47 protein-coding genes, 1 tRNA gene and 1 pseudogene (2 of these 49 only partly in view) are annotated in these 57,671 nt (G+C 67.9%); 27 read left to right on the top strand and 22 right to left on the bottom strand.

All coding sequences use genetic code 11. The features are described 5' to 3' along the window. The 6 genes from cas8c to COA07_RS10710 all read right to left on the bottom strand — a co-directional run. Positions 1–230: the beginning of a type I-C CRISPR-associated protein Cas8c/Csd1 gene (cas8c, locus tag COA07_RS10685; protein WP_083956843.1), read on the bottom strand. The gene continues 1,639 nt to the left of window position 1, outside the view; the window shows 230 of its 1,869 coding nt (coding positions 1–230); its start codon is at positions 228–230; its stop codon lies off the left edge, out of view. Beyond that, positions 227–904, bottom strand: a complete 678-nt coding sequence (gene cas5c, locus COA07_RS10690) for a type I-C CRISPR-associated protein Cas5c (protein WP_174525819.1) — start codon at positions 902–904, stop codon at positions 227–229. The genes cas8c and cas5c overlap by 4 nt, the downstream gene beginning before the upstream one ends. 76 nt (positions 905–980) lie before the next feature. Next, positions 981–3,308 (bottom strand): CRISPR-associated endonuclease Cas3'', encoded by a 2,328-nt coding sequence (locus COA07_RS10695; protein ID WP_096640967.1) that lies wholly within the window; start codon positions 3,306–3,308, stop codon positions 981–983. Positions 3,309–3,469: 161 nt separating this feature from the next. Beyond that, a tRNA-Gly gene (locus tag COA07_RS10700) sits at positions 3,470–3,543 on the bottom strand. A gap of 132 nt (positions 3,544–3,675) precedes the next feature. Then, positions 3,676–4,794: a site-specific integrase gene (locus COA07_RS10705; protein WP_066706821.1), complete on the bottom strand. Its 1,119-nt coding sequence runs from the start codon at positions 4,792–4,794 to the stop codon at positions 3,676–3,678. After that, positions 4,791–5,192 carry a hypothetical protein gene (locus tag COA07_RS10710; protein WP_141396508.1) on the bottom strand — a complete coding sequence of 134 codons (402 nt, stop codon included), beginning with the start codon at positions 5,190–5,192 and terminating at the stop codon, positions 4,791–4,793. Before COA07_RS10710 ends, COA07_RS10705 begins: the two co-directional genes overlap by 4 nt. A 746-nt stretch (positions 5,193–5,938) precedes the next feature. Between COA07_RS10710 and COA07_RS10715 the strand changes: the two genes are divergently transcribed. Genes COA07_RS10715 through COA07_RS10730 form a run of 4 tightly spaced genes read left to right on the top strand, consistent with a single transcriptional unit; the run spans position 5,939 to position 10,680 of the window. Continuing rightward, positions 5,939–7,303 carry a TolC family protein gene (locus tag COA07_RS10715; protein ID WP_066706818.1) on the top strand — a complete coding sequence of 455 codons (1,365 nt, stop codon included), beginning with the start codon at positions 5,939–5,941 and terminating at the stop codon, positions 7,301–7,303. Next, positions 7,300–8,400 (top strand): HlyD family secretion protein, encoded by a 1,101-nt coding sequence (locus tag COA07_RS10720; protein WP_198158488.1) that lies wholly within the window; start codon positions 7,300–7,302, stop codon positions 8,398–8,400. Before COA07_RS10715 ends, COA07_RS10720 begins: the two co-directional genes overlap by 4 nt. A 40-nt stretch (positions 8,401–8,440) precedes the next feature. Further along, positions 8,441–9,571: an ABC transporter permease gene (locus tag COA07_RS10725; RefSeq protein ID WP_066688353.1), complete on the top strand. Its 1,131-nt coding sequence runs from the start codon at positions 8,441–8,443 to the stop codon at positions 9,569–9,571. Beyond that, positions 9,568–10,680 (top strand): ABC transporter permease, encoded by a 1,113-nt coding sequence (locus COA07_RS10730; protein WP_066688351.1) that lies wholly within the window; start codon positions 9,568–9,570, stop codon positions 10,678–10,680. Before COA07_RS10725 ends, COA07_RS10730 begins: the two co-directional genes overlap by 4 nt. A gap of 472 nt (positions 10,681–11,152) precedes the next feature. Here COA07_RS10730 and COA07_RS10735 read toward each other — a convergent pair whose 3' ends face one another. The 5 genes from COA07_RS10735 to COA07_RS10750 form a co-directional block, all read right to left on the bottom strand. Further along, positions 11,153–11,548: a lysozyme inhibitor LprI family protein gene (locus COA07_RS10735; RefSeq protein ID WP_066706815.1), complete on the bottom strand. Its 396-nt coding sequence runs from the start codon at positions 11,546–11,548 to the stop codon at positions 11,153–11,155. 37 nt (positions 11,549–11,585) lie between these two features. After that, positions 11,586–11,813, bottom strand: coding sequence for a hypothetical protein (locus COA07_RS10740; RefSeq protein WP_066706812.1), 228 nt, complete (start codon positions 11,811–11,813; stop codon positions 11,586–11,588). 87 nt (positions 11,814–11,900) lie between these two features. Then, positions 11,901–12,062, bottom strand: a complete 162-nt coding sequence (locus COA07_RS18290; protein ID WP_157085161.1) for a hypothetical protein — start codon at positions 12,060–12,062, stop codon at positions 11,901–11,903. 12 nt (positions 12,063–12,074) lie between these two features. Next, complete coding sequence (locus COA07_RS17950; RefSeq protein WP_141396509.1) at positions 12,075–12,791, bottom strand: hypothetical protein; 717 nt, start codon at positions 12,789–12,791, stop codon at positions 12,075–12,077. A gap of 21 nt (positions 12,792–12,812) precedes the next feature. Then, a complete protein-coding gene (locus tag COA07_RS10750; RefSeq protein ID WP_141396510.1) occupies positions 12,813–14,153 on the bottom strand; it encodes a S8 family serine peptidase in 1,341 nt (446 codons plus the stop codon). Between the two features lie 180 nt (positions 14,154–14,333). Between COA07_RS10750 and COA07_RS10755 the strand changes: the two genes are divergently transcribed. Next, entirely contained in the window at positions 14,334–15,287 is a 954-nt protein-coding gene (locus COA07_RS10755) for a DNA N-6-adenine-methyltransferase (protein WP_066706804.1), read from the top strand. Here COA07_RS10755 and COA07_RS10760 read toward each other — a convergent pair. From COA07_RS10760 to COA07_RS10775, 4 genes are all read right to left on the bottom strand, one after another. Beyond that, entirely contained in the window at positions 15,222–15,713 is a 492-nt protein-coding gene (locus COA07_RS10760) for a hypothetical protein (RefSeq protein WP_066706802.1), read from the bottom strand. The genes COA07_RS10755 and COA07_RS10760 overlap by 66 nt on opposite strands. Positions 15,714–15,837: 124 nt before the next feature. Continuing rightward, entirely contained in the window at positions 15,838–16,467 is a 630-nt protein-coding gene (locus tag COA07_RS10765) for a hypothetical protein (RefSeq protein ID WP_066706799.1), read from the bottom strand. After that, complete coding sequence (locus tag COA07_RS10770) at positions 16,467–16,988, bottom strand: hypothetical protein (RefSeq protein WP_141396511.1); 522 nt, start codon at positions 16,986–16,988, stop codon at positions 16,467–16,469. Before COA07_RS10770 ends, COA07_RS10765 begins: the two co-directional genes overlap by 1 nt. A 155-nt stretch (positions 16,989–17,143) precedes the next feature. Next, positions 17,144–19,546, bottom strand: a complete 2,403-nt coding sequence (locus COA07_RS10775; RefSeq protein ID WP_141396512.1) for a MobA/MobL family protein — start codon at positions 19,544–19,546, stop codon at positions 17,144–17,146. On the opposite strand from COA07_RS10775, the gene COA07_RS10780 reads away from it, so the two are divergent. The 9 genes from COA07_RS10780 (at position 19,463) to COA07_RS10820 (ending at position 33,276) form a co-directional block, all read left to right on the top strand. Continuing rightward, positions 19,463–21,616: a class I SAM-dependent DNA methyltransferase gene (locus COA07_RS10780; protein ID WP_245842113.1), complete on the top strand. Its 2,154-nt coding sequence runs from the start codon at positions 19,463–19,465 to the stop codon at positions 21,614–21,616. The two genes, COA07_RS10775 and COA07_RS10780, sit on opposite strands and share 84 nt — an antisense overlap. An 89-nt stretch (positions 21,617–21,705) precedes the next feature. Beyond that, positions 21,706–22,110, top strand: a complete 405-nt coding sequence (locus COA07_RS10785) for an HI0074 family nucleotidyltransferase substrate-binding subunit (RefSeq protein WP_235528242.1) — start codon at positions 21,706–21,708, stop codon at positions 22,108–22,110. Then, the gene (locus COA07_RS10790; RefSeq protein ID WP_066706787.1) at positions 22,107–22,430 is read left to right on the top strand and encodes a nucleotidyltransferase family protein; all 324 of its coding nucleotides are present in this window, start codon (positions 22,107–22,109) and stop codon (positions 22,428–22,430) included. The genes COA07_RS10785 and COA07_RS10790 overlap by 4 nt, the downstream gene beginning before the upstream one ends. Next, on the top strand, positions 22,427–22,777 hold the full coding sequence (locus tag COA07_RS10795; RefSeq protein WP_066706784.1) for a Fic family protein: 351 nt from the start codon (positions 22,427–22,429) through the stop codon (positions 22,775–22,777). The genes COA07_RS10790 and COA07_RS10795 overlap by 4 nt, the downstream gene beginning before the upstream one ends. Continuing rightward, entirely contained in the window at positions 22,777–24,060 is a 1,284-nt protein-coding gene (locus COA07_RS10800) for a restriction endonuclease subunit S (protein WP_083956674.1), read from the top strand. The genes COA07_RS10795 and COA07_RS10800 overlap by 1 nt, the downstream gene beginning before the upstream one ends. 25 nt (positions 24,061–24,085) lie before the next feature. Further along, positions 24,086–27,298: a type I restriction endonuclease subunit R gene (locus COA07_RS10805; protein ID WP_066706781.1), complete on the top strand. Its 3,213-nt coding sequence runs from the start codon at positions 24,086–24,088 to the stop codon at positions 27,296–27,298. 855 nt (positions 27,299–28,153) lie between these two features. Beyond that, positions 28,154–30,484 (top strand): CaiB/BaiF CoA-transferase family protein, encoded by a 2,331-nt coding sequence (locus tag COA07_RS10810; protein WP_066706778.1) that lies wholly within the window; start codon positions 28,154–28,156, stop codon positions 30,482–30,484. Positions 30,485–30,488: 4 nt separating this feature from the next. Next, the gene (locus COA07_RS10815) at positions 30,489–32,570 is read left to right on the top strand and encodes a PA5441 family protein (RefSeq protein WP_141396513.1); all 2,082 of its coding nucleotides are present in this window, start codon (positions 30,489–30,491) and stop codon (positions 32,568–32,570) included. Between the two features lie 28 nt (positions 32,571–32,598). Next, positions 32,599–33,276 carry a DUF3142 domain-containing protein gene (locus COA07_RS10820; protein WP_066706772.1) on the top strand — a complete coding sequence of 226 codons (678 nt, stop codon included), beginning with the start codon at positions 32,599–32,601 and terminating at the stop codon, positions 33,274–33,276. On the opposite strand, the gene COA07_RS10825 is transcribed toward COA07_RS10820, so the two are convergent. Next, on the bottom strand, positions 33,266–33,460 hold the full coding sequence (locus COA07_RS10825; RefSeq protein WP_066706765.1) for a hypothetical protein: 195 nt from the start codon (positions 33,458–33,460) through the stop codon (positions 33,266–33,268). The genes COA07_RS10820 and COA07_RS10825 overlap by 11 nt on opposite strands. A gap of 2 nt (positions 33,461–33,462) precedes the next feature. Here COA07_RS10825 and COA07_RS17955 point away from each other — a divergent pair. Continuing rightward, a pseudogene (locus tag COA07_RS17955) lies at positions 33,463–33,573 on the top strand (PQQ-dependent sugar dehydrogenase); the annotation flags it as partial. Between the two features lie 27 nt (positions 33,574–33,600). Here the strand turns inward: COA07_RS17955 and COA07_RS10830 are convergent. Beyond that, complete coding sequence (locus COA07_RS10830) at positions 33,601–35,955, bottom strand: glycoside hydrolase family 3 N-terminal domain-containing protein (RefSeq protein WP_174525844.1); 2,355 nt, start codon at positions 35,953–35,955, stop codon at positions 33,601–33,603. 46 nt (positions 35,956–36,001) lie between these two features. Continuing rightward, positions 36,002–38,359 (bottom strand): TonB-dependent receptor, encoded by a 2,358-nt coding sequence (locus tag COA07_RS10835; RefSeq protein ID WP_066711934.1) that lies wholly within the window; start codon positions 38,357–38,359, stop codon positions 36,002–36,004. 159 nt (positions 38,360–38,518) lie between these two features. Between COA07_RS10835 and COA07_RS10840 the strand changes: the two genes are divergently transcribed. After that, positions 38,519–39,781, top strand: a complete 1,263-nt coding sequence (locus tag COA07_RS10840) for an MFS transporter (protein WP_066711935.1) — start codon at positions 38,519–38,521, stop codon at positions 39,779–39,781. On the opposite strand, the gene COA07_RS10845 is transcribed toward COA07_RS10840, so the two are convergent. Further along, positions 39,778–40,734, bottom strand: a complete 957-nt coding sequence (locus tag COA07_RS10845; RefSeq protein ID WP_096640971.1) for a sugar kinase — start codon at positions 40,732–40,734, stop codon at positions 39,778–39,780. The genes COA07_RS10840 and COA07_RS10845 overlap by 4 nt on opposite strands. Before the next feature lie 73 nt (positions 40,735–40,807). On the opposite strand from COA07_RS10845, the gene COA07_RS10850 reads away from it, so the two are divergent. The 6 genes from COA07_RS10850 (at position 40,808) to COA07_RS10875 (ending at position 48,742) form a co-directional block, all read left to right on the top strand. Further along, positions 40,808–41,593: a FadR/GntR family transcriptional regulator gene (locus tag COA07_RS10850; RefSeq protein ID WP_066713666.1), complete on the top strand. Its 786-nt coding sequence runs from the start codon at positions 40,808–40,810 to the stop codon at positions 41,591–41,593. A 66-nt stretch (positions 41,594–41,659) separates the two neighbouring features. Beyond that, positions 41,660–44,419 carry a glycoside hydrolase family 2 TIM barrel-domain containing protein gene (locus COA07_RS10855; protein WP_096640973.1) on the top strand — a complete coding sequence of 920 codons (2,760 nt, stop codon included), beginning with the start codon at positions 41,660–41,662 and terminating at the stop codon, positions 44,417–44,419. Then, the gene (gene uxuA / locus COA07_RS10860; RefSeq protein ID WP_245842114.1) at positions 44,406–45,623 is read left to right on the top strand and encodes a mannonate dehydratase; all 1,218 of its coding nucleotides are present in this window, start codon (positions 44,406–44,408) and stop codon (positions 45,621–45,623) included. Before COA07_RS10855 ends, uxuA begins: the two co-directional genes overlap by 14 nt. Then, positions 45,620–47,032: a glucuronate isomerase gene (gene uxaC / locus COA07_RS10865; protein ID WP_066708564.1), complete on the top strand. Its 1,413-nt coding sequence runs from the start codon at positions 45,620–45,622 to the stop codon at positions 47,030–47,032. Before uxuA ends, uxaC begins: the two co-directional genes overlap by 4 nt. After that, positions 47,029–48,411, top strand: a complete 1,383-nt coding sequence (locus tag COA07_RS10870) for a mannitol dehydrogenase family protein (protein ID WP_066708566.1) — start codon at positions 47,029–47,031, stop codon at positions 48,409–48,411. The genes uxaC and COA07_RS10870 overlap by 4 nt, the downstream gene beginning before the upstream one ends. A 52-nt stretch (positions 48,412–48,463) precedes the next feature. Beyond that, entirely contained in the window at positions 48,464–48,742 is a 279-nt protein-coding gene (locus COA07_RS10875) for a hypothetical protein (protein WP_066708568.1), read from the top strand. A gap of 744 nt (positions 48,743–49,486) precedes the next feature. Here COA07_RS10875 and COA07_RS10880 read toward each other — a convergent pair. From COA07_RS10880 to COA07_RS10890, 3 genes are all read right to left on the bottom strand, one after another. Continuing rightward, positions 49,487–50,608, bottom strand: a complete 1,122-nt coding sequence (locus COA07_RS10880) for a PepSY-associated TM helix domain-containing protein (RefSeq protein ID WP_066708570.1) — start codon at positions 50,606–50,608, stop codon at positions 49,487–49,489. Between the two features lie 41 nt (positions 50,609–50,649). Beyond that, positions 50,650–52,677 (bottom strand): TonB-dependent receptor, encoded by a 2,028-nt coding sequence (locus tag COA07_RS10885; RefSeq protein ID WP_066708576.1) that lies wholly within the window; start codon positions 52,675–52,677, stop codon positions 50,650–50,652. Positions 52,678–52,985: 308 nt separating this feature from the next. After that, positions 52,986–53,354, bottom strand: a complete 369-nt coding sequence (locus COA07_RS10890) for a DUF2946 family protein (RefSeq protein WP_245842115.1) — start codon at positions 53,352–53,354, stop codon at positions 52,986–52,988. Between the two features lie 116 nt (positions 53,355–53,470). On the opposite strand from COA07_RS10890, the gene COA07_RS10895 reads away from it, so the two are divergent. From COA07_RS10895 to COA07_RS10915, 5 genes are all read left to right on the top strand, one after another. After that, complete coding sequence (locus tag COA07_RS10895) at positions 53,471–54,535, top strand: molybdopterin dinucleotide binding domain-containing protein (protein WP_169803502.1); 1,065 nt, start codon at positions 53,471–53,473, stop codon at positions 54,533–54,535. Between the two features lie 72 nt (positions 54,536–54,607). After that, positions 54,608–54,898 carry an EthD domain-containing protein gene (locus tag COA07_RS10900; RefSeq protein ID WP_083956766.1) on the top strand — a complete coding sequence of 97 codons (291 nt, stop codon included), beginning with the start codon at positions 54,608–54,610 and terminating at the stop codon, positions 54,896–54,898. Positions 54,899–54,903: 5 nt separating this feature from the next. Beyond that, positions 54,904–55,314 carry a DUF2946 family protein gene (locus COA07_RS10905; RefSeq protein ID WP_066708585.1) on the top strand — a complete coding sequence of 137 codons (411 nt, stop codon included), beginning with the start codon at positions 54,904–54,906 and terminating at the stop codon, positions 55,312–55,314. Between the two features lie 86 nt (positions 55,315–55,400). After that, positions 55,401–57,620, top strand: a complete 2,220-nt coding sequence (locus COA07_RS10910; protein WP_066708588.1) for a TonB-dependent receptor — start codon at positions 55,401–55,403, stop codon at positions 57,618–57,620. Further along, positions 57,620–57,671: the beginning of a PepSY-associated TM helix domain-containing protein gene (locus tag COA07_RS10915; RefSeq protein ID WP_066708591.1), read on the top strand. Its footprint extends 1,076 nt past the window's final position; 52 of the gene's 1,128 nt are visible here — the first part of the coding sequence; the start codon lies at positions 57,620–57,622; its stop codon lies beyond the right edge, outside the window. Before COA07_RS10910 ends, COA07_RS10915 begins: the two co-directional genes overlap by 1 nt.

Raw genomic sequence — 57,671 nt, forward strand, 5'->3', positions numbered from 1 at the left:
AAGTTGGGCACGATCGCGACGGTGCGCTTCTGCGCGGCCGGCACGTCGCGCGGGCTGGCCACGGGTCGCTTGCCCGATGAATCGCGAAGGTCGTCGACGGCGACAGGCTGGCCATCGGCGTCGATCACCACCGCGAAGCCGATCTTTTCCCGGCTGAAGCCGGCCGGCTCCGCCTCTCCGCGCGCCGCCATCCGCTCGTAATAGCCCGACAGCGCCTGAAGGATCGTCACGCCAGCAGTCCTTCCCGCGTCAGCGCCGCGACGTCGAGCACGCCGTCGGCCAGCCGCGCGCGGAAGAACGTCGCGGGCGGGCCGCCGGGATAGCCGGGGGCGTACGTCATATAACCCAGGTCGCGGTCACGGTCCGCGTCCGGCAGTGTGGAGGCGGGCAGGGGATCGTCCTGCCCCAGCAACCGGAACGAGGCCGGGAACTCGCGCGTGCCCAGGCACGGCTGGTGGAAACACTGGCCGGCGGCGGCGCGGCGGGTGAACATCGCGATATGCTTCTGCGCGGTGTCCTCCGCCCCCGCGCGCTCGGTCAGGTGGAAACGCGCGTCGATGACATAGGCGACGTCCTCCAGCACCAGCGCGGCGCGCTGCTGGCGCGCGGCGGTCACGTCGATGCCCAGCCCGGCGGTGGTGCCCGCGTTCATCGCCTTCTTCGCATTGGCGACCGACGCCTTGTCCGACACCTCGTTCCGGCGGATCGAACGGAAGCGGATCGGGCGCAGGACGTGGATATGCGTCACTTCCCAGCGGATCGCGGGCTTCCAGTGGATCGCCTCCAGGATGCCGCGCGCGGCGGACGGCGTCATGACGTCATAGGAAACGCGCTCGACCTTCAGTTCCGGCCGCGTGAAGCAGGCTAGGTCGCCCCAGACGTGCAGCCTTACCCCGATCGCCATCGTCCGTTTCCCCCTTGCGAACGAAACTTGCACGCAGGTTCGACGCAAACAAGCGAACAATTACAGCCGGAACGGATCAGAAAATCCCGGCCTCCGCGCTCATCCCGAACGGGTCGAGCGACAGGCCGGTGTCGTCCGCGTACAGGCCGACATCCTGTACCAGCATGAACCGGTCGCCGTAGCGATCCGGCGCGATCGGCTGGACCGCGCCGGCCGCGACCATCGCCAGATATGCGCGTTCCGGCACCGACACGGTGTAGTTCTGCAGGCGACGCAGTTGCGCGCGCGGCGGCACCGGCGCGGCCGCGATCGCGGCGACCAGCCGGTCGATCTCCTGCGGGTCGGCATCGCCGCGCCACGGCACGATCACCGCGCGCCCGGTCTCGTCGATCATCTCGAACGCGCGCGCGACGCTGGCATAGGGCGGGGCGGGCCGCGGCCCGCCCGCGGCGAAGCTTTCGGCGAAGGCCGGCAGGATCGCATAGTCGCGCCCGTCGAGCCTCGCGGCATCCAGTCTGTCGATGCCCTTCGTCCAGTAGAGGTTGTTGAAATAGGCGCGTATCGCGTCGAGCCCGAGCGGATCGTGCGGGTACTGGCGCAGCGCGGCATCCATCGCGTCCACCTGCTGCCGGAACATCCGCGGCGTGGCGTGATCGGCGGAGGTGAAGATCGTCACCGGGGCATCGGCCAGCCGGCCTTCCCGATTGGCGCGTCCGGCGCTTTGCGCGATACTGTCCAGCCCGGTTTCCGCGCGCCACACCTCGGGAAAGTCGATGTCGACGCCGGCTTCGACCAGGCTGGTCGACACCAGTCGCGTCGGGCGTTTTGCCGCAAGGTCGGCACGGATCGCGGCCAGCACGACGCGGCGGTGGCCCGCACACATCATCGTGGTCAGGTGGCGCGCGCCCGGCAGGTCGCGGATCAGCGCGAACAGCGCCTGGGCGTGCTTGCGGCTGTTGACGATGCACAGCATCGCATCGCGCTGCGCGAACCGCGCGGCAAGCTCCGAATCGCTGACGGTGCCCGCGCGGTGAACCGTCACGCGCTTCAGCTTATCATACAGCCCCTGCGGATCGGGCGCGAGTTCGCGGTCGGGCGGGATCTCCAGGCCGCCATGCTGCCGGGGAAAGCCCGCATCGGTCGTCAGCGCCGGCTGGGTGGCGGTGCACAGTACCACGCTGGCGCGATAGCCGGCGGCCAGTTCGTCGATCGCCGCCATGCACGGGCGCAGCAGCGAAACCGGCAGCGTCTGCGCCTCGTCCAGCACGATCACGCTGCCGGCCAGATTGTGCAGCTTGCGGCACCGCGACGGGCGATCGGCATGGAGGCTTTCGAAGAATTGCACCGCGGTGGTGACGACGACCGGCACGTCCCAATTCTCGCTCGAACGGCGCAGCTTCGCCTGGGCGTCGCGCGCGCCCTCGTCCCGGCTGTCCCGCTCGCGCGCGTCCCAGTCGACGGTGCCGGTATGTTCGAGCACGTCGGGCGCCTCGCCATCGTCATCCGCCAGCGCGGTGCGGAACACCTGCGCGGTCTGCTCGATGATCGCCGAATAGGGCGCCACCACGATCACCCGGTCGAGGCCATGCGCGATCGCGTGATCGAGCGCGAAGGCCAGGCCGGCGAGCGTCTTGCCCCCGCCGGTCGGCACGGTCATCGTGAACAGCCCGGGCGTCAGCGGCGCCTTGGCGCGGGCATGGGCCAGGATGGCGGCGCGCGTGGCGGACAACGCGCCGCTACGCCCCGCGATCACAGTCGCCAGATACCGGTCGAGCCGTTCGCGCAGCTCCGTCAGCGGGGCATGGCCGCCGCGCGCAACCGCGCGCCCGTCGGCCGCGGCGTAGAACCGCTCGGTGGCGATGAAGTCGGCATCGACCAGGCACGAAAAGATCATCCGGCCCAGGAAACCTAGCCGATAGCCGTTCGAGGCGCCCGACCCGCCCGCCAGCTTCGGCAGGATCGACGGCGGCAATTCCAGCCCCAGCGTCCGCCACCCGGCATAGGCCGGCACCTCGCGCCCCAGCCGCTCGCCCAGGTCGCGGCCATCCGCCAGCCCGGCATGGTGCCCCGCGATCGCCAGCGCGACCAGCCGCGCGATCAGGCGATCGGCACCGTCCGCGAACAGGCCGTCCGCGACGATCGCCCCGGCGGTGCTGTGGTCGGGGCTTTTCCCGTCATCCTTGATGTAGCGCTGGAACTCGCGGCTCGCCTTGCCGATATCGTGGAGATACCCGGCCAGCCGCGCCGCCTCGCTCGCGCCGAAGCGACCGGCAAATTGCGCCGCCAGATCCCCCACCGCGACCAGATGCGGCGCGAGCAATTCCCAAGTCGTCTCCGGTTGCCCCGGCAGCGAATGGCCGTAGAGGGGCGGGGTGCCGCTGCCCTCGTGCCCGATATCGCCCATGCCGCTTGCCCCCCTTCGCCGGACCCGATCGGCCGCGGGCGCATGATATCCCGGCGCCGACCGACATCCAGTCCGGAGTACGTCCGTAACGGCGGCTTCGCGCCGCGCGATGCGATACCTCGCGTCCGCGACGCCGGCCGGATGATGACATGTGATAAGAATGGAGCGGGTGAAGGGAATCGAACCCTCGTCGTAAGCTTGGGAAGCTTCTGCTCTACCATTGAGCTACACCCGCATTTCAACGGCTTACCATTGAAAACACCCTCTGCGTGGCGCCGGTTTACAATTCCGGTTTACAGCGGGCGGGGCAGGCAATGCCACGAGCCCTATCCCGCCGTCAACACGCATCGCCCGCTTGCCGTGGCATTCATCGCTTGGCCAGACCGCGGGCGATGCGCTTGCCGAGCGCAATCTGGCGGGCGGTGTCGTCGACATAGATGCGTCGAATCCGCGTCACCTCCTCGACAGACCAAGCCATAATGCCAGCGATCTCTGCATCGGAGAGGTCGGTTTCAGTCATGAGATAGGTGACGAACGTGCCGCGGACGTCGTGGAGGTGTTTGCCTCGTTTGCGCTGGGTGCCACCTTTTCCGCCGGAATCGACGTGCACGATGCCGGCGAGCTTGGCGATACGCGTCACTTCCTTGCTCAGTGTGTCGAGGTTCCATGGCTCACCATTGGAATTGACCAGCACCGTATCGACACCTGGGGCTCGGTAACGTCTCTCTAGCAGATCCAGCACGTCGTCCAGTTGAGGGATCCGCGGGATGGCAGCGATATGGCGCCGACCCCGACTGATCTTGGCCGCCTCCTTGACGATGGCGTACTCGCCGACGGCCGACCAAGTGACCCGGGCAAGATCCTCCCGTCGCAGCCCGGTTACTGAACAGAACAGAACGGCCTCGAAGACCACACGGTCCTTGTCACCCGCCGCCTTCTCGAAGGCTGCCAGATCTTCCTTGGTCCAGACGATCTCCGCTCTTTGCCCGTTGATGTAGATCTTCCCGATCTTATCAGCCACGTTGATCTTCAGCAGACCGCACTGAACCCCGTATTTCAGCAACGCTTGCAGCACCGTGACGCCAATGTCCGCGGCCCGGGGTGTCTCTCGGCGCTCGTTGCGCCAGTCGACGACCTTCTCGATCATCCGCGTGTCGTTGAAGACGGCTAGCGGCACCTTTCCCCACTTGGCTTGGATGGCTCGGACGCTGGAACCCCAGGTCTTTTGCGTGTTTCGCGCGAGAACCGACCACTCCGGACCGTCCTGCCATTTTTCGATCAGCGTTTGGAGCGTAGTGGGCGCGGGCTTGCGCGCGGCATCCCTATCCCGCCTCGCGATCGCGATCCTTTCCAGCGCTTCCGTCGTCAGCGATGGCTTGCGCCCATCCGCCGACATGACGACCGGGCCTCCGCGCCAGGCATAGACATACCAGCGGTTGACACCGTCGGCGAGGCGCTTCCGGACGAAGTGGACGCCCTCGATCAAAGCCGGGATTCCCAAGCGTTGAAGATGTCGTCCACGGTTGGCGAGACGGGCTCAGGCGCCCCCCCAGCCGACAGACGGATCGTGCCGTCCGGCTGCACCTCGACATGCGCGACGGTGAATCCCGCCTTGCTTGCCGCGTCGAGAAGGCGTCGAACCGCCGCCGCGTTGATCGGGCTCTTCTTGCGCGATACGCGCACGCCATTTTCCTTTCGAGAACCGGTGGTCTCGAAATCGGCCTCATCCTCACCCCTGCCGGGGCGGATCGAACGGGTGTTCTGATCCGAACGGCCCGCGATCGTCGCGAGGCATTCGAACCCCAACCCGATGGGGTGCATCTCCTCGATCGAGGAGAGCAGCGGTTGGACGAACGGTGTCGGACCAGGCCGGGTTTCGTCCACCTCCGCACGGCGCGCTGACGCCTGGTGTGCGACGGGTTCTTTAGGATCCGACACGAGAGCGCACTCACGAGCTGCCGCTGACAGACCCCCGGCCTAGGTGACGACGTTGACCGAGGGCCTGCCAGCGGTAATTCGGAGAGCCTCGCCGCACCGAAGCGCGGCCGCAGCCGTGCTTCGTGGGTCAGCCTGGCCCGGAATCGGCGAGAAGGGAAGAACCCCCATCGCGCTAATCTACATCAAATATGATCTCGATAACGTTAGGTAAAGCTGACCAACCCCGTTCATTCAGCCGAATCATCGCAGTTCCCGAAGCCCGCCGATGATGCAGCTGGCGGCGAGCGTTCGATCGGCCAGGTTTGGGACTTACCCGCCATTCAAAAGCGCACGAAGAACGGCGGCTTTCGGCAGGAGCGGACGATCGATAATTTGCCGATGTCATCCCCCGAAACAAGCAAGATCTGGTCGATTGCTGTCCAGAAGCACGCGGCAGAACAACGTGAGAAGCTGATGTCTATCTTTCAATTTTCATTCAGAAATGCGCCTCTCATCCAATTCGAGTTTCACCCCAATCCATTTTTCAAACGAGAAGGAACGGACTGAATCCGGGATAATACCCTCGGCGCGCATCAGAATGAACCGATCATTCAGCTTCCTACCAGTCGTGCGGAGCGTACCACATGCGAAATCACTCTTTACACGGATAAAAATCGGCATCAATCCGGCCGGCGTAGCTGGAGATACTGCCGATGCGTTTTTTGCCATGGTCGATGCTCTGCATTGTGGCTTTCGCCTCACCGGCGTTTACGCAGGACGTGCTGCCGCTTCCGCTTGATTATGGTGCTGCGCAAGAGCGGCTGCTCCACCGATCCGACGCGATCGAGGCTTCTGCCGCGAACATACGCAGCAAGGAAGCACAGGAAGGAGCGACCCGGACGCTCGGCCGCCCCGATATCGATATCGAGGCGCAACTGCTGGAATATCAAAAGACGCTCTATCTGCCTCTCGGCTCGCTGGCACCTGTGGCGGAAGCCTTCGGCATCCCCGATCCGCTGAAGTTCAGGCAGGAACGCACCAGTACACGGCCGATCGTCACGGCCACGTTGCCAATCTACGCCGGCGGGCAGATCAGTGGCACGCAGGCCGGCGCACGCGCCCAGGTCGCGCAGGCAAAGGCGGATCGGGACATTGCGATCGACGATGCGCTCGTCCAGCTTGTCCGGGCCTATTACGGGCAACAGCTTGCCGAACGAGCGCTTGGCATCCGCCGCGATGTGCTCGATGGCCTCGAGCGGCACGTTGCCGACGCGGTGAAGCTCGAACAGGCACGCTTCATCAGTCGCGCGCAACGCTTGCAGGCGGAGGTCGCGCGCGACGACGCGGCGCGCGACTATGCACAGGCGATTTCCGATCTTGCCACCGCCAATGCCGCGCTCGCCGGGATACTGCGCGCGCCGGCGGGGGTGCGCCCAATCAGTCCGCTCGGGGTCGATTCGCAGCCACTCGCGCCGCTCGCCACGTTCAAGGCCGCCGCGCTGGACACACATCCCCAGCTCGCCCGGTTGCGGGCGCTGGAGGACCAGGCGGAGGCCGGCGTGAAGATCCAGCAATCAAAGCTCCGGCCGACCATCTACGGCTTTGGGCAATATAATTTCGACCGACGCAATTCACTGCTCACGGATCCCGATTGGTCGATCGGCGTCGGCTTGAAATACAAGCTCATCTCCGGCGCGGGCCGGCAGCAGCAGGTGGAGGCCGCGCGCGCGACAGTGGAGCAGGCCGACGCCGGGCTGCGCGAGGCGCGCACCCAGCTCGATATCGGCGTGACCAAGGCGTGGAATGACGTGGAGGCGGCGCGTAAACGGTTCCTGCTCCTCGACAGTGCGCTGGTCTCGGCGGACGAGAATGTGCGTCTCCAGACCCTATCCTATCGCGAGCAACAAGCGACGTCGCTCGACGTGGTCGACGCGCAACTCGGGCGCGGCCGGGCCCGCATTCAGCGCGCACAGGCGGCGAATGACTATGTGCAAGCGCTCGCCCGGCTACTCAGCATGAGCGGGCAGGTCGACCGGATGCCGGAATATCTCTCGCGGGCCGACAAGGTGATCCCATGACCGAACCCACGCAAGACGACGCGCCCCCGCCTGTCGAGGCCCCCGTGCCCGCCGCCATTCCCGCCGACGCACCCGCACCATCCGACGCGCCAGCACCCGCTGCCCCGCCCGCGCCCACCACGCACGGTCGGCCGATGGTGATCATCGCGGCGATTATCGTGACGGCACTGCTCGCGCTTGGTTTGTGGCTCAGCTACCGCCCCGCGCCCGATCAGCTTCAGGGCATGGTCGATGCGCGCGCACTTCGGATCAGTAGCAAGGTGACCGGGCGGATCGCCGCCTTCCATGTCGAGGAGGGCCAGCCGGTGAAGGCAGGGCAATTGCTCTACACAATCGCCAGCCCCGAAGTTGCCGCCAAGTCCGAACAAGCGGGCGGCGCGCTCGTGGCGGCGCAGGCGGTGGAAAGCAAGGCGGACGAAGGTGCGCGGCCAGAAGATATCCGCGCGGCGGAGGCACAGTGGCGCCGCGCAAAGGCCGCCGCCGAGCTCGCCCAGACCACCTATGCACGCACCCAGCAGCTCTATGAACAGGGTGTGCTCGCCGGTCAGAAAGCGGACGAGGCCCGCACCAATGCCGTCGCCTCCGCCGAACAGGCCAAGGCGGCACGAGCGCAATATGATCTCGCGCTGGCCGGCGCGCGACCGCAGGACAAAAAGGCAGCGAGCGGCCAGGTGCAACAAGCGCGCGGCGCGGTGGCGGAAGTGCAGGCGGCGGCCGACGAAACCCGCGTCATCGCGCCGGCGGATGGCGAAATCGGTAAGCGGCTCGCCCAGCCCGGTGAACTGGTGCCGCAGGGTTTTCCGGTGTTCACGCTCACCGATACCGCTCATCCATGGGTGACGCTGAACGTGCGCGAGGATCAGCTCCACGGCCTCGCCCGCGGCAAAGAACTGAGCGGCACAATCCCCGCGCTTGGCGATCTGCGCGCGCGCTTCCGCGTGATCTATACGGCACCGGCTGGCGACTTTGCGACCTGGCGGGCAACGCGGCAATCGAGCGGCTTCGATATCAAGAGCTTTGAGGTTCGCGTTATGCCCATCGCGCCAATCGTGGCGCTGCGGCCGGGCATGACCGTGCTGTTCGACTGGCCGGCATAACAGGGTGAGAAACGCCTTCGGCAGCGCGCTTCGCCGGGAAATGCGTTTCCTCGCCACCAGTTTCTGGGACCGTGCGCTGGTGATCTGGGTGCCATTGCTGCTGATGGCGGTGGTGGCGATCCAGTTTTCCGCGGGCGTGATGCGCGACCTGCCGATTGCGGTGGTCGATCTGGACGGCACCGCCGTCGCGCGTGAACTGACCCGCCGGCTCGATGCGGCGCCGGGGCTGCGTGTCGTGGCGCAGGTGCCAGATATGCAGGCGGCCGAACGGATCGTACGCTCCAACCGCGCCTATGCAGTCGTGCTGATCCCGGCGGATACCGAGCGCGCGGTGCTGCGCGGGACGACCGGCAGCATCACCACCTTTTACAACGCCAGTTATTCGACCGCTTCGGGGGCAGCCCTGCGCGAGATTGGCGCGGTCGTGCAGGCCTATGCCGCAACGCTCGGCACCGAGCAGGCCGCCGCTCTCGCCGGGCCCGGCCAGGTGCGCCGGCCGCCGGTTGCCGCGCAGAGCACCATCCTGTTCAATCCGCAGAGCAGCTACGAACTGCAACTCGTGGCGCTGATCCACCCCGCGCTGCTGCACCTGATCTTCATGGTTGCCGTCGCGAGCGCACTGGGCCGCGAGTTGCGCGACGGCACGATCGGCGCATGGATCGGCGGAGAGGATCGGCGGAGGGCGATCGCCGCAGTGGCGGGCAAGTTGACGCCATATCTGGCAATTTTCACCGGCTGGGGATTGCTGGCCACCGGCTATCTCGCCGGGCTGCGCGGCTGGCCGGTCGCGGGCAGCGTGATTCTGCTGCTCATCGGCTATGTCGCCATGTACCTCGCCTATATCGGCGTGACCTTGCTGATCGTCGGCCTCACCTTGTCGATGGGCAGGACGTTATCGATCGCCGGGCTTTACGCGGGCGCCTCCTTCGCCTTTGCGGGCGCGATTTTCCCGATCGAATCCGCCTCCAGCTTCGCCCGGATCTGGAGTGCGCTCCTGCCCTATTCGGCATTCGCCAAGCTGCTGTCGGAACAATGGATTATGGGCGCGCCCGCGATGAAATCTGCCGGGCAGCTGCTCGCTATGCTCGCCTTCCTGATCGTCGGGACAGGCATCGGGCTGCCGCTTTACCTGGCGGCTGCACGCCGACCGCAAGCCTGGGGGCGACGATGATCGGCCGCGCCTTCCTCGCCACCTTCCGCGCAATCCTGGCCGACAGCTCGGCGCTAATGCTGCTGATCGGGTCGTGCCTTCTTTATTCCTTCTTCTACCCCACCGCTTATTCCGGCGAGGTGCCGGTGCGGATGCCGGTGGCGGTGGTCAATCTGGATCATAGCGCCACCAGCCGATCGCTGGAGACCCGGCTCGGCGCGTTGCAACAGGCGGAAGTGGTCGCGCGGCTCCCGTCCCCCGCCGTCGCGCTACGCTGGCTGGAAGAACGGCGGGTGAGCGCGATCGTGGTGATTCCGCAAGGCTTTGAACAGCGCATCCTGTCCGGCGGTCAAGGGACCGTCGCGCTCTATGGCAACGGCGCCTATCTGCTGCGCAGTTCGACCGCGCTTGCCGGCATTGGTGCGGCATTGGGAGAGATCGGACGCGATGCTGCGGTTGCCCAGGCGATGGCCAGCGGGGCGCCGGCCGCCGCCCCGCTGGCGATGATCCAGCGCCCCTTGTTCAACACCCGCGAGGGCTACGGCAGCACGATCTTTCCCGGTGTCGCCTTTCTCATCATCCAGCAGACCTTGTTGATGGGGCTCACCGTGCTTGCCGCAACGATGCGAGAGCGCCAGGGAACGCTCAGCTTCGCGCCACGCACCCTGCTCGGCATCGCGCTGGCCTTTCTCGTCATCGGGTGCGCGGACATCGCCTATTTCACTGGTTTCGTCTTCTGGTTTCAGGATTATCCGCGCGGGGCTGCCGATCCGCTGACGCTGGTCGTGTCCGCAACGCTGTTCATATCCGCGACGGTCGCCGGCGCGTTGGCGCTCGCCAGCTTTTTCCGCACGCGTGAGCGCCCCATCCAGTTGTGGATCGTCACCTCGGTCCCGATCTTCTTCCTGTCCGGTCTGTCCTGGCCAAGCGAGGCGACGCCGCACTGGCTATCGCTGTTGGCGCGCCTCCTGCCGACGACGCCGGGAATCAAACTGATGGTTGGCGTCAACCAGATGGGCGCAACGCTGGTCGAGCAGCGAGGTGCGTTGATCAATCTCGCGCTGCTAACCATTTTTTACGGTGCGATCGCGGTATCGCGCTATCGCCTGCGGCCTTGCGGAGCGCCATAGCCCGCCGACTGAACATGCCCCCTGTTTGGTAGCGAGCCATTCACATCTCACGGCCGATTTTAAACTTTACGGGCGGACGAGGGACGCTCTGCCGCTGTCGTCTCACGGCCTCTTACCCCTTCGTCTTGGGATCTGACGATCGCTCAGTGACTTGGCTCCAGCCGCGAGCGCGTAATTCCACCTTCTGAATGAATAACTGGTTTCGAGATCATGCCTTCAGAAATTGAAGGACACCGATCGGGCGCTCCGCGACTCTGCGGTTGAACGAAACCCGAACGGCCATTTTTGGCAGGAGCGGTCATTCCCCGAGCGTCGGAGAACGACTTGAGTTGGTCGAGAGCTGCTGTCGCGCAGCCTATGGACAGATAGCCGCTTTTGCAACTTGCGAGCCCGTAATCCAAGGAGCCGCTATCTACCTCGAACGCACGTCAATTTTTCACATTCATTTCCATCAGCTGTCCGTCGGCTTCCGTCATTCGTCATTTCTTGGCTCCGGGAGGATTGCCGGTGTGCTGTCAGCGTAGGTGAGCCAGTTGCGCCAGATCGTCGCGGTGCGTGCTTTGGTGAGGGCGATCCGACAACCCAGGTTCATGGCACCGCGGATCGTGCCTTGGCTCCACGACTCGTAGACGGCGTCGCATTCGGCATCGCGGTAGGCGATCCATGCCCGTTCCGCCGTGCGGAGTTTCGCCAGCGCCGCCGTATCCTTTTGCTCCGTCAATCGCTTCGTTCCCGCCGCGTAGTATCGGTTGAGTTCGGCATCGGCGCGGGCGAGGTCGGTGGCGAGGCATTGCTCGACATCGCGCGTGGTCGAACCCTCGCATGGATTTCCGGCTGCCAGCAGCAGCGCAGCGATGATAACCGACATATCTCTTTCCCCAAGCGGCCAATCGACCCGCTTCGATCTACAACGTTTCGACCCGATCAGCCGCCCCGGGTTCCGTCGCGACCGATCGGATGGTCACCCGGTCCACCAACACCTGCACGGCCCAGGCGACGACCGCCAGCGCCGCCCACGGCCAGCCGCGGGTCAGCCACACGTCGAGGTGGAAGCCGTTTGCCGGCAGCGTCAGCCCGCACGCGATGAGAGCGAGCCACTTGAGGCTGTTCATCGCGAACGATGCGCCGTTCATGATCCACAGCTTCGCGCGCGACGATGCCGGTCGCCATGCTGCCCACAACAGGAGTGCGGCCGGGGCGCCGAGGCCGGCGCACCCCGTTCATTCGGGACCGAGGTTCACCTTCGCTATCATGGCGGCGACGAACGACACCACGCACAACAACAGGATCAGCGGCAGCGCGCGGAAGAAGCCGGTGGCGTTGAGCACGCCAACCAGCATCAGCAGCGCGACGATCGCTACGGCCCCGATGACGGCGATCATCGCGGCGCGCCCTCAGAACGCCGCGCGGTCGGTCTTCGGCGCGGCGCGGTCGACCGCCACGACGAAGGAACGCTCGCGTTCGCGGTCCTGATCGGTGCCATCGGCCAGCCGGATCGTGTTGTCGTTGAAGACGATCGACGCCTTGAGGTTCGGCAGCGCCTCGGGCCGGCGTTGGAAGGGCGTGATCGAGCCGCACATCGACTTCAGCGGGGCGCTACACCAGGCGAGCGTCATCCCCTGATCCCGACGACCGTCGGGTGTGCCATATTTCGCAATGACTTGGCGGAGGAAGGCATCGCCCTTCATCGCGTCCTGCGGGATCTGGAGGTAGACATCGGTGACGGTCGATCCGCCCGATGGCGCGGCGGTCAGGCCGACAGTGATTGCCTCGCGATTGGGTCCGACGGCCTTGAGTTGCGTCATCACCCGGTCGGCCATGGTCGGCGATGAAGCGGCACCGGTCCGCCGTCGCGCCGCTTCCGCACGGACGCGGGCGGCGAAGCTGGGGCCGTAGCTCACGCCGTTCGTAGCCGGCATCGTATAGCCAGCTTTCATCAAAGCCGCTCTAGCCTCGCTTGCCGACATGCCCAGGCGGACCCCGGCGACATCGAGCGGGAACGCCGGGTACATGGCGGGCTGCTGCGCCGGTCCATTGGGGAGCGTCTGGGCTGCTACCGACAGGGGTGCGGCGACAACGACGATGGCCGCAGCCAGGAGCCTCTTCTTCATGTGTCCTGTTCCTCTTGGTGTTCAGCGGATCGCGATGGTGACGAAACTGGCGGTATCGGACGCGCCCGCGACGTGACCAGCGTCGAAGGCGTGGGCGACACCAAGCCGCAGCGACGCCGTGCGAGACAGCGCGATCGACCAGCCCAGTTCGAGGTCCAGTTCGCGGGCATCGGGCGTCAGATCGGTGGCGATCCTTCGCGTAGTCAAAGCACCCGAAACGAGGTCGAACGACACCGGCGCCAGCAGCACCGCTCGCGCACGTTCAACCCGCAGCGGTGACGACAGTCCGAGCGTTGCGCGCCCGCCGAACAGTCCCCGCGCGCCTTCCAGCGAGAAGGCGCTGCCGAGCAGCCGGCCCTGAAAGCGAAGCAGGTCCGAGCCGCCTTCGGCCCGCGTCGACGATGCGGTCGCCCGGGCGGTCAGGTCGATGCCGACGAGTTCGCGCCTGTAAATCAGCGTCGCAAGCGTGGTCCGGGCACCGCCCAGGCCGAGCCCCGCATCGCCACGCATACCGAGCAGTTGTCCGCGCTCAACGAGTTCGGACATTTTCAGCCCGACGCCGAACGGCATCGCGAAGCTGACGGTCTGCTGCCGAAGGCGACCGTCGCGCGATGTACCGGAGGAAAAGGACGCCGACCATCCTCCCGCCGACCATGACGACATGCTTCCGACCGGCATCGAGGCGATGCCGCGAAGGGCCGAGCCACTCAGCCCGCTTCCACCGCCGACCGCGATGTTGGTCGCGAACGTCACCTGTTGACCGGCAGTCGGCGAGAACGACACGACGGCTGGCACGCCCGGACGCGAGGCCGAGTGTGCGCCGACATTCGTCGCGAAGCCCATCCGTGCGGCGTCGGCCTGCGCCATGCGCCACGGCGCATCGGTCGGCGCGAGCATCGCGCCGGCGAGCAGCCCGGAACCACGGGCACGCACGCCAGACGATCCGGTCATCGCGAAGTCGCGCCCGTAGCGGTCGAACACCGTCATCTCGCCGGTCTGTCTGCCCAGCGTCGCCGCAGCAGCGGAGCCGCCGAACGGTGCCGACAGTGTGAGCGACGAAAACCGCGTCAGCACGGCATCCGCCGCGGCGAACGACGACGCAGGCGCCTGCGCCTTCATCGCCTTCTCGATGTCGAGCAGGCCCACGCCGTAAACCTGATCCACCCCGGGCGCGCCCAGATCGGTCGCGGTGTCGAGCAGGATGCGGCTGATCTCCTTGCCGCCGAGCCTCGGCCAATATTGCTTGAGCAGCGCCGCGGCGCCGGCAACCGCCGGGGCGGCGAACCTGCTGGTGAGCGGGCGCAGTTTAGGCGAACCAACGGCCTGCCGGCAACGCCATTCTTCACGACACAATGTCAGCAAGCTTTGACATCATGTCGACGCTTGCCAACACAGTAAACAAAGAGTTAATTTGCTGAACAATTCCGACGCTACTTATTTCCAAGCCGCCGCGCGAAACCTGGTCTTCATTTCAACATAAGGTCTTGCTTCGACAGCCAAGCCGAATCACATTGACCAGAATATGATCCCTTTTGGTAGCATATGCTGGTCACGGCACTGATCGACGCACGACGATCGATAGGTATGTCACAGAGCGCGCTGGCGGCCCGCATCGGCATGGCGCCGCTCCGGATCAAAAGGCTTGAGCGCGGCATCGGGTCGGTGGCCACGTTGACGGCGGCGATGGCGGCGTTGGATTTCCGGCTGACTGGCATCGCACCGGGTAAGGATCTGGCCGCCCAGCTACGCGCTAGCCGCTTGCGGCGGGGCCTGACCGTGGTCGACGTGGCGGCCCGCGCAAAGCTGTCGCGCACCACCGTCGTGAGCCTCGAACGCGGCGGCGGGTCCGTTGCGAGCCTGCGGCGCCTGATGGCGGTGGTCGCGCCCAAAGCCCGACGGCGGGCGCAGGAGCGAGCCTATTGGGGTGAGGGCGACAAAACCGACCGCGACGTGCGTTTCACGCCGCCTGATTTCTTGGCGAAGGTCGAGGATGCCTTCGGCCCGATCGACCTCGATCCGTGCGGTCACCGGCTCAGCCCGGTCACGGCGAAACGCCGCATCCTGCTCGAAGAGGGCGGCGACGGGTTCGTCGACGACTGGTCGGGCCGGCTCGCATTCGTCAATCCGCCCTTCAGCGAAATGCTCCGCTGGCTTAAGCGCGCGCATGAGCAATGGTCTTGTGGGAACGTCGGCAGCGTGGTGTGCCTCGTCCCCGCGCGCACCGACGCCCGCTGGTTTCATGAAGTGCTAAGCGTCGACGCCGATATCTTCTTCCTGCAAGGGCGGGTGCGGTTTGCCGACATCCGCGGAAAGTCGCAGCACACACCCTTCGCCTTGATGCTGGTGGCCCTCGGCACCTCGCCCGGGCAGCGGGCGCGCTGGAGTGCGGTGGCCGAGGGGTTCTGGCTGAATCCCTCGCGCGAGAAGGCCTCACTGCCAGATCGGCCAGTCGTGGATGGCGACGCGATCGCCCGGATCGACGCCGCGCTCGACTAGGTCGCGCAGGCGCGCGTCGGCGCGGGCAACGCCGTCCTCGATGTCCAGCGGCTTGAAGCCGAGGTGAAGGATTTCGCTCGGGGCGAGGCGGAAGCTGCCCCTCACATGCGGCTGCGGCAGCAGCAGGGCGCGCGTTCCGCTCTTCGAAAGCCATAACCGGCAGCCGAGGTGCGACCAGCAGATCTGGTCGCGCGGCACGAAGATTGAGATATCGGTCATTTCGGTCACGCCCGCCTGCTCCTCGAAACCGAGGTGCACGAGGTCGGTCTGCGCATCGCAGGCCATCTGACCGATGCTCAGCCGCGCGAGCGGATCGAGCCGGTCACCAGCGAGCAGCCCCGCCGATGGCTTCAGGCGGCGGTTGCCGAGGAGCAGGACAGACACGGCGGCGGCATAGGCGCGCAGGATGGCGGTATCGTTGATCATCTGGGTCTTTCCGATTTTTCATCCCCCAATCGGGGACACTTCATCGGATCATTCCCCTTTCAGGCGGCGGCGCCCCGCCTGCCCGAGGCACCCGCGACGGTCGTCGCGGGTGCCCGGCCCTGGCTCAGAAGGGCGCGAAGCGCGGCGCCCATGCGTCGCGGAACGCGTCCCATTCGGTCTGGAAGATCGTCGGCGCGTCCTTGCCCGTCAGGTCGCGGTGCAGTTCGCCCCAGCCGCTCGCCCGGTGCGCCCGCGCCAGCACCACGCAATGCGCGTGCGGGCGGCGGGCGGACAGTTCGTCGGCGGGCATGTGCACGACGGTAAGACTGGTCAGCCGACGCTCGAGCGCCAGATGCTCCAGCGCATAGGCTCCCACCAGCGAGAGGATATCGCTCGGCTGCCAGCCATGATCGAACGGCATGGTCAGCACGACCGCCAACAGCTTCTGGTGTGCCTTGACCCTGGCGTCATAGCCTTCGAACACCGTCTCCAGCGCGTCGGGTTCGAGCGCAACGCCGGGGGCCGCGACCAGCCTGCTGGTCGCGCAGGTGATCGGCCACAAGCCATCCGGCCCCCACGACGCATCGCCGGGTTTGCTCGGCTGGAGCTTCGCTCGGGCGAGGTCGGCGGTGCTGTTCTTCTTGGCCTTGGCTTTCGGGCGCATCAGCGAAAAACCGAAGTCGGGCGATGCCATCGGCTCGTTGTAGAGCATCGCGTCCACCGCCGACGGACTGATCCACGGGAGCGCCTTCATCAGCGGTCCCCCCAGATCTGCGCGAGGAAGGCGTCGGCCCGGTCGAGGCCGTCGATCGCCTCCTGGTCGTCCCGCGCGGGCGGATGCGATGCGACCTGCAGCCGGTGCTCGGTCAGCTGCATCGACAGGTGCGGATCCTCGCTGTCGTGCGGGTCGGGAACCAGCCACGCATCGCCACGCGGTGACAACCAGAGCCGCCGGCCATGGCACCAGACGTTCTGCTGCCGCCCCCACTGCCCATAGGCGATATAGAGCGTGCGCCGGCCTTCGCTCGATGCCTTGACGACCAGCGCGTCGCAGCGCGCTTCGCGCATGCCCCGGTCGACGATGGCGAGATCGCCGCGCGTCGGCTCGATCGACGGCACCAGCAGCAGATCGGCGGAGGCGGCGTAGAACCATTCGCTGAACGGCGGGCGCAGCAGCAGCCGGGTCGCCGGGTCGGATTGCCAGCCCACCAGCGTGGCGAGCGCCTGGGTCGCGGTCAGCGCACGCATCTGCGCCAGCGCCCGCTCTTTGGTCATGATATACACAAGAAAGTCCTTGGGATTATGCGGAAGGTGGCCGGCTGCACGCCACCCTTCCGCACCTTCATTTTCGCCTTCACGGCACAGCCGCAGGCGTTCCCCAATCTTCCTTCCGCCGGCCCCGGCGGGTCTTCCCGGATGCGCGGGACGGGCTAGCGCTCGGGCCCCCTGGTGGGCAGGCTGACCGGTGGCGCGGAACTTGCCGGACCCTTCGACTTCGCCGCTACGTGCCCGACCTCGGCCGATACGGCGGCGCCCAGCCTATGCATGGTGCTTGGCACCGGATTCAGACGCTGTGCATCCGTCGCAGCCCGCGTCAGCGCCTGCTGAACGTCGGGATGATCACCCCAATGCCGCAGGAGAGTGCGGATCGACTTCAGGTCCGAGATGCTTTTCAGATCAGGGCCGTGCGCCTTTATCGCGTCGAGCAGGCGCTTGATCTCCTTTGCCTGCAGGGTGGCGATGGCGTTCAGGCGCTTCACGATCAGATACCGGAACTGGATGTTTTCGAGCAACGTCCGGTCATCCGCCGACAGCGCGGCAGCGCCGGGCTTCCCGGTCGCGGCGAGGATCGGAATTCGCTCTCTGGCAATGCGGTCCAGCAGCGTGTCGATGCGCTCGCGCACGTTAGGCGGCGGTCCCTTATCGAGCCGTGGGGCAATCGCTGGCGAGGGGTTCGGGGCAGCACTCCTGTCCTCGTCGTTGGCTGTTCGCTTGGCGGCATCACTTGCGTTCGCGACCATTTGTCCGGCCGGGGCTCGCCGCGCTTCCTCGCGTTTCACGGGTCGCGATGTACCGGTCCATGCGCCTATCAATTTCAGCGATGGGGCCGCAGCGAGCGCGCCGACGGTTCGCAACGCCTGCTGCTCCGAAGACAGTTCGACAGGCGGCGAGAAATCCAGACCGGCCACCAGCTTCAGCTGGGCCTTCGCGCGTGCGAGTTCCGCCAGCCGGGCGTCGATCGCGACCTGTCGCAGGTGCAGTTGGCCGATTGCCCTGGCCGCCTCCAGAATGTCCGCTTCTCCAGCAGCGATGGCGGCCTCGACCTTGGCAAGGTGCTCTTCGGCCTCCCGCCGGCGCTTGTCGATGGCCGCCCGATGCGACGCGCTTCCGCCCGCTTCCACAAGGCACCGGTCGCAGTGATCGAGCGTCGCCTGCGCCCGGGACCGGGCCTGCTGGCGAAGCCGGTCGTTCTCCCATGCGAGATCGCGGGTTTCCTCCAGTGTCCGTAGCACGGCGCGGCGTTCCCGGATCAGATCGGCACCGGCGGGCGATCCCGCGACGCTTTTCGCCAGCGCATCGTCCTGCTGTTGCCACGGCTTGAAGAAACTCTCCGTCCGTCGCCGTTCGTTCAGCGCGGCATATTGCCAGCTAGCCGCGGCATTGTAGCGCCCGATCACGGTCGGCACGCCCGCTCGCTCCAAGGCGGCGGCGCGAGTGCCGAGGTGAATCTCCGCCTCCTTTGCGATCCCGAGCGCCTTGTGAGACCGCGGGTCGATCCGGCGATGAATACCCCTGAGCGCCAACCGCTCGTTACAGATGGCGGCGAAGCGTTCGCGCAGATGCGGGACGAAGGCCTTGCCGGCGATCGCGGCGTTGTAGTGCGCTGGCTGCTTGTCGGGCGCGATGCTGCGGGTGACTTCGACGATCTTCTCCTGCCGGTGCGGATAGCGAATGCGCGTCTCGCCCTTGCGCAGGAATTCCTCGGTAACCTCGAAATCCCATTTGCCGTGATGGGCTATCCAGGTGGCCGGGCGATCATGCGCGATGACATGAAGGTGGTAGTTGCGCCCGTCGTTGTCCGGCCCCGGCGCGTGGATCACCGCCGTATACATCATGCCTGTGGATCGGCCCTCTGTGTCGCGGGCGAAGGAGCCGAGATGGTCGCAAAAGTCGCGAACGATTGCCGCGCGGTCGCCGGACCCGAGTTCGTGCGGCAATTCGGCGACGTAGCGATACTGGGTCCGGCCGGCGGAACCGGGCGTGAAGAAAACAGGTGGTTCCTTCTCCGGCCAGCCTGGCACCTGCTGCAGCACGCTGAGGATGGCGTCACAGGCGTCCTGCTCGGCGTAATAGCGTCTCGCCTTGAACGACGTCCTCTTCAATCGACTTGCTGCCCAGCGCTTCTGCTCGGCACGGCAGTGAGCCACGAACGCCGGCGGCAGTTCTGACGCCACCGCCTCCAGCCAGTCTCCGACGCCGCCGGCCTTGATCGTCAGCCCCGCATGGCCCTGTCGTTCGCAGCGATCGACCGCCTCCCAATAGCTGCGCCGGCGATCGGGATCGTCCGATATGTTGCTGAAGATGAGCGCGCGATCCACAACCTCAACCGCATCGCCACGCTCGACATAGCCCGCATGGTCGAGCGCCGACCCGACCTCGACGGCGTCGAACCGCTCGACATAAGCGGCATGATTTGCTGCCAGACCGCCCGCCTTCGCCGCGCCGGACGAACGGGTTACGCAACAGGCGTGGAAGTGGAAGCTGGTCGTTCTGCCATCCGCCGCACGCGGACGACCGGAACACGGCAGCGGGGCGCTGAAATCGGCGGCCATCGTCCAAGCGCTGCGGCCGCCGCCCGTCCGCTTCGCGGCTTCCTCCTTCGCCTGCACCTTGATCCGGACCCGGCCGATCTGGAGCAACTGCTCGTCTTCCTCGCGGGCGCACAGCAACGCGGCGAGCTTGCCATTCGCCGCTTCGATCCTCTGACTGATCGCCCGCTCGCCGACCACCCCACGCCTCCGGCACGCCGTTCCGATGGCGTGATGGTATCAGTGTGGAATGGATCGGTGCCGACGGGAAGGCCCCCCATCGACATGGCAACCACCGCCTTCCGGATCACCCGCCTGCGGGTGAGGAGGACCGCGCCCGCCGGGCGCCACCCGGACCCGGCGATCGGGTCCGCGCACCAGCGTCGCTCGGGTTTACCCAGCGACGCGGTATTGCGCCTGAAATTTCCTCACCCTCCCGTAAAACCTTCGCCAGATCCATCGCGGTCTGGCGGCACGGTCCCTGGCCGGGTATCCGTTCGCGCGAGCAGCATTGGGACGATGATGGCAAGAGCGGCGAAGAAGACGACGGCGGGCGGTGATTTGGGTTTCGAGGCGGAGCTTTTCCGGGCCGCCGACAAGCTGCGCGGCAATATGGAGCCGTCGGACTATAAGCATGTCGTGCTGGGCCTTATCTTCCTGAAGCACATATCCGAGGGGTTCGAGGCGAAGCACGCCCAACTGCTCGCCGAATATCCCGAGGGCGCCGAGGACGAGGACGAATACCGCGCCGACAACATCTTCTGGGTGCCGAAGGGCGCACGCTGGTCGCACCTCCAGGCGAACGCGAAGCAGCCCGGCATCGGCAAGGTCATCGACGACGCCATGCTGGAGATCGAGAAGGTCAATCCGGGGCTGAAGGGCGTGCTGCCCAAGGATTACGCCCGCCCCGGCCTGAATGCAGTGATGCTGGGCGAACTGATCGACCTGATCTCCGGCATTGGCTTCAAGGACGCCAGCAATGCGTCCCGCGACCTGCTCGGCCGGGTCTACGAATATTTCCTCGGCCAGTTCGCCGGCAGCGAGGGCAAGCGTGGCGGCGAGTTTTATACGCCGCGCTCGGTCGTTCGGACGATGGTCGAGATGCTCGAGCCGTACAAGGGCCGCGTTTACGATCCGTGCTGCGGGTCGGGCGGCATGTTCGTTCAGTCGGAGAAGTTCGTCGAAAGCCACGGCGGGCGGATCGGCGACATCGCCATCTATGGCCAGGAATCCAACCACACGACGTGGCGGCTGGCGATGATGAACCTGGCGGTGCGCGGCATCGACGCCGACATCCGCTGGAACAGCGAAGGCAGCTTCCACAAGGACGAACTGCCCGACCTCCGCGCCGATTACGTGCTGGCCAACCCGCCGTTCAATATCTCCGACTGGGGCGGTGACCGGATCAAGCAGGACGCGCGGTGGCAGTTCGGCCCGCCGCCCGCCAGCAACGCCAACTTTGCCTGGCTCCAACACATCCTGCACCATCTGGCGCCCACCGGCACCGCCGGCGTCATCCTCGCCAACGGGTCGATGTCCTCGACCCAGAATGGCGAAGGCGACATCCGCCGCGCGATGGTGGACGGCGACGTGATCGACTGCATGATCGCGATGCCGGGCCAGCTCTTCTATTCGACGCAGATTCCGGTGTGCATCTGGTTCCTGGCGAAGGACAAGTCGAACGGCATCGGCCGCGACAAGACGCTGCGCGACCGGCGTGGCGAGATCCTGTTCATCGACGCGCGCAAGCTCGGCCACATGGTCGACCGCACACGGCGCGAGTTCAGCGATGCCGATATCGCGAAGATCGCCGACACCTATCATGCCTGGCGCGAGGGGGAGGGCTATGCCGACGTTCCCGGCTTCGCCTGCGCCGCCCGCCACGACGTCATCGCTGGCCACGGCTATGTCCTCACCCCCGGCCGCTATGTCGGTGCCGAAGATGTCGAAGCGGACGCCGTCCCCTTCGCCGAACGCTTCGCCATCCTCCAGGCCACACTGGAGGAGCAGTTCGCGGAAAGTGCGCGGCTGACCGAGGTCATCCGCCAGCGATTGGCCAGCGTGATCGTGCCGGACGAGCGCCCGAATGCGTAAAGAAAACCGCGAAAATTTTGCACGTCGCGGCGCATGTGTAAAAGAAACCGCGATGTTTTTGCAGGACGATGCGAGCCGGGAGAGCTGTCGTGCCGATTGATCTGACACCGCTCGCCAGCGCGATCGCCCGGCTCGAAGAAGGTCAGGCGCGCTATCTGGGCGACACGTCGGACACGCAGATCCGCGATGGCCTGATCCAGCGGTTCGAATTCACCTATGATCTCGCGCACAAGATGCTGCGCCGCTATCTGGCGATGAGCGACGCCAACCCGGATGCCGTTGCGCAGATGAGCTTTCCCACGCTCATCCGCACCGCGAACGAGCGCGGCCTGCTGTTGAACGAATGGTCACGGTGGAAGCAATACCGCGACGATCGGAACATCACGTCGCACACCTATGACGAGACGAAGGCGATCAGGGTCGTTGCCGGGATACCCGCCTTCATCGAAGAGGTGCGATACCTGCACGACATAATGACGCAGCGAGCCGAATGAATTCGCCGATCGCCATCGAAGCTCGGCATGATGCGATCGTGCGCGAGACGCTGCTGCAGCATCTTCCCGCCGACACGACCGTCTATGTCTATGGCAGCCGGGCGAAGGGCAGGGCACGGCCCATGTCCGACCTCGATCTGGCGCTGTGCGCGCAGAATCCGATCCCGCCGTCGGTCATGGCCGATCTGGCGGAGGCATTCGACGAAAGCGACCTACCGTGGAAGGTCGACCTGATCGACTGGACGACGACGAGCGACCGGTTCCGCGCGATCATCGCGCCCGACCTTCGCGTGCTCGTGCCAGGACGGCTGACGGCGTGAACGCTGGTCAGGCAAGCGTCGCCGCCGAGGCGCGCGGCGTCGAGCAGACGGTGAAGGACACGCTGGCGCTGATCGAGGGGATGCGGGTGCTGATGGCCGAATACAAGCAGCGCATACGCTCCGAGCACGCCAAGGTCTATTCGCAGGACCTGCTCAACAACCTGTTCCGCCAACCCTATACGCGGATCGAATATGTCGAGCAGGAACTGGGTGTTTCCAGGCCAACCGCGACGAAATATCTCGACACGCTGGCGGCGGCGGGGCTTCTGGACAAGCAGCGGATCGGACGGAATAATTACTATATGGACCAGCGGCTGGTGGCATTGTTTGTAGATGGGGCGGCGTGATGGGAGACTGGCAGCCCGTCCGCTTGGGCGACGTCGCGGACATGGTGACCGGATACCCTTTCAAGAGCGATCAATACACATCTGACAATTCGGGCATCCGCCTGATCCGTGGCGACAATATTGCTCAAGGCTGTTTGCGCTGGGACGGGGTCAAACGCTGGCCTGCTTCTCAAGCGGCAGCGCACGCCAACTATGCGTTAGCACCCAATGACGTCGTTCTGGCGATGGATCGTCCGTGGATCGAGGCCGGCCTAAAATATGCCACGATCCGAGAAGCTGACTGTCCCTCGCTTTTGGTCCAGCGTGTAACCCGTCTGCGAGGCACAGACCGAGCCGACGGACGCTATCTCGCGTATGTGATCGGCAGTGCCGCTTTCACCCAGCACGTCTTGGCTGTTCAAACCGGCACCGCCGTTCCTCATATCAGCGGCGGGCAGATCAAGTCATTCGAGTTTGTGCTCCCGGCGATGGACACGCAGGTTGCCATTGCTGCTGTTCTCACGGCTCTCGATGACAAGATCGAACTCAACCGGCGGATGAACGGGACGCTGGAGGCGAGTGCGCGGGTGTTGTTCCGGGACTGGTTCGTCGATTTCGGCCCCACCCGCGCCAAGGCCGAAGGCCGCCCCGCCTATCTTGCCCCCGATCTCTGGTCCCTGTTTCCCGACAACCTTGACGAGGATGGTGTGCCCGAGGGGTGGTCGGTAAAACCACTCGACCAAATCGCCGAGTTCCTAAACGGACTGGCACTGCAAAAATACCCAGCGGTTCCTGGCGAGCAAGATCTGCCGGTTATCAAGATCGCTGAACTCCGATCCGGCATATCGGCTAACTCGAACCGCGCGTCACCGGCTGTGCCTGAGAAGTACATCGTCGACGACGGCGATTTCCTGTTTTCTTGGTCAGGCAGCTTGCTTGCCAAGTTTTGGACAGGTGGGCAAGGGGCGCTAAACCAACACCTCTTCAAAGTGACCTCGCTGGAATATCCGGCATGGTTCTATACCCATTGGGTCTGGCACCATTTGGAGGATTTTCAGATGATCGCGGCATCAAAGGCGACGACGATGGGTCATATCCAGAGGGGGCATTTGTCAGCAGCAACTACGATCTGTCCTCCGCAGCCTTCTATCGCGGCCTTTGGCGAGATCATTGCGCCGTTACAGCAGCGTATGATCGACAACCTGATCGAATCCCGCACCCTAGCCGCCACCCGCGACGCCCTCCTTCCCAAGCTGATGTCAGGCGAACTCCGCGTTCGCGACGCCGAGGCGATGGCGGCATGACCCGCGCCCCTGGCATTCCCGCCTGATGGCGAAGCTGACCGAATCCGTCGTCGAGGACGCCGCGCTCGCCTGGCTGGCCGAACAGGGCTGGCAGGTCGCCTATGGCGTCGACGCCTCGCCCGACGGCAAGGCACCCGAGCGCGCCGCCAACAGCGACGTCATCCTGACCGCGCGGCTGACCGCGGCGGTCGATCGACTCAATCCGCACATCCCCGCCGATGCCCGCGCCGATGCGATCCGCCGGGTGCTGGCGGTCGAAATGCCCGGTCAGGTCGAGGAGAACCGGCGGCTCCACAAGCTGATCGTGGAAGGGGTGCCGGTCGAGTATCGCGCGGCCGATGGCGCGATCCGCGGCGACCGGGTGCGGCTGGTCGATTTCGCCACGCCGCCCGGTGGCTTCGACATGAACGACTGGCTGGCGATCAACCAGTTCACCGTTATCGAGCGCGGGCACACCCGCCGGCCCGACATCGTGCTGTTCCTCAATGGCCTGCCCATCGCGGTCATCGAGCTGAAGAACCCGGGCGACGAGAACGCCACCGTCACCGGCGCCTACAACCAGCTCCAGACCTACAAGAGCGAGATCGGATCGCTGTTCCGCACCAATGCGCTGCTGATCGCGTCGGACGGCATGACCGCGCGGATCGGGTCGCTGACCGCCGACCAGGAACGCTTCATGCCGTGGCGCACCGTCGACGGCGAGGACATCGCGGCCAAGGGTGTGCCCGAACTGGAGGTGATGATCGCGGGCGTGCTCGACCGGCAGCGCCTGCTGATGCTGATCCGCGACTTCACGGTGTTCGGCGACACCGGGCGCGGCATCGTCAAGATCATAGCCGGCTATCACCAATTCCACGCCGCTCAGCGCGCCGTCACCGCGACGTTGCGCGCGGTGCCGGGCGTGTCGGCGGCGGGGGCGATGCGGGAAAGCCCGATGCGCTACGGCTTGCCCGATGCGGCCGCGCATCCGGCGGGTGATCGGCGGATCGGCGTGATCTGGCACACGCAGGGGTCCGGCAAGAGCTTCCTGATGGCCTTCTACGCCGGGTTGCTGGTGCGTGAGCCAGCGTTGGAGAACCCGACGATTGTCGTCATCACCGACCGCAACGACCTCGACGATCAGCTGTTCGCTACCTTCTCGATGTGCGCCGACCTGATCCGCCAGACGCCGATCCAGATCGACAGCCGCGAGGACCTGGTCGAACGGCTCGACCGCGCGTCAGGCGGGGTGATCTTCACCACGATGCAGAAATTCGCGCCGCCGCCGGGGACCAGCGGCTATCCCGCGATCAGCGACCGCCGCAACGTCATCGTCATCGCGGACGAGGCGCATCGTTCGCAATATGGCTTCCGCGCGCGGATCGACCGCAAGACCGGCGAGCTGGCCTATGGCTTCGCCAAGTATCTCCGCGACGCGCTGCCCAATGCCTCGTTCATCGGCTTCACCGGCACCCCGATCGAGAAGGATGACGTCAACACCCCCGCCGTGTTCGGCGACTATGTCGACGTCTACGACATCGCCCGCGCGGTCGAGGACGGCGCGACGGTGCCGATCTACTACGAGAGCCGGCTGGCCCGCATCGAGCTGCCGCCCGAGGAGCTGCCGGTCATCGACGCCGAGATCGACGGCCTGACCGAAGACGAGGCGCTGAGCGAGCAGGAGCGATTGAAGCAGCGCTGGTCCGCCGTGGAGAAGCTGGTCGGATCGAAAAAGCGTCTGGAGATGGTTGCCGCCGATCTCGTCGCGCATTTCGAGGACCGTTTGGCGGCAATGGACGGCAAGGCGATGGTCGTCTGCATGAGCCGCCGCATCTGCGTGGCGCTCTATGACGCGATCGTCGCCCTCAGGCCCGAATGGCATAGCGACGACGACAAGGCGGGCGCGGTAAAGGTCGTGATGACCGGGTCCGCCGCCGACGAGCCTGCGTGGCAGCCGCATATCGGCAACAAGGCGCGGCGCGACCTGCTGGCAGCCCGGGCGAAAGACCCGGCCGATCCGCTGCGGCTCGTGATCGTGCGCGACATGTGGCTGACCGGCTTCGACGCGCCGTCGATGCATACCATGTACATCGACAAGCCGATGCGCGGCCACGGCCTGATGCAGGCGATCGCGCGCGTGAACCGCGTGTTCCGGGACAAGCCCGCCGGGCTAGTGGTCGATTACATCGGTATTGCGCAGAACCTGAAGAAGGCGCTCGGCCAGTATTCCGCCTCCGACGCTGCCGAAACCGGGATTGACGAGGCGGAGGCGGTCGCGGTGCTGCTCGAGAAGTTCGACGTGGTCCGCGCGATGTTTCATGGCTTCGACTGCACGCCCGGCGTTTCCGGCACACCGGTGGAACGGTTGAAATGCCTGGCCGAAGCGATCGAGTTCATCCTCGCCCGGCAGCATGAGGCGGCGGCGAAGGAGGCAAGCGACGAGGCCCGCAAGGCAGCGCACCGCCGTTTCCAGGACGCCGTGCTCGCGCTGACCAAGGCCTTCGCGCTGGCCGCGGCCAGCGACGAGGCCCGCGCGATCCGCGACGACATCGCCTTCTACCAGACGGTCCGCGCCGCTCTCGCCAAGACGGGCGGCGGCAGCGGCTCCGCGAAAGACCGCGACTTCGCCGTCCAGCAGCTTATCGACAAGTCGGTGGTATCGACCGCGATCGTCGACATCCTGCGCGCCGCAGGGCTTACCACGCCGGACATCTCGATCCTGTCCGACGACTTTCTGGCCGAAGTGAAGGCGATGGACCGCCCGAACTTGGCGCTTGAAGCGCTGAAGAAGCTGCTCGGCGACCAGATCCGCTCGCGCAGCCGCACCAACGCGGTCGAGAGCCGCCGATATTCCGAGCGCCTGACAGATGCCATCGCCCGCTATCACACCAACGCGGTCAGCACGGTCGAGGTGCTGCAGACGCTGATCGACCTGGCCAAGCAGATCCGCGCCGAGCAGGCGCGCGGCGAGGCGGAAGGGCTGACCCCGGAGGAGATCGCTTTCTATGACGCGCTCGCCGACAATGAGAGTGCCGTCGACATCATGGGCAACGACAGCCTGAAGGTGATCGCCGCCGAACTGGTCAACAACCTGCGCGCCAACGCCACCGTCGATTGGTCCCACCGCGAGAGTGCCCGGGCCAGGATGCGTGTGCTCGTGAAGCGGATCCTGCGCAAATACGGCTATCCACCCGACCTTCAGGACGCGGCCGTCCAGACGGTCATTCAGCAGGCGGAATTGCTCGCGGGCGCATGGTAATCTTGCGCAGACGTAAGGCGGAAACCCGCTTCAGGCGGTTTACAGGGGCCCGGCTAAGTTATTGATTTTACGATGGCCGATTTTGCGCGGTTTACAGCGAAAAGGGCGGTTTTCCGCCATTTCCTGTAGCTTGGGAAGCTTCTGCTCTACCATTGAGCTACACCCGCATTTCAACTGCTTGGCGCTGAAATGGCCCTGGGCGATCCCGGTTTGCGGATCCGGTTCGCCATGGGCGAGGCAGGCATTGCCACGAGCGTCGTCCTGCCGTCAACACGCATGGTGCGCATCGTCCGCGATTTGCCGCCGCGCTCATCCGCCCGCCCGCCGCCCGCGCCGCCCGGCGCCGCACCGGACGCGTATCGTCGGCGGTTGACCGAAGGACGAGGGCGGCCGCCGGATCACCGAGCCGACCGCCGGGCTGCTGTTCGACGGCGCCGCGAGGGCCGAGGTCGAACCCGACCACCTGCCGACCGGCACGCGCTATGTCCTGCGCAGCCGCTCGACGCATCCGGCGATCGCCGCGCGCCGCGATCTCATCCACAAGATCGGCATCACCGGCGGATCGGTCGAGGCGCGCATCGCCGACGGGCCGCTCGCGGGGATGGTCTACGACCCCCGGTCGGCCGCGCTGGTCGCGCAGAGGTGATGCCGCCACGCCGGGCCGGGGCAGGCGCGTTTTTTTGATCGCGCGGCGCCTTTCGGTGCGCTCGGGAAATCTGATACGTGCCGCGATGCGGGCCGGACGGGGCCGGGGGCGTTCACCGCGGTGCCGCCGCCGCCCTGCCGCCCGCGCGTCGCCCGTGCTGGCCAACAGCGGGCGACAGGGGATGAGGATCGCGGGATGAGGATCGCGCCATGTCGGACGGGGGGGTGAGGGGCGGGGACTTGGCGGCGGGCGCGCCGCTGGCCGGGGTACGCATCGTCGATGCGGTACGCGGCCCGCTGTCGCCGATCACGCGCTATCTGGCGGAACTGGGGGCCACGGTCGACCGGATCGTCGCCGATGACGACACCCGCGAACTGGATGGCTTCGATCATCGCGCCGCCCATGCGGGCAAGCGCCGCGCGACCGGTGAAGACGCCGCGCTGATCGCGGCGGCGCATGCGGTGGTAGAGGATGGCACGCTGGACACCGAAGTGCTGCGCGCCGGCCGCCCCGCGCTGGTGACGATGACGGTCAGCGATTTCGGCCACGGCCATGCCATGAGCGATTGGCAGGGCAGCGATGCGATCCTCCACGCGCTGTCGGGCGAATTGTGCCGCTCGGGTATCCGCGGCGAGGCGCCGCTGCTGCTGCCGCTGGGGATCGCCTATCAATGCGCCGCCAGCCAGGGCGCGTACGTTCTGGTCACCACGCTGTACCGCGCACTGCGTACCGGGGTCGGCGACCATATCGATTTCAGCGCGCTGGAGGGCGCGGTGCAGGCGCTCGACCCCGGCTTCGGGATCGGCGGCAGCGCGACGATGGGGCGTCCGGCGACGCTGCTGTCGCGCGACCGGCCGGTGCGTGGCTACCAATATCCGATCATTCCGTGCGCGGACGGCCATGTGCGCATCTGCCTGCTGGCGGCGCGACAATGGCAGGGGATGTTCGGCTGGATGGGCGAGCCGGCCGCCTTCGCCGATCCGTCGTTCGCCAGGACGTCCGTCCGCTACAAGTCGCCCGAGCTGATCCCGGCGATCGCCGCCTTCTTCGCCGACAAGACGCGCGCCGAGCTGGAGGAGCAGGGGCAGGCGCATGGCGTGCCGATCGCCGCCCTGGCGACGCTGGAGGAGGCGATCGAGGCGCCGCATTTCGTCGCGCGCGGCACGTTCCGCCGTGACGGCGACGTCATGCTGCCGGCCGGGGTGGTGACCATCGACGGACGGCGCGCGGTGGGCGCCCCGTCGTCGTCGTCTCCACCTCCGCCCGTACCCGACGCGCCCGCCCGCGACGGCGTGCGCGACGATGCGCTCCCCTTCGCGGGGCTGCGCGTCATCGACCTGGGCGTGATCGTGGTCGGTGCGGAGACGAGCCGGCTGTTCGCCGATGGCGGCGCGGACGTAGTGAAGATCGAAAGCCGCACCTTCCCCGACGGCAACCGGCAATCCTATCTGCCCTATGACCTGTCGGTCAGCTTCGCCGCCGGGCACCGCAACAAGCGCAGCCTGGGGCTGGACCTGCGCACGCCGGCGGGCAAGGCGCTGTTCCTGGATATGGTGGCACGGGCCGATGTCGTGCTGTCGAATTTCAAGCCCGGCACGATGGAATCGCTCGGGTTCGACCGGGACACGCTGGCGCAGGCGAACCCGCGGCTGGTGATGGTGGAAAGCTCCGCGTTCGGCGCGACGGGGCCGTGGAGCCGGCGGATGGGCTACGGCCCCCTGGTGCGCGCGGCGACCGGGCTGACCGACCTGTGGCGCTATCCCGGCGATCCGCAGGGGTATAGCGATTCGATCACCATCTATCCCGATCATGTCGCGGCGCGCATCGGGGCGATCGCGGCGGTGGCGCTGCTGATCCGCCGGCTGCGCAGCGGGGCGGGCGGACATGCCGAGGTCGCGCAGGCGGAGGTGATGCTGGCGCATTTCGCCGCCGACGTCGCCCGTGCCTCCGCCGGCGCGGACCGCGCCGGTCCGCCCGACCGGCCATGGGGCGTATATCGCGCGGCCGGCGACGATGCGTGGTGCGTCGTCAGCGTGCGCAACGATGCCGACTGGCACGCGCTCGCCGCGATCCTCGGGCTGGACGATGACGACCGGTTCGCGACGCGCGCCGGGCGGGCCATGCATGGCGACCTGCTCGACCGGCTGGTCGCCGACTGGATGGCGGGGCAGGAGGCGGATGCGGCGATGCACCTGCTGCAACAGGCGGGCGTGCCCGCGGCGACGATGCTGCGCATCGGCGAGCTTCCCGGCTTCGCCTTCTACCGCGACCGCGGTTTCTTCCGCGAGGAACGCCACCCCTATCTGGACGAGCCGGTCGTCAACGAAAGTTACCACGCCCGGTCGAATGCGGGCGCCCCCGTCGCCACCCGGCCGGCACCGTTGGCCGGGGAAGATAGCGCGCAGGTACTGGCCGACTGGCTCGGGCTGGACGCCGATGCCATAGGGCGGCTGGTCGACGAGGATGTCGTACAGCCGACCGATCCGGCGGTTTACGATCTCATCCGCGACACGCGGAGCGCGGCCGCCAGGGGGAAGTGACGACATGGGCATGACGGGGGTGTGCGGTCCGGTCGCACGGCTGATGCTGCTGATCCTGTCGTGCATGTGCGCGTTCTGGTCGCTGCCCGCGCGCGCAAGCGGCGATTACGGATGCAGCCCCGGCTGGAAACTGGCCGCCGCGGCCTTCACCGGGTGCGACGATACGGCGATGATCGGCCCGCGCAACGACAGCCGCACCAACCTGCTGCTGCTGATGGCGGACCTTCCCGGTGCCGCCGCCGTCGCTGCGCCTTCGACCCCCTCCGTGTTTCTCGACCGCGCGTCGCTGGCCCGCGCGCCCGGCGACGATGCCGGCCTGTTTTCCGATGGCGAAGGGTCCCGCTGTCGCAGCAACGCGCAGGGCAGCGCCGATTTCGAGGCGGCGGTGCGCGCCAGTTCCGGGCTTCCCGAGCGCGAGCGGGCGGTGCTGATCGCTGCGCGGCGGGCGTTGCAGCCCGATTGTGCGCAACAGGTCGCGGCTCCCGCGATCGCGGACGTCAGGTCCGGCCCCGGCCGGGCATTTGCCGCCTATCTGGACGGCGCGGCGGCTTTCTACGGCGGCGATTACGACCGCGCGGCCCGTGTGTTCGCCGGCCTCGCCGGTGCGCGCGATCCATGGCTGCGCGAAACCGCGCGCTACATGGTGGCGCGCGTCGCGGTGAACCGCGCGCAGGTCGACCATTACGATATCTACGGTTCCCCGCGCGACGATGCGCCGATCGCCCCGGCGTTGCTCGCCGATGCGGAGACGGCGCTGCGCGGCTATATGAAGGCCTATCCGCAGGGCGCCTATTTCTTCTCCGCGCGCGGGCTGTTGCGGCGGGTCTATTGGCTGGGCAGGGACCACGCGCGGCTGGAGGCGGAATATGTCGCGCTGCTGGCCCTGCCGGACGCGCAACGCGGCATCGACGCGGTATCGCTGGCGCAGGAGATCGACGCCAAGCTGCTGTCGTCGGCCACCGCCGACACGCTGCGCAACCCGCTGCTGCTGGCGGTGCTCGACCTGATGCAGATGCGTGGGCCCAGTTTTCCCGGGGACAGTTGCTGCCCGCAAATCACCCGCGCCGCGCTGGAGGCGCAGCGACCCCAATTCGCCGGGAATCCGGCGCTGTTCACCTATCTGCTGGCAGTGCATGCGCAGTTCGTCGCGCGGCAACCGGACGAGGTGGCGCGGCTGATCGCCGATGCATCGCACCAGGCGAATTTCGGCTATCTTGAATTCAGCCGCCAGATGCTGCGCGGCATCGCACTGGAGGGCAGGGGCGACCGCAATGCGCGCGGCTTCTGGGCCGACCTGCTGCCGGGCGCGCGCAAGGTCGGGCAGCGCCCACTGGTCGAACTGGCGCTGGCGATGCATGACGAACGTGACCATGCGCTCGCGCGCGTCTTCGCCCCGGACAGCCCGGTGCGCACGCCGGAAATCCGCGAGATCCTGCTGATGCATGTCGCGGATGCGGGGCTGCTGCGCCAGCAGGCGCGGTCACCCGCCGCGCCCGCGCACGAACGCAGCGTCGCGCTGTTCACGTTGCTCTACAAGGAAGCGACTCGCGGCCCGCATGGCGATTTCGTCGACGACCTGCGCCTCGTCCCCGCCGGTGCGCCCGCCAAGGGAGGCTATTACGACTTCCACACCGCCGACGCGCTGCCCACCAGGCTGTTCGCCGAAGGCCCGACATTCCGCGATTACGATTGCCCGCCGCTTGTCGATACGGAGCGCCGGCTGGCCGCCAGCCGCGATGATCCCGGGGCGCTACTGTGCCTCGGTGAATTCGTGCGCGCCAACGACTTCGACGGCTTCGTCCTCGACACCGCGCTCCCGGCCGACGAGCTCGGCGGCACGCCGTCGCTGTTCGGCGCGCCTTATTCGCGGCTGGAAAGCTATCGGGTGGTCATGGCGTCCCGGGCGGCTTCGCCGGACGAAAAGGCCTATGCGCTGTTCCGCGCCATCAATTGCTACGCGCCCGGCGGCAGCAACGCATGCGGCGGGAAGGGCGTCGCGCTGTCGGTGCGCCAAGGCTGGTTCGTGCGGTTGAAGCGCGATTATCCGTCGTCGCGTTGGGCGAAGGAGCTGCGCTATTACTGGTAGGGCGTGGCCCGCGCTGCTGTCGCTGGCCATGGTGTCGGCCACCCCGCCGCCGGCACCGCCCACCGCGCGTGTCGATGCGGCGCGCTATGACGCCTTCTGGCTGTGGGCCGGGGTCCGCCCGCAGCCCGCGCTCGATCGCGCCGAGCAGATCTACCTGTTGCAGGGCGCCGTCGTCGGCGGCGACACCGCGCGGCTGGTGGCGCAGCGCCCTGCCGTGCCGCATGTCCGCCACGCGCGACTGTGGATGGTGGTGCGTGTCGAGACGCTCGACTGGACGCCGCATCTCCATGAGCAACTGCTCGCCGCGCTCGATCGCTGGCGCCGGGCGGGCAATCGCGTGGTGGGGTTGCAGATCGACTTCGACGCCCGCACGCGCCACCTGGCCCGCTACGCCACCTTCCTTCGGACGCTGCGCGCGCAATTGCCGGCCGCCTATCGGCTGGGGATCACCGGACTGCTGGACTGGAGCGCGAACGGCGATCCGGCAGGGTTGCGCGCGCTGGCCGGCGTCGTCGACGAAGTGGTGCTGCAAATCTATCAGGGGCGGCGCGTCATCCCGGGATATGCCGCCTATCTTGCCCGGCTCGACCGGCTGACGATCCCGTTCCGCATCGGCCTGTTGCAGGGTGGCGAATGGTCGCCGCCGCCGGGATTGTCCCGTCATCCGCTGTTTCGCGGTTACGTCGTCTTCCTGGTCAATCCCTGAAGGCGACGAGGCCGCTGCGCTTGATCGCGGCGATCGCCTCGGCCAGCGCGGCCACCTGCGCGCCGCACAAGAACTTGTCGATCAGCTTCGGCATCGCGCCGCTGCCGCTCGGGCCGAGATGGATCGTCTCCGTGCCCAGCAGGTCCAGGGCCGGCCGCGCTTTCTCGAAGGCGAAGGGATCCACCCATGGGCGCGCGCATCCGCGCGGTCGTGACCGGCCCCGACGGCGCGCTGTGGCTGCTGGAGGATGGCGCGGGCGGCCGCCTGCTCCGGCTGACGTCGCAGCGCGCGGGGTAGCGCGCCGGCGCCGTCCGGCCGTCGCGCTCAGCCGGCGCCGCCCGTCAGGAAGCCGCGCCCTGCGCGTGCCGGCCCTTCGACCGAGAATTGCCCGTGGCCTTGCGCGTTCGAGCTTGATCCGACCCAGACGTCGAACCGGCCCGGATCGACCACCCAGCCGCGTTCCGCCGCGCTCCAATATTGCACCTGGCTCTCGTCGATCGTGAACGACACCGTGCGCGTCTCGCCGGGGCGCAGCGTCACGCGCTGGAACCCCTTCAGCTCGCGCACCGGGCGCGAGGCGCGACCGGCCTGCTGGTGGATGTACAGCTGCACCACCTCGTCGCCGGGGCGATCGCCGGTGTTCGTGACCCTGGTCGACACCACGATGCGGCCGCCGGGACGCAGCGCGGGGGTGTCGAACGTGGGCGCGTCGATCCGGAACCGGGTGTAGCTCAGGCCGTAACCGAACTCGAACTGCGGGGTGGACGGGATATCCCAGTACCGCTTGCCCTGGTCCTTGGGCATGTGCGTGCTGTTGTGCGCGTAAAAGATCGGCACCTGCCCGACGCTGCGCGGCCACGTGACCGGCAGCTTGCCGCCCGGATTGACGTCCCCGAACAGCGTCCGCGCGATGGCGGTGCCGCCGCGCGTGCCGCCGAACCACGTGTGCAGGACCGCGGGCGCGCGCTCCAGCACCGGGCCCAGCGCCAGCGGTCGCCCGCTCATCGTCACGACCACGACGGGCTTGCCCAGCGCCATCACCGCGTCGAACAGCTTCATCTGGTCGCCGGGCAGCGTCAGGTCGGCGCGCGATGCGCCTTCGCCGCTCATGTCCTCGGCCTCGCCCAGCGTCAGGATCACGAGGTCGGAGCGCTTGGCGAGCGCGATGGCGGCGTCGTACTCGCGCGCGGCGCGCGCCGCGTCCCAGCGCGGTTCCGGCTTGGCCTGGCCCGGGATCGTGATGCTTTCGAACATCGACGGCACGTTGCGCTTCAGCTGGACGCCGGGCGCGGTCTCGACCGTCGCGGCGCTGCCCAGCCGGTCGCGCACGCCCTCGAACACCGTCACCGTTTCGGGCAGGTCGTACTGGAACGCCCACGGGCCGAGCATGTCGCGCTTCGAATTAGCGCTGGCGCCGATCACCGCGACGTGGCGGTGCTGGCCGGCGCGCAGCGGCAGCGCACCGTCGTTCTTGAGCAGCACGAACGATCGCTCGGCGGCCCGCTGCGCGGCGTCGCGGTGCGCCGGGTCGGCCAGCGTGCGGGCCGCCTGCGCCTCGTCGACATACGGATGCTCGAACAGCCCCATCCTGAACTTGGCGATCAGGATGCGGCGCACCGCCTGGTCCAGCGTCGCTTCCGGCAAGGCGCCCGCGCGCACCGACGCGGCGAGCGTGGCCGCCGACGCGGCGGGACCGAACGACATTTCCATGTCGTTGCCCGCCGCGATGCTGCGCACGGCGGCGTCCGCCTCGTCGCGGGCGAAATGCTGGACGACCTGGTTCTTGGTGCCGTTCGCGTCGGACACCACCCAGCCCTTGAACCCCATCTGCCCGCGCAGCACGTCGGTCAGCAGCCAGTGGTTGCCGACCGCGGGCACGTCGTTCAGGTCCATGTACGCGCTCATCACATTGCCCGCGCCGGCCTGCACGGCGGCGGCGAAGGGCGGCAGGATCACGTTGTACAGCTGCGCATCGGACAGCTGGACCCCGTCATAGTCGCGGCCCCCGTCCGCCGCGGCATAGCCCGCGAAATGCTTCGGCCCGGCGATGATGCGGCCCGGGGTGCCGATCGCCGGCCCCTGGAATCCCTTCACCTGCGCGCGCGCCAGTGCGGAGGCGAGGAAGGGATCTTCGCCCGGCCCCTCGACGATCCGGCCCCAGCGCGGGTCGCGCGCCACGTCCAGCATCGGCGAAAAGGCCCAGTGGATGCCGACCGCGCGCGCTTCGGCCGCGGCGACCGCCTGCGCGTTTTCCACGCCCTCGGGATCCCAGGACGCGGCATTGGCCAGCGGCACGGGGAAGATCGTGCGGAAACCGTGGATCACGTCATAGCCGAAGATCAGCGGGATCTTCAGTCGGCTCTCCTCGACCGCCACCTTCTGCAGCCGGTTGATGATCGCCGGGTCGGTGACGAACAGCAGCGAACCGACCTTCTGGTCGCGAACGACGGGGACGAAGTCGTCGACCTTGCCGAACATGAACTGCTGCGAAACCTGGCCCGCCTTCTCCTCCAGCGTCATCGCGCGCAGCAGCGCCTCGGCGCGCTGCTCGGGCGAGCGGTCGGTGCTGAGCCATGCCGATGCCGACGGTGCGCCGCGTTCCGCCGCGATCGACGATGCGGCAAGCCCGGCCGCCAGGATACCGGTCAGCGCCAGTGCGGCGACCTTGGACTTGCGCATCATCAATTCCCTTTCATCGTGTGCGTCGTGGCCATGCGTGTCCGGCTCAGAACGACAGCCTGGCCCGGATGCCGCCATAGCGGCGTGCATTGCGCGAGAGGATCTGCGCGACCAGACCTTCCGTGCCGCCCGACGCGCCCTGCAGCGCGCTCGCGAAATGCGTGTTGAAGATGTTGTTGACGAACAGCGCGACGCGCAGCCCGCCACGATCCTTCTGGTCGATGCCGATGCTGCCGTTCGCCACCGCATAGCCGCGCTCGATCGTGTAGGGATCGTTCAGCAGCGAGAAGTTGACCGAGCTTTGATAGGTCACATCGCCCTGGACGAAGGCATCGAACGGCATCCGCTCCAGCGGGATGTCATAGGTGCTGCCGATGTTGAACTTCCAGCGCGGGGCGTTGCTGAGGTTCTTGCCCGACAGGTCCTGGAACCCGATCGTCGCCCCCGGGGCGACCACGCACCCTTGCGACGCGGTCTGCCCCACGGTGCATTGCGCGTTCGGGAACGAGCGGATCTTCGCGTCGGTGAAGCTGATGCCGCCGTCGATCATCAGTCCCTCCGTCGGGCGGGCCTGGAATTCGGCCTCGATCCCGCGGGTGCGCACCTTGCCGACGTTGTTCAGCATGATCTGGATCGTCTGGTCGGGCAACTGGACGCCGGACTGCGCCTGGAAATCGCTGAAGTCGGTCCAGAAGGCCGCGACGTTCAGCTGCACGCGGTTTTCGAGGAAGCGGCTCTTCAGCCCCAGTTCGTAGGCGTTCGACGTTTCCGGCCGCACCGGTGTCGCGGCGCGCATCGGCGTGAAGCCGGTCGAAATGTCGTAGCCCTGGCCCTTGTACCCGGTCGAGAACGAGGCATAGGCCATGACCCGTTCGGCCAGGTCCTGCCGGATCGCGATCTTGCCCGTGACGACGCTGTCCGATGCCGTGCCGGTGCAGGCGACCAGGCACGTGGCGTTGTTCGCCGGCGCGGTGGCGGGGACGTTGGTGTTCACGAACCGGACGTTGATATCCTCGCGGTTGGCGCGGATGCCCGCGTCGACGTGCGTGGTCGGCGCCAGATCGTAGGTGACCTGCGCGAAGCTGGCGTAGCTCTTGGTGCCGTTGCTGGAATTCCAGCGCGCGACCACCGGGCCGGACGGCCCGCGATCGAAGGTACGATCGGTCTTGCCGTCCGAATAATAGAGGCCGAAGACGTAGCTGAACGGGCCGCCGCCCTTCGATGCGACGCGCAGTTCCTGCGCGAACTGGCGCGAATGGAAGCCGCTTTGCGCGATGACGCCATTGGCCAGGCCCAGGACCGGGCCGGAGAGATAGTCGAAATCCTCGGCGAAGCGGAAGCGCCAGTCCTGATAGCTGGTGACCGACACGAGGTTCGCACTGCCCAGGTCGACGGTGACGCGCCCGCTGCCGTTCGACTGGATGCTCTTGTTGAACAGCGGCCCGTCGATCGTCGTCTCGAAATTGTCGCGGCCGGGCCGGATCGACCCCAGCCGTTGCGCCACGGGCGTGCCGTAGACGGCGGCGCCGGCCGGCACGCTGCGGAACGTGCGGGCGGTGCCGCGCGCCTCGGTGACCGAATGGCCGCCGATCAGGTCGATCGTGACGCCGCTGACCGGATCGAGGGTCAGCCGGCCGCGCACGCCGTAGCTCTTGTCATTGTTGAGGCGGCGGCCGTCGAAGGTGTTGCGGATGAAGCCGTCGCGATCGCCGTAGAAGCCGTTGAGGCGGAAGCCGACGCCCTCGGCGAGCGGGCCGGAGATGACGGCGTCGATGCGATATTCGTCGTCGGTCGTCGCCGTGCCGGTCACCGCGCCGGTGAAGTCGGCGGTCGGCCCCTGCGATACGATGTTAAGCGCACCGGCGGAGGCGTTCTTGCCGAACAGCGTCCCCTGCGGGCCGCGCAGCACCTCGATACGGGCGACGTCGCTCAGCCCGGAGAACGCCTGCGCCTGCTGGAGCAGCGCGACGTCGTCGACGATCACCGCCACCGACGGTTCGATCGCGGTCGAGAAGGCGACGGTGCCGATGCCGCGCAGGTTGATCGAATTGTTGGTGGGCAGCGCGCCGGTCGTGACCGTCAGGCTGGGCGCGAGCCGCGGCAGGTCGGAGACCGTCGCGACGTTGCGATTGACCAGCGTGTCGGCGGTGATCGCGGTGACGGCGACGGGGACGTCCTGCAGGTTCTGCTCGCGCTTCTGCGCGGTGACGACGATGTCCTCGAGCGCGCCCGAGTCGCTGGTCGACGTGTTCGACCCCTGCTGGTCGCCCGGCTGCGCCAGCGGGTTGGCGGTGCCGTTGCCCGACGGGGTCGGCGATGCCGACAGGGAGCCTTCCTGCGCGAACGCGGGGCAGGCGAACGCGATCATCGCGACACCGGTGAGCAGAGCATAACTCGCACGCATGGGACATCCCCCCTGTTGTAAGCCGCAGTGGCTGCGGTCTGGTAAGGCCAGTTATGCCAATTGGCTGGTCACGTCAACGGGCAGGTGGTGGCCAGGAAGGGATCGTTCTTGACAGCTTCGGGGGGAGTGGGCGTAGTGGCCTGACCAAAGGAGGGGCGCATGCGCATCGGTACGCGATGGTGGATCATCAGCCTGGTGACCATCGGCACGGTCTTGAACTATCTCGCCAGGTCGTCGCTGTCGGTGGCCGCGCCGACGCTGAAGGGCACGTTCGCGATGACGACGCAGCAATACAGCTGGGTGGTCGCGTCGTTCCAGGCCGCCTACACCGTGATGCAGCCGATCGCCGGCTATCTTCTCGACCTGATGGGGCTGCGGCTGGGGTTCGCAGTGTTCGCGGTCGGCTGGTCGGTCGCCAATTGCTGCCATGCGTTCGCCGCCGGCTGGCCCAGCCTGGCGATGTTCCGCGGGCTGCTGGGCCTGACCGAGGCGGCGGCGATCCCCGCCGGGCTGAAGACGGTCGCCGAATGGTTCCCGCCCCGCGAACGGACCGTCGCCACCGGATGGTTCAACATCGGCTCGTCGCTCGGCGCGATGATCGCGTCGCCGATCGTCGTCACCTGCATCGCGATCTGGGGGTGGCAGTCCGCGTTCGTCGTCACCGGTGCGGTCGGGATCCTGTGGGCCGGGGTCTGGTATGCCTGCTATCGCTCCCCCGCTGATTATCCGGGGCTGTCCGCCGCCGAGCGCGCGCATATCGACAGCGGACGCGATGCCGAGGCGCAGGGCAGGGGGGACGGGCCGCTCGACTGGCGCGCGCTGCTCGTCACGCGCGATTTCTGGGGCATCGCCATCCCGCGCTTCCTCGCCGATCCGGCGTGGCAGACGTTCAGCTTCTTCATTCCCCTCTATCTGGTCGAGGCGAAGGGGCTGGATCTGAAGAGCGTCGCCGCCTTCGCCTGGCTACCGTTCCTGGCGGCCGATGCCGGATCGCTGCTGGGCGGTTATTACGCGCCGTTCGTCATGCGGCGGTTCAACGTGTCGCTGCTGACCTCGCGCAAGATCGTGGTGACCACCGGCGCGTTGCTGATGGTCGGGCCGGCGTGCATCGGGCTGACCGTATCGCCCGCCGCGGCGATCGCGCTGTTCTGCATCGGCGGTTTCGCGCACCAGATGCTGTCGGGTGCGCTGATGACGCTGGCGGCGGACCTGTTCGACCCGCGCGTCGTGGCGACCGCGGGCGGCATGGCCGGATCGGCGGCGTGGATCGGCGGGCTCAGCTTCTCGCTGCTGATCGGCGCGCTTGCCGACACGATCGGCTACAATCCGCTGTTCGCGGCGCTGGCGGTGTTCGACTTCATCGGCGCGGCGGTGTTGTGGACGCTGCTGCGGCGCCCGCGCGGCGTGGCGACGGCGGCCTAGGGCCGGGATTCGCCATCCCGGTCGAGCAGCCGGTGGTACGGGTCGTCCGTGCCGCGCGGCGGCACCGCGCCGGCGCGCATCACCACCCAGCCCGCCAGCCGATGCCCGGCCAGCGCGGCGGCGTGCGGCGCGGCGCCGCGCAACAGCGCGTGGAGATAGCCGGCGTTGAAGGCATCGCCCGCGCCGCTGGTATCGGCGGGGCGCAGCCGCTGCGGCGGCGGCAGGGTCCGGCCGTCTGGCAGCAGGCATCCGTCCGCGCCCAGTTTCACCACGACCGTCCCGGCGCCGCCCGCCCGCCAGCGTGCCGCCGTGTCCGCGGCGCTCGCGTCCGTACCCTCCATCGCCGTCTCGTCCTCCAGCGTCGGCAGCCCGATCGTGCAGCAGGCGATCGCGCGGTCGCGCCAGTGGCGCGCCGTGTCCGCGTCGTCCCACAACCGCGGCCGGTAATTGCCGTCGAACGCCACCTGCCGGCCTTCGTCGCGCATCCGTCGCGCCAGTGCCAGCAACGTCGCGCGCCCGGCGTCCGGCAGGATCGCCAGCGAAATCAGCGAGAAGACCAGCAGGTCCGCGGCCTGCGCGGTCGCCAGCGCGCCGTCGGCGCCGGGCAGCGCGAACACCTGCCGCGCCGCGCTGTCGCCCCGCCAGTAGCTGAACGTGCGCTCGCCCGCGTCGTCGGTACGGATCGCGTACAGCCCCGGCAGCCGCGCCTCGTCGGTCAGGATCAGCGCCGTGTCCAGGCCCTCGGCCTGCCAGTCGGCGCGCAGCGCGTCGCTGAACGGATCGCTGCCCAGCGCGGTCAGATAGGCGACGCGGTCGCCGCCCCGCGCAAGGTGGATCGCGGTGTTGAGCGTGTCGCCGCCGTGCCCCAGCCGCCATGGGCCGCCGTCGGTGGCAACGGTCGACGGCGCGCGCGACAATTCCAGCATTCCTTCGCCAACCACCACGATCCGCACCGGCCGTTCTCCATCTCGCTTCGCGTGCGAAATGTGATATTGGTCAGTCCGCTGTCAACGAATGAGTCTGTCCATGCCCTTGCCAACGTCCGGCACCACGGACCTTTTCCCCGCGTCCGGGGACCGGCTCTACCAGCGGCTCGCCCGTATCCTGTTCGAGCAATTGTCCTCGGGGCGGTACGGGATCGGCGACCGCCTGCCTGCCGAGCGGGAATTGTCCGTCGAATATAACGTCAGCCGCCCCGCCGTCCGCGAGGCGCTGATCGCGCTGGAGGTACAGGGCTTCATCGAGGTGCGGATCGGCTCCGGCGCGTTCGTCCGGCGCCTGCCCGGCGATAGCGAGGACCGGCCCGATTTCGCCATCACCGCCTTCGAGCTGACCGAGGCGCGGCTGGTGTTCGAGGGCGAGGCCGCAGCGCTCGCGGCGATCCACATCACCGATGAGGAACTCGCCGAACTGCAGGCGCTGGTCGATCGCATCGGCGAGGAGAATCTGCTGCCCGACGTGACCGAGGACGCCGACCGCGACTTCCACCGCGCCATCGCGAAGGCGACCCGCAATGCCGCGATCCAGATGACGATCGACGAATTCTGGCGCGTGCGCACGACATCGCCGGAATGCGCGCTGCTACACGACAAGGCGCGGCGCGCCAACGTCCGTCCCGTCGTGGCGGAGCATCAGGCGATCCTCGATTCGCTGCGCGATCATGATCCCGCCGCCGCGCGCGGGGCGATGCGCGCGCATCTGTCCGCGGTCATGGACTATCTGCTGTTCGCGACCGAGGAACGCGCGATCGAGGAGGCGCGCCGGACGGTCGCATCGACGCGCGCGCGCTATCGCGCGACCGTCGGGGTCTGACAGCGGAAAATCACTGGTAAGACCAGTTTCGTCGCGTTATGCAGGCTCCGTAGCTGGAGAGGCATCATGACGAACAAGGCATCGGGCCTTTTCACCACCGCAAGCATCGTCGCCGCCCTGTTCGCCCACCCCGCCTTCGCGGCGCAGGAGCGGCCGGTCGCGGCGCCTTCTCCAGCCTCGTCGGGCGCGCAGCCGCGCGGCGAGACCGTGCTTGACCGGGGCTGGCGCTTCCACCTCGGCGCGCCCGTTGCCGATCCGCTGGGTGCTCCCCTCGACGATCGGTCGTGGCAGCCGGTGACCGTGCCGCACACGTGGAACCGGATCGGCTATTACCGTCCCGACCCGGCGTCGCACGTCAACACGCCGGAAACGATCGACAAGACCCAGGGCGTGGGGTGGTACAGCCTGCGCTTCACCCCGCCGGCGGCGGCGTCGAAGAAGCGCCAGTGGCTCGAATTCGACGCCGCCAGCCGCACCGCCGATGTCTGGCTCAACGGTCGCCGGCTGGGCAGCCACGCCGGCGGCTTCTCGCGCTTTCGCCTCGATGCCACCGACGCGCTGCGCGCAGGCCAGGAAAACGTCCTGCTGGTGCGCGTCGACAACAGCGCGCCGACCGGCAAGGATGCCGCCACGGCCGATATCCTGCCGCTGACCGGGGATTTCTTCGTCCACGGCGGCCTTTACCGGCCGGTGCGACTGGTGACGACCGATCCGGTCCATATCGACATGGCCGATTTCGGCGGGTCCGGTGTCGCCGCGTCCACGCTGGCGGCGGACGCGACCGCCGCGCGCGTTGCCGTGCGGACCCGCATCGTCAACGACGGCACGGCGCGCGCGCCGGTCCGGGTCGTCGCGCGGCTGGTCGACGCGGCGGGCACCGTCGCCGCGACCGCCGCGCAGGCGGTCACCCTCCGCCCCGCCGCCGCGGGCGCGCCGGTGTCCGAAACGTCGCTGGAGCTGGACGTCGCCAACCCGCATCTGTGGCAGGGGACGAAGGACCCGTATCTGTACACGCTGGTCGTCGAGGTCGCGGATGCGCGCGGGGCGGTGCGCGATCGCGTGTCGCAGCCGTTCGGCCTGCGCACGATCCGCATCGACCCGGCGCGCGGGCTGTTCCTGAACGGCGAGCATGTCGCGCTGCACGGCGTCGGCTACCACCAGGATCGCGAGGGGAAGGGCTGGGCGATCACGCCGCAGGACGTCGCGGACGACATGGCAATCATGCGCGAGATGGGCGTGAACGCCATCCGGCTGACGCATTACCAGCATGGCCGGCCAATCCACGACCTGGCCGACCGCTACGGCCTCTTGGTCTGGGACGAAATACCGCTGGTGTCGGCATGGACGCACCGCGGCGAGCTTGAACCGCGTCCGGGGCTGGTCGCCAATGCGCGCCAGCAGCTTCGCGAACTGATCCGCCAGAACCGCAACCATCCCTCGGTGGTCACCTGGGGCATCGCCAACGAGGTCGATTTCGGCAATTCCTTCCCCGCGTTCCTGACCGGCTATCCCGACGGCAAGTCGCCCGATCCGATGCCGCTGCTGCGCGAGTTGCAGGCGCTGGCCCATGCCGAGGACGCGGGGCGCCCGACCGCGCTGGCCACCTGCTGCGAAGGGCGGCTGTTCGACCAGGGCGTCGATATCCCGACGACCGCGTCGGCGGCCGACCTGGGCGGGGCGAACCGCTATTTCGGCTGGTATTTCGGCACGCCCGACGATCTGGGGCCGCACCTCGACATGCTGCGCGCCAAACGGCCCGACCAGCCGCTGTCGGTGACCGAATATGGCGCGGGCGGCGCGACGACGATCCATACCGACGACGTGCTGGGCGGCCCGATCGATTCGCGCGGGCGCATCCAGCCGGAGGAATATGAGAGCCATATCCACGAACAGGCGTGGAAGGCGCTGAAGGCGCGCCCGTATCTGTGGGGCACGTTCCTGTGGAATTCGTTCGATTTCGCCACCACCGTGCGCGCCGAGGGCGATGCGCAGGACATCAATACCAAGGGGCTGGTCACCTATGACCGGGCGATCCGCAAGGACGCCTATTTCTTTTACAAGGCCAATTGGACCGACGCGCCCACCGTGCACATCACCGGGCGGCGCTATACCGATCGGGCGTATCGCGTCACCGACGTGCGCGTGTACAGCAACGCCCCGGTTACCGAACTGGCGCTCAACGGCCGGTCGCTGGGCACGCGCGGCGATTGTCCGGACCGGATCTGCGTCTGGAACGGGGTCGCGCTGGATGCGGGCGCGAACGATCTGGTCGCGCGCGGCCGGTTCGCGGCGGCGGCGGCGCCGGTGGAGGATCGCGTGTCGTGGCAATTGGGGGCGGATGCGCGCGCGCATCTGCGCATCGACGCGGGCGCGATCGTCGCCGCGCCGGCCACGCGCCGCTTCGGCTCGGATGCCTTCTTCACCGGTGGTGCGGCCGGAACGCTCAACAAGCCCGCCGACTACGGCAAGGCCGCCGTCGTCGCGACGATCGCGGGGACGCCCGACGCCGCCGTCGCGGCGACCTACCGGTACGGAACATTCGGCTACCGGCTGCCGCTGGCCGACGGCCGCTATCAGGTGACGCTGACCTTCGTCGAACCGTCGCTCGCACCCGGCGCGCGCGTCTTCGACGTGACCGCCAACGGCCGGCCGATCGTCTCCGCGCTCGACGTGGCGCGCGCGGCGGGCGGCACCGCGACGGCGCTGCAACGGCGCGCGACGGTGGAGGTGCGGGGCGGGACGCTCGACCTTGCGTTTGTGCCGCGCACGGGCGAGGCGATCGTGTCCGCGATCGAGATCGAGGAGGTGTCGCGTGGCGCGCGCTGATCTGAAGGATGACCTGCCCCGCATGACGCCGACGATGCGATGGTTCGGCCCGGCCGATCCGGTCCCGCTCGCGCACATCCGCCAGGCGGGGGCGGTGGAGGTCGTGACCGCGCTTCACGAACTGCCGAACGGCGCGGTGTGGCAGGCCGATCACATCGCCGCGCGCAAGGCGACGATCGCGCAGGCCGGGCTGGGCTGGACCGTCGTCGAAAGCCTGCCCGTGCACGAGGACATCAAGACCCGCGGCCCCGGCTGGGACCGGTACATCGACGCCTATCGCCGCAGCCTGGCGCATCTGGGCGCCAACGGCGTCACCACGGTCACCTACAATTTCATGCCGCTGCTCGACTGGACGCGCACGGACCTTGCTTGGCAGCTGCCCGATGGCGCCCGCGCGCTGCGGTTCGAATGGGAAGCGGTGGCGGTCTACGACATCCATATCCTGCGCCGGGCGGGTGCGGCGGCGGATTACGACCCCGCGCTTCGGGAACGCGCCGCGCGCCGTTTCGCGGCGATGGACGACGCCGCGCGACATGCGCTGCAACGCACGATCATCGCCGGCCTGCCCGGCAGCGAGGAAAGCTTCAGCTCGCCCGAGTTCCTGCGCGCCTTGTCGGCCTACGATCATGTCGATGCCGACCGGCTGCGCGCCAACCATGTCGCGTTCCTGGATGCGGTGTGCCCCGCGGCGGAGGCGGCGGGCATCCGCCTGGTGGTGCACCCCGACGATCCGCCCTTCCCGATCTTTGGCCTGCCGCGGGTGGTCAGCACCGAGGCGGACGTCGCCGCGCTGTTCGCGCGCGTCCCCAGCGCGGCGAACGGGCTGTGCTTCTGCACCGGGTCGTTCGGCGCGCGCCGCGACAACGACCTGCCCGGCATGGTGCGCCGCCTGGGAGACCGCATCGGCTTCCTCCACCTGCGGTCCGTCGCGCACGAGGCGGCGGAGCGGACCTTCCACGAAGCGGAGCATCTGGGCGGCGATGCGCAGATGGCGGCGGTGGTCGCGCAGATCGTCGCGCTGGGCGCGCGCGAACGGCGCGCCATCCCGATGCGTCCCGATCACGGGCATCAGATGGCCGACGATCTCGAAAAGGTGACCAATCCCGGCTATTCGCTGATCGGCCGGCTGCGCGGCCTGGCCGAACTGCGCGGACTGGAACATGGCCTGATCCATGCCCGCCAGGCGCTGGGGGCGGTCGCATGAGCCGGCCGCTGGTCCTGCATCCCGACCGCCTGTTCGCCAGCGATCCCGTCCAGCGGGACATCGCCCGCGCGCTCTACGCGACCATCGCCGACGCGCCGATCGTCAGCCCGCACGGCCATACCGATCCGCGCTGGTTCGCTGACGACCAGCCGTGGACCGATGCGACCGCGCTGCTGCTCCAGCCGGATCATTACATCTTCCGCATGCTCTACAGCCAGGGGGTGCCGCTCGACGCGCTGGCGATCCCGCGGCGCGACGGGGAGCCGGCGACCGATCGCCGCGCGGCGTGGCGTACCTTCGCCGATCATTACCATCTGTTCCGCGGCACGCCGTCGCGCCTGTGGCTCGATCACGTATTTGCCGAGGTATTCGGCTTCGACCGGGCGCTCGATCGCGGCACCGCGGACGATTATTTCGACCGCATCGGCGAGGCGCTGGCGCGCGAGGCCTTCCGTCCGCGCGCGCTGTTCGACCGGTTCCGCATCGACTTCCTCGCCACGACCGAGGGCGCGCACGACGATCTCGACGCGCATCGGCGGATCCGCGCCTCGGGATGGAACGGGCGGGTGGTGACCACCTACCGCCCGGACAGCGTGATCGACGTCGAGCACGAACAGTTCGCGGGCGCGATGCGACGCTTCGCGGAGCTGACCGGCGAGGACGTGTACAGCTGGCAGGGCTATCTTGCCGCGCATCGCAGCCGCCGCGCCGCGTTCCAAGCCGCCGGGGCGACCGCGACCGATCACGGCCACCCCACGGTCGCCACCGCCGATCTTCCCCCGGCGCAGGCCGAGGCGCTGTTCGCGCGCATCGTCACCGGGCGCTGGACGGCGGCCGACGCGGAGCTGTTCCGCGCGCAGATGCTGACCGAAATGGCGCGGATGTCGCTGGACGACGGCATGGTGATGCAGATCCATCCCGGCAGCTTCCGCAATCACAACGCCGGCCTGTTCGCCAGCCACGGCCGCGACAAGGGCGCGGACTTGCCGACGCGCACCGAATTCGTTGCGGCGCTCAAGCCGATGCTCGACGTCGTCGGAAACAGCGCGGACGTGACCATCATCCTCTTCACGCTGGACGAAAGCGCCTATGCGCGCGAACTGGCACCGCTGGCGGGTCATTATCCCTGCCTGCGGCTCGGCCCGGCATGGTGGTTCCACGACAGTCCCGAAGGGATGCGCCGCTTCCGCGAGATGACGACCGAGACCGCCGGCTTCTACAATACGGTCGGGTTCAACGACGACACGCGCGCGTTCCTGTCGATCCCGGCGCGCCACGACGTCGCGCGCCGCGTCGATTGCGCCTTCCTGGCGCGGCTGGTCGCCGAACACCGGCTGCAGGATTGGGAGGCGGCCGATCTGGCGCAGGAACTGACCAGCGGTCTGGTCCGCCGGGCGTACCGGCTGTGAGGCTGTCGGACGGCACCGCTGGTCGCCTGCCGGCCGGGATCGCGCGCGGCTGCTATGATCGCCATGCGCAGCGCGCGGGGATCGTGCACCTGGGCATCGGCGCGTTCCACCGGGCGCATCAGGCAAGCTACACCGATGCGGCGATGGCGGCGGGGGATCGCGACTGGGCGATCACCGGCGTGTCGCTGCGTTCGCGGCAGGTCCACGATCAGCTCTTCCCGCAGGACGGCCTGTATACCGTGACCGAGCGGCAGGCCGGCGGCGCGGCCGTGCGGCTGATCGGCGCGGTGACCGGCGTGATCGTCGCCCCCGATGCGCCCGCGCGCGCCATCGCGGCGCTGACCGCGCCGGACACCCGGATCGTCACGCTGACCGTCACCGAAAAGGGATATGCCGCGCCCGATCCCGCGGATCGCGCAGCGGCGGGGGCGGCCCCGCGCTCGATCTACGATTATCTCGCGCAGGCGGTGGTCGGGCGGCACGATGCCGGGCTGGCGCCGCTCACGCTGGTCAGCTGCGACAATCTGTCCGACAACGGCGGCGTGCTGCGGCGGCGGCTGGCGGCGCACCTCGATATCGTCGCGCCGCGGCATCGCCGCTGGTTCGAGGACGAATGGGCGTGCCCGGCGACGATGGTCGACCGGATCGTCCCCGCGACGACCGCGGCGGACCTCGATCTGGTCGCCGACGCGCTGGGGCTGCGCGACGAAGGCGCGGTCGTCACCGAACCCTATGCCCAATGGGTGATCGAGAACCGTTTCGCCGGCCCGCGGCCGCGCTGGGACATGGTCGGCGCGACGTTCGTCGACGATGTGACGCCCTTCGAAACCGCCAAGCTGCGCATGCTGAACGGTGCGCATTCGGCGCTTGCCTATCTCGGCCTCGCGCGCGGGTATGCGTTCGTGCATCAGGCCATCGCCGATCCCGACATCGCCGCGCTGGTCGGCCGCCTGATGCGCGACGAAGCCGCGCCCTCCATCCGCACCGGCCCGGGACAGGATCTCGATCGCTATGCCGACCTGCTGCTGGCGCGCTTCCGCAATCCGGCCCTGCCGCATCGCCTGATCCAGATCGCGGCGGACGGGTCGCAGAAGATCGGCGCCCGCTGGCTGGCGCCGCTCGCCGCCAACCGCGCGCAGGGGCGTCCGTCGCCGGCGATCCTGCACGCGCTGGCGGCCTGGGTGACGTTCGTTCGCGGCGACGGCCATCCGGTCAGCGACCCGCACGCCGGAATGCTGGCGCAGGCATGGCGGCAAGGCGGGGCCGATGGCGTCATCGACACGCTGTTCGCGCCGTCCGGGCTGTTCGGACCGGACCTCGCCCTGTCGCCCGACGAACGCGCCGACCTGCGCGATCGGCTGGCGCCCACCGCCGCCTGACCCGCGCGCGCGGCGCCGTGAGCAAGGTCTCCCCGTCGCGATGCGGGCGTCGATGGGCACGGCGCTGGCGTCGCCCGCGCCGCACGGGGCCGGGCTCCGCAACGGCCTGTACGTGTCCGAATTCGCTCCACCGCTGCTGGATGGCGGCATCGCCTTTACCGACGGCACGCGCGTGGCGACCGATCTGCTCGCGCTGCAGCGCCTGATGATGGCGCATGGCTTGAACGAGATCTTCGTCCGGATGGGAAGCGGTGGGGGCGAGGCTGGCGAGGGCTTCGTGAATGCCCGGCGCCGCGCTGGCGAAGGCGGCCGGCGTGCCGCTCAATCCTGAACCTGCGCGGGCGATCGCGCGCCCGCCCCGCCTTGTCCGCTATCGCCGATGGCTTGGGATGATGCCGATATGCCGATGCCAAGTACAATCATGCGCTGGTCCCCGTAACGACTACAATGGCGATGGCAGGCCGGACGTGAATTCGGCTCCGGCGGTGCAGGCGGGCCGGTACTTCAGCCTGTGCCGCTCCTCGGCGACGCCGACGGGCGCGCCCAAGCTGCAGGCGTCCGCCAACAGCGAAGTCAACGTCGCCATCCAGGATGGGTTCAAGGGCTTCGTCCGCGGGCTGGTCCGCTATCAGGGGACCAGGGAAGACGCCAATTCGGGCATCCGCACCCAGTCGCAGACGACGATCGACGCCTTCGCCGGCCTCAAAGACGCCGGTCGGCGGCGAGGTTTCGCTGATCGCACGGAACCTGACGAACCAGCAGATCGACACCTTCGCGCAGCGGATGTTCGGCCTGTTCGGCGACAGCACCGGCTACAGCGCCGGCGCGCGGACCCTGGGCCGCGAAGTCGGTATCCTGGTGCGCTTCGATTACTGACGCGCCCGTCGCGGCGCTGGCTCACCACCCCCGGTGAGCCAGCCCGTGCGGCGCCGGGGGCAGGCCGGCGCGACGACCATCGCGCCTGTCCTGCCGGCCGCCTTGCGCTCCGACCTCAAGCCGCATCGGCGCACAGGGTCTGCTTGGCTCGCCGCCGCGCGCAGGGGCGTGCTCGAACGGTCGTTCGCGATCGTCGTAGTCAGCGTCGGCCTCTATGTCGCGGCGTCGTCGTCCTGATCGCCGCATGTCCCACCCGGCGTCGCCAATGAAGGAAGCCGGTCACGGCCAGCAGGGTCGGCGCAAGGCCGATCAGGACCGCCAGTATCCGGATCGGCAGTCCGCCGATCGACCCGTCGTGAAGGGGGCGGACCCATGCGTTCAGACGCGTCCCGGTCCCGCCCTGGCGCACATCCTGGATCGTGACCACGTTCGCCGTTCGCCGATCCACGAACACATAGCTGCCCGGGAACCGCTGATGCGGATCGCCGGGTACCTGCAGCCGAAACCGGTAGGGCCGATCGGCATCGCCCGGCACATCGATGAACACCAGCCGCCCGTCCGGAACCGTCCTTTTCACCACGCGCAGCGCGTGTCGCACGGATATGATCGGCCCGGTGCCGCCCGGTAAGGTCGGATCGGCAACCGGCGCCGTCGCGAACAACGCGGTCTTCACGCTCGGCAGTGCCAGGATGACCCCCGTCCCCGTCACAATCATCAGAAGCAACCCGCTGCCGACACCCGCCAGCTTATGCAGGTCGCGCAGCCGCCGGATCGGCGCCGACCGCCGCTTGAACGCCAATGCCTTTGCCCAACTGCCGCGCGGCCACCATGCGATGACGCCCGTCGCCAGCAGGACCAGCATGGCGACCCCGGACCATCCGACGATCTGCATGCCCACATCGCCCGCGAGCAGCTGCATGTGCAGTTCGTAGATCCAGCTCATCAGATAGCCGCCCCAGGGCGCGACGCGGATCACCCGGCCGGCATCGGGGGAAAACCACACCATCTGGCGGGGAGGATGCGCCGCGCCGGGCGGGGAGGGGGGATAGTAGCGCGCCGGGATCGCGCCGCCTTCGCCCGTCACTTCGAACGACCATTTGCCCGCCGGATCGAAACCCGCCGCGCGCCCGGTCGCCAGCGCACGATCCCAGACGGGCGACGACCAGCCCGGCGCCGGGGCAAGGGCGTCGCTGCGCGCCTCGGAATGCAGCGCCTCGTCGATGCCGACATAGAAGACCAGCGCCGATCCCGTCAGGCCGATCACGGCGAACAGCAGGCCGAGCGACAGCCCCAGCCACAGATGCACCCGCCGGACCCCCATCCGCCATGATCGCCCGGAGGCCGCCGCCCGCGCCCGCATCGTCAGAACCGCGCCCGGACCGCGCCGAAGACGCTGCGCGGATCGGCAGGCGCGTGCAGCCGCTGCGTGCCGTCGTACCAGACATATTCGTAGCGATCGTTCGTCAGGTTGCGCACCTGCGCCGACAGCTCGATGGCTTTGGTCACGCGGTACGCCAGTTCGGCGGTGACCTGGAAATAGTCGCCATAGCGGCCCTGGCTGTTGGCGGTGTTCAGCTCATAGGACGACTGGCCGTTGCCCCACAGCGACGCCCGCCACGGCAGCGCCGTCGGCGCCCATTCGATCCCGGCGGTATAGACGTTCCTCGGGACGTGATCGATCTCGTTGCCCGCGGTCAGCGGGGCGGCCGGATCGGGGACGCGGATGATCGCCTTCTGGTGCGACCAGCTGGCCCAGGCCGACAGGCCGGGGAGCGGCTGCACGCTCGCCTCCAGATCGAAGCCACGGCGTCGCGTAGCGCCTAGATTGTCGAACTCCCCGGACGGGTCGTTGAGCCGGCGCTTCAGCTCGCCGGTCGCGGTCTGCTGCCACACCGCCGCGCGGGCGGTCAGAAAGCGGCCTTGCGACAGCTTGATGCCGCCCTCGAAGCCTTCGTTGATCGAGGCGGCGACATCGCGCACGCGCGGCGGCACGACATAGGCGCCCGATCCTGCGCCGATCTGGAAGGTGCGCCCGAAATTGCCATAGGCGGTCAGCCCGGCGACGGGCGTGACCGCGACCGACAGCTTGGGCTGGTTGATCGTGCCGTAATCGTTGACCGGGTAGGTGAGGCCGTTCAGCCGGTTGGTGAAATGGCCGCTCACTCGGTCGATCCGCCATGCCGGCGTGATCGTCAGCCAGCGCACCGGGGTCGCGATTGCCTGCACATAGGCGCCGCCCACCGTCAGGTCGAAATCCTGGTCGCGGGTGGCGGCGGTGACGATCCGGCGGTTGGTGGTCCAGCGCAGGCTGCGGTTGTGCTGCCACTGCACGTCGCCGCCCGCCTCCGCCATCAGCCAGTCGGCCGCGTGCCAGTGCAGTCCGGCCACCACGCCGTAATGCTGCTCGTCCGTCAGCCGCTGCTGCTGCGCGACGTTCGCCGAGAAGCGGACATAGCGATTGTCGCGGTTGGTCGTCGCATAGCCGACCGCGGTCAGCGACACGTCGCGCGACAGATCGGCATCGACGTGCACGCTGTACTGGCTCAATTCGCGCGTGCCGCCATCGGTCGCGGATACGTCGTAGGAACGCGAGCGGTTGGTGTAGGCGTCGGCATCGGTCAGATAGCCCGGCTCGTCCGCCGCGCTGCGGCTGTGGCGCGCGATCAGCCCCAGCTTGGCAGTGCCGACGTCGTAGAACCACTTGCCCGCGAAGTTCAGCCGGTCGAGACCGGCGTGGTCGCGGAAGCCATCGCTCCGGCGATAGGACAGCAGGTAATTCTGGCTCAGCCGCCCGGTCTCTACCCCGGCCGACATCTGCGCGTCATAGGTGCCGAACGCGCCGGCGATCCCGCGCACGTCGAGGTAATTGCCGCCGATCCGCGTCTTGATATCGGCGCTGCCCGCGATCGCGTGCAGTCCCCAGCGCGGATCGGAGGTGCCGCGCACCAGCTCGACCGAGGCGATGTCGAGCGGCGAGACGAGGTCCATGAAGTCCATCCGCCCGGCATTGTCGTTCGACGGCACGCCATCGATCAGCAGCTTGACCGCGTTGATCTCGCCCTCGCCGTTGAATCCGCGGATCGAGAAGCGGCCCGAGGTCGTGCCCTGGCTGAAATCGGTCAGGACGACGCCGGGTAGCCGCGCGAACAGTTCCCACGCGTTGTCGACATTCTGGCGCTGCGCGACGTCGCCGCTCAGCACGTCGACCGAGGTCAGGACATTGGCGGTGGAGCGCGCCATGGATGTGGCGGTGACGATGATCTCGTCCCCGCCGATCGTCACCTGCGTATCGGCGCGGGCGGACGCCTCGTCGCGCCGCTGCGCCGCGGCCGGCGCGGCGATCAGGAAACAGCCGGTGGCGGCCGCCACCATCAAACCGGTCTTCGACATGATATTCCCCCACGGCCCGCTCCCCGGCGGGCCGAATGTCTTTCGTGTTGGTGCGAGCGGACGCGTCAGGCGCGGCGTCATCGCGCCGCAGCCTTCGCCCATGCGCGAACGCCTGCGGTCGGATCGGTCGTCGGCGACGCCGCTTCTCGCGTGCGTCGAACCCCGGCCGGGGTGCACTTACGCTCCGACGCGACGCGCGCATCTCCGATCGCTGGCGACCGGAAACCGCTGCGGAACGTGGCTCGCGTGACGGCCGACAGGTGCCACGACGACGGCGCGGTCGGCCCGGCCGTGCCCCGGTCAGTGCGTCAGGCGGAAAGCGGGGGGCCGCGCAGCGGTGGGCGCAGATAGGGTGTGGCGCGCGGTGCGATGCGCGGGGTCGCCCGCAGCGCCATGACCGCCACGGCGGCCAGCGCCGTCGCCAGCAGCACGACGTCGACCGCGCCCAGAACCTGCGCGGACAGACCCGCGAAGGCGCACGGCATCTCGGGTTTGCCGTGATCCGTCGACTTGTCCGTCTCCGGCATCGTGGCATGCGCCATGGCCACGACGTGATCCATGCCCGGCATGGCCACGGCGGCGGGGGTCGTCGCCATTCCCGAACAGATGACGATGGACAGGCGCCCGTGATCGGCTGCGATCATATAGCCGCCCGGCACCAGCAGCTTCAGCAGCAACGCGACGGCACAGATCATCGCCGCCAGCGGGCGTTGCGCCAGGAGATGCCGGACAGACTGCACGGACGGGCCGTTATCGCGAACGTCCCGGCATGTCACTTGGACATTATGTCACCATGCTACGGAACGGGGCGAGTGGGCATCGCGGCGTGTCCGGGCACGGCACGATGTTCGGCCAGATGATGACGGCGACGCTGGCGGACGAGATTCTCACCGACGCGCCTGGCGGCGTCCGGGCGCTGTTTTGCATCGGTGCGAATCCCGCCAACGCGCTGCCCGATCAGCGGTATGCCATCGAGGCGCTGCGCGCGCTCGACCTGTTGGTGACGAGCGAGCCGGTGTGGTCGGAGACCGCGCGGCTGGCGGATATCGTGTTCGCGGTGAAGCAGCCGTTCGAGCGGCCGGATCACACGCAGTTCCTCGAAGGGCTCGGCCTCGAAATTCCGTTCGCGCAATATACGCCCGCGCTGGTGCCGCCGCCGGCGGGCAGTGACGTCGTGGACGACTGGATGGTCTATTACGCGCTCGCGCAGCGGCTGGGGCTACAGCTCGGTCTGGGTGTGCCGGTCGACATGGAGAGGACGCCCGACAGCGACGACCTGCTCGAGCTGTTGACGACAGGCGCGACGGTGCCGCTCGATACGGTCAGGGCGTGTCCCGCGGGGGCGGTGTTCGATCGTCCCGCACCGACCATCCTGCCCGCGCGGGAGGGGCGGGACGCGCGGCTGGCGCTGGCGCCGGACGACGTCCTGGCCGAGCTCGACGCGTGCCGCGACGGCCTGTCCGGTCGACCCGACATGGCGGCGACGCACCTGCTGGTGGCGCGGCGCGAGCGTGAGACGATGAACAGCTTCGGCCGCGACCTGGCGGTGACGCGCCGCCGCTTCCCGACCAATCCGGCATGGATGCACCCCGACGATCTGGCGGCGCTGTCGCTGACCGATGGCGCGCGGGTCAGGATCTCGGTCGATCACGATTCGATCGTTGCGGAGGTTCGCGGTGACGCCAGCGTGCGGCGCGGCGTGGTGTCGATGTCGCATGGCTGGGGCGGATTGATGACGGACGATGCCGCGCAGGAGGGGGCTTCGACGACGCGTCTGGTGGCGCGCGACCGCGCGGTGCAGGCGATCAACGCAATGCCGCGGCTGTCCGCCATTCCGGTGATCGTCTCCCCGCTCTGACGCGGCGGCGCACGGCGCGACATTTGGCCGATAGGTCGCGCCGGATCTATGACGAGGCGGAGGAGGCCAGCCATGATCAAGATGATATTCTGCCTGCACCGGCTCCCTGGGCTCAGCCGCGAGGACTTCCAGCTATATTGGCGGGAACGTCACGCGCCGCTCGTGCAGGAAGTCGCGCCGATCCTGCGCATCCGTCGCTATGTGCAGAGCCATAGCTTTACCCACGCCGCCATCGCCGGCAGAAAAACATCGAGTTTGGGGGATGCGAGTGGCTTCCCAGAACCCATTTTTGCGGGCCGCTTTTATGAAAGGGCCGTGGGACCGATTGCCTCAGTGACACGTCCCATAGGCACGGCTAGTTAGCCCCCGTGCAGGCCGTCCGGCATCTTCTCGCGCAACGCCATTTCGCCGTGCTGCTCTGCGCGGCGACGCTGTTGCTGAAGCTGCTGGTCCCCACCGGCTACATGATCGACAACGCGTCCGGCCGCATGACCGTCACGATCTGCTCCGGCTTCGGTCCGGCGGCCATGTCGATGGACATGCCGGGGATGCACGGCGACATGCCCGATCACGGCAATTCGAAGGATCACGGCAAGGCGGAAATGCCCTGCGCCTTCTCGGGGCTATCGGCCGCGATGCTGGGCTCGATCGATCCCGTCCAACTCGCCGCGCTGATCGTCTTCATCCTGGCCCTCGGCCTGATCGCGACTGTCCCGCCGGCACCCTCACGCCCGGCCCATCTACGGCCTCCGTTGCGCGGACCACCTTCCTACCTCTGACCTGTCATCCCGCGCCGCTTCATCCGGTGCGACCATGAATTGCGGCCCGCGTCCTCAGGCGTCGGGCCGGTCAAAGGTATTTCTCCATGTTCCGATCCTATCGTCTGGCGGGCGCGGCTGCGCCCTGCCTGCTGCTGGCTGTGCCGGCCGACGCACAGGTGCGAAGCACCAACATCACTGACGATCGCACCGATGCGACAATTGTCGTCACTGGCCAGCGCGATCCGCTGAAGCTGGACGATCAGGCGCAGGCGAGCAGCCGCCTCGGATTGTCGATCCGGGAGACCCCTGCGAGCGTCGAAGTGCTGACGCAGGACGATCTCCAGGTTCGCGGCCTTCGCACCGCGCGCGAGACGTTCAACGACGTGGTGGGTGCGATTGCCGGCAACGTGCCGGGCAATCCGGCCGTCGTCAGCTTGCGCGGCTTCGCCGGCAACACCGTGTCGATCCTTCAGGACGGCGTGCGGATTTCGACCTCGACCGTCGTTCAGCGCGACAGCAACAACTGGCACTATGATCGGATCGAGGTGCTGAAGGGGCCGGCCTCGGTTCTCTACGGCGAAGGCGCGCTGGCCGGCGTCATCAACAAGGTGACGCGCAAGCCGGTCCTGGGAGAACGCCACCTCGACACGCTGTTGTCGGTCGGGAGCTTCGATACGGTGTTCGCGGCAGGCGGGGTCAACCTGCCGGTATCGTCCACGATCGCGGTGCGGGCGGACGCCAGCTACCAGCGGTCGGACAGCCTCTACGACGTGGACAACAACGACACCTTCTCGGCCGGGCTGACCGCGAGCGCGCTGTGGCGCCCAAGTGATCGCCTGTCGTTGCTCGTCGCCGTCGATCATTTCGAGGATCGCTACGACGCCACCTATCAGGGCCTGCCGCTGATCCCCGGTCAATATGCGCTGCGCCCGACCGATGCCGTCACGACGGCGAACGGCCTGGTCGCCGATCGCGCGCTGCGCCCACGCAACTACAACCCGCAAGGTGCCTATTCCGGGGCCGACGAGACCACCGTGCGCTCGCGGCTCGACTGGTCGATCGGCAGCGGGTGGACCTTCGCGGTCGACCTGACCGGTTACACCGCGAAGCGCGCGTTTCTGCTCGCCGACAGCCAGACCTTCGTCGCGCCGACCGCGGCGTTCCCGAACGGCAGCTTCCGCCAGACCTATCAGGACTTCCGCCACGATCATCAGTTCTGGAACGCGCGCGGGGTGATCGGCAATGACAGCCGGATCGCGGGCCTCCGCAACCGCTTCAGCCTCGGCGTCGAACACAACGACACCGATTTCGTCAGCCTGCGTCAGACGGCCCCAACTTCGGCCCTCCCGGCGGTGGACGTGCGCAATCCGGCCATCGTGCCGCTGCCTATAGGGACAGCGATCTTCACCGCCGGCAACGTCACCTTCGATTCCAGGCTGAAGCAGACCTCCGTGTTCGCGGAGGATGCGGTGAACCTGACGCCCAAATGGTTGCTGGTCGGCGGGATACGCTGGGACCACATGGAGCTGGACCGCGCGACGATCCAGAATGTCACCGGCGTGGTCGATCGAAACAGCCCGACGTTCGATCCTGTCTCGTGGCGGGCGGGCACGACGTGGGACGTGACACCTGGCCTGACCCTCTACGCGCAATATACGACCGCGGTATCGCCGGTCTCCTCGATCCTGCTGGCGTCGATCGCCAACAGCCGGTTCCGGCTTACCAAGGGCCGCGCCTACGAGGCCGGGTTCAAGGCGACCGCATGGGGCGGTCGGGCGAGCGTCACCGGCGCGGCCTACCGCATCAAGCAGCGCGACATCCTGACCCGCGATCCGAACAACCCGGCGCTGACGGTGCAGGGCGGGCGGCAGTCGTCACAGGGCGTCGAGCTGTCCGCCGTCGTCTCGCCAGCGAAGGCGCTGCGCCTCTCGGGCGGCGTGTCCTACACCGACGCGCAATATGACGAGTTGTCCGAGCTGGTTGGAGGCGTGCGGATCGACCGGAGCGGCAACCGCCCGATCAACGTCCCCTCGACCACGGTCAACGCCTCCGCACTCTACACCATCGCCGACAAGGTGACGCTGGGCGGCTTCCTGCGGCACGCCAGCGCCTTCTACACCGACACGGCCAATACGATCCGGGTCGCCGGGCATAATGTGCTGGATGCCAGCCTTTCGTTCCCGGTCGCAACGCAAGCAACTCTGACGCTTCGTGGTCGGAACCTGACCGACGCCTTCTACGGCGAATATTCCGGCTACCCGACCACCAACGTCTATATCAGCGCGCCGCGATCGTTCGAAGTGGCGCTGGCGACGCGGTTCTGATGTCGGGGCATCGCCGATCGGCAGTATCGCGCACGCGCATCCTCGTGCGCC

The sequence above is a fragment of the Sphingomonas adhaesiva genome (assembly GCF_002374855.1).
GTDB lineage: Bacteria > Pseudomonadota > Alphaproteobacteria > Sphingomonadales > Sphingomonadaceae > Sphingomonas > Sphingomonas adhaesiva.

What these genes read in the sequence shown, in the direction of transcription:
- cas5c (WP_174525819.1), bottom strand. Translation starts at nt 904, where the DNA reads ATGGCGATCGGGGTAAGGCTGCACGTCTGGGGCGACCTAGCCTGCTTC.
- COA07_RS10695 (WP_096640967.1), bottom strand. Translation starts at nt 3,308, where the DNA reads ATGGGCGATATCGGGCACGAGGGCAGCGGCACCCCGCCCCTCTACGGC.
- COA07_RS10715 (WP_066706818.1), top strand. Translation starts at nt 5,939, where the DNA reads ATGCGTTTTTTGCCATGGTCGATGCTCTGCATTGTGGCTTTCGCCTCA.
- COA07_RS10720 (WP_198158488.1), top strand. Translation starts at nt 7,300, where the DNA reads ATGACCGAACCCACGCAAGACGACGCGCCCCCGCCTGTCGAGGCCCCC.
- COA07_RS10725 (WP_066688353.1), top strand. Translation starts at nt 8,441, where the DNA reads ATGCGTTTCCTCGCCACCAGTTTCTGGGACCGTGCGCTGGTGATCTGG.
- COA07_RS10730 (WP_066688351.1), top strand. Translation starts at nt 9,568, where the DNA reads ATGATCGGCCGCGCCTTCCTCGCCACCTTCCGCGCAATCCTGGCCGAC.
- COA07_RS10735 (WP_066706815.1), bottom strand. Translation starts at nt 11,548, where the DNA reads ATGTCGGTTATCATCGCTGCGCTGCTGCTGGCAGCCGGAAATCCATGC.
- COA07_RS10740 (WP_066706812.1), bottom strand. Translation starts at nt 11,813, where the DNA reads ATGAACGGCGCATCGTTCGCGATGAACAGCCTCAAGTGGCTCGCTCTC.
- COA07_RS18290 (WP_157085161.1), bottom strand. Translation starts at nt 12,062, where the DNA reads ATGATCGCCGTCATCGGGGCCGTAGCGATCGTCGCGCTGCTGATGCTG.
- COA07_RS17950 (WP_141396509.1), bottom strand. Translation starts at nt 12,791, where the DNA reads ATGAAGAAGAGGCTCCTGGCTGCGGCCATCGTCGTTGTCGCCGCACCC.
- COA07_RS10755 (WP_066706804.1), top strand. Translation starts at nt 14,334, where the DNA reads ATGCTGGTCACGGCACTGATCGACGCACGACGATCGATAGGTATGTCA.
- COA07_RS10760 (WP_066706802.1), bottom strand. Translation starts at nt 15,713, where the DNA reads ATGATCAACGATACCGCCATCCTGCGCGCCTATGCCGCCGCCGTGTCT.
- COA07_RS10765 (WP_066706799.1), bottom strand. Translation starts at nt 16,467, where the DNA reads ATGAAGGCGCTCCCGTGGATCAGTCCGTCGGCGGTGGACGCGATGCTC.
- COA07_RS10770 (WP_141396511.1), bottom strand. Translation starts at nt 16,988, where the DNA reads ATGACCAAAGAGCGGGCGCTGGCGCAGATGCGTGCGCTGACCGCGACC.
- COA07_RS10775 (WP_141396512.1), bottom strand. Translation starts at nt 19,546, where the DNA reads ATGGCCGCCGATTTCAGCGCCCCGCTGCCGTGTTCCGGTCGTCCGCGT.
- COA07_RS10790 (WP_066706787.1), top strand. Translation starts at nt 22,107, where the DNA reads ATGAATTCGCCGATCGCCATCGAAGCTCGGCATGATGCGATCGTGCGC.
- COA07_RS10800 (WP_083956674.1), top strand. Translation starts at nt 22,777, where the DNA reads ATGGGAGACTGGCAGCCCGTCCGCTTGGGCGACGTCGCGGACATGGTG.
- COA07_RS10805 (WP_066706781.1), top strand. Translation starts at nt 24,086, where the DNA reads ATGGCGAAGCTGACCGAATCCGTCGTCGAGGACGCCGCGCTCGCCTGG.
- COA07_RS10810 (WP_066706778.1), top strand. Translation starts at nt 28,154, where the DNA reads ATGTCGGACGGGGGGGTGAGGGGCGGGGACTTGGCGGCGGGCGCGCCG.
- COA07_RS10815 (WP_141396513.1), top strand. Translation starts at nt 30,489, where the DNA reads ATGGGCATGACGGGGGTGTGCGGTCCGGTCGCACGGCTGATGCTGCTG.
- COA07_RS10820 (WP_066706772.1), top strand. Translation starts at nt 32,599, where the DNA reads ATGGTGTCGGCCACCCCGCCGCCGGCACCGCCCACCGCGCGTGTCGAT.
- COA07_RS10830 (WP_174525844.1), bottom strand. Translation starts at nt 35,955, where the DNA reads ATGCGCAAGTCCAAGGTCGCCGCACTGGCGCTGACCGGTATCCTGGCG.
- COA07_RS10835 (WP_066711934.1), bottom strand. Translation starts at nt 38,359, where the DNA reads ATGCGTGCGAGTTATGCTCTGCTCACCGGTGTCGCGATGATCGCGTTC.
- COA07_RS10840 (WP_066711935.1), top strand. Translation starts at nt 38,519, where the DNA reads ATGCGCATCGGTACGCGATGGTGGATCATCAGCCTGGTGACCATCGGC.
- COA07_RS10850 (WP_066713666.1), top strand. Translation starts at nt 40,808, where the DNA reads ATGCCCTTGCCAACGTCCGGCACCACGGACCTTTTCCCCGCGTCCGGG.
- COA07_RS10855 (WP_096640973.1), top strand. Translation starts at nt 41,660, where the DNA reads ATGACGAACAAGGCATCGGGCCTTTTCACCACCGCAAGCATCGTCGCC.
- uxaC (WP_066708564.1), top strand. Translation starts at nt 45,620, where the DNA reads ATGAGCCGGCCGCTGGTCCTGCATCCCGACCGCCTGTTCGCCAGCGAT.
- COA07_RS10875 (WP_066708568.1), top strand. Translation starts at nt 48,464, where the DNA reads ATGGGCACGGCGCTGGCGTCGCCCGCGCCGCACGGGGCCGGGCTCCGC.
- COA07_RS10880 (WP_066708570.1), bottom strand. Translation starts at nt 50,608, where the DNA reads ATGGGGGTCCGGCGGGTGCATCTGTGGCTGGGGCTGTCGCTCGGCCTG.
- COA07_RS10885 (WP_066708576.1), bottom strand. Translation starts at nt 52,677, where the DNA reads ATGTCGAAGACCGGTTTGATGGTGGCGGCCGCCACCGGCTGTTTCCTG.
- COA07_RS10895 (WP_169803502.1), top strand. Translation starts at nt 53,471, where the DNA reads ATGCTACGGAACGGGGCGAGTGGGCATCGCGGCGTGTCCGGGCACGGC.
- COA07_RS10900 (WP_083956766.1), top strand. Translation starts at nt 54,608, where the DNA reads ATGATCAAGATGATATTCTGCCTGCACCGGCTCCCTGGGCTCAGCCGC.
- COA07_RS10910 (WP_066708588.1), top strand. Translation starts at nt 55,401, where the DNA reads ATGTTCCGATCCTATCGTCTGGCGGGCGCGGCTGCGCCCTGCCTGCTG.